The organism is Roseomonas sp. CECT 9278 (assembly GCF_918698155.1).
Lineage (GTDB): Bacteria > Pseudomonadota > Alphaproteobacteria > Acetobacterales > Acetobacteraceae > Neoroseomonas.
On the sequence record NZ_CAKKLX010000010.1, the window covers coordinates 1 to 56,557 of the forward strand.

General features: G+C 71.5%; 49 protein-coding genes (1 of these 49 cut by a window edge). 21 read left to right on the forward strand and 28 right to left on the reverse strand.

Annotation, left to right across the window (positions count from 1 at the left end; all coding sequences use genetic code 11):
- Positions 1-1,703: 1,703 nt before the first annotated feature.
- The gene (locus tag LQ222_RS08825) at positions 1,704-1,988 is read right to left on the reverse strand and encodes a BolA family transcriptional regulator (RefSeq protein ID WP_230165862.1); all 285 of its coding nucleotides are present in this window, start codon (positions 1,986-1,988) and stop codon (positions 1,704-1,706) included.
- 133 nt (positions 1,989-2,121) lie between these two features.
- On the opposite strand from LQ222_RS08825, the gene LQ222_RS08830 reads away from it, so the two are divergent.
- The 4 genes from LQ222_RS08830 to LQ222_RS08845 all read left to right on the forward strand — a co-directional run bounded on the left by LQ222_RS08830 (position 2,122) and on the right by LQ222_RS08845 (position 6,924).
- On the forward strand, positions 2,122-2,685 hold the full coding sequence (locus tag LQ222_RS08830; protein ID WP_230165863.1) for a J domain-containing protein: 564 nt from the start codon (positions 2,122-2,124) through the stop codon (positions 2,683-2,685).
- Between the two features lie 57 nt (positions 2,686-2,742).
- Entirely contained in the window at positions 2,743-3,747 is a 1,005-nt protein-coding gene (gene cobS, locus LQ222_RS08835; protein ID WP_230165865.1) for a cobaltochelatase subunit CobS, read from the forward strand.
- A gap of 237 nt (positions 3,748-3,984) precedes the next feature.
- On the forward strand, positions 3,985-5,859 hold the full coding sequence (cobT, locus tag LQ222_RS08840) for a cobaltochelatase subunit CobT (protein ID WP_230165867.1): 1,875 nt from the start codon (positions 3,985-3,987) through the stop codon (positions 5,857-5,859).
- Positions 5,860-6,036: 177 nt separating this feature from the next.
- Complete coding sequence (locus tag LQ222_RS08845) at positions 6,037-6,924, forward strand: esterase-like activity of phytase family protein (protein ID WP_230165869.1); 888 nt, start codon at positions 6,037-6,039, stop codon at positions 6,922-6,924.
- Between the two features lie 9 nt (positions 6,925-6,933).
- Here LQ222_RS08845 and LQ222_RS08850 read toward each other — a convergent pair whose 3' ends face one another.
- Positions 6,934-7,698 (reverse strand): molybdopterin-binding protein, encoded by a 765-nt coding sequence (locus LQ222_RS08850; protein ID WP_230165870.1) that lies wholly within the window; start codon positions 7,696-7,698, stop codon positions 6,934-6,936.
- Positions 7,699-7,842: 144 nt separating this feature from the next.
- Entirely contained in the window at positions 7,843-8,490 is a 648-nt protein-coding gene (locus tag LQ222_RS08855; RefSeq protein ID WP_230165872.1) for a class I SAM-dependent methyltransferase, read from the reverse strand.
- Between the two features lie 370 nt (positions 8,491-8,860).
- Here LQ222_RS08855 and LQ222_RS08860 point away from each other — a divergent pair, with 370 nt between their 5' ends.
- Complete coding sequence (locus tag LQ222_RS08860; RefSeq protein WP_230165873.1) at positions 8,861-9,856, forward strand: class I SAM-dependent methyltransferase; 996 nt, start codon at positions 8,861-8,863, stop codon at positions 9,854-9,856.
- Between the two features lie 96 nt (positions 9,857-9,952).
- On the opposite strand, the gene LQ222_RS08865 is transcribed toward LQ222_RS08860, so the two are convergent.
- Both LQ222_RS08865 and LQ222_RS08870 read right to left on the reverse strand, forming a co-directional pair.
- A complete protein-coding gene (locus LQ222_RS08865) occupies positions 9,953-11,119 on the reverse strand; it encodes a hypothetical protein (protein WP_230165874.1) in 1,167 nt (388 codons plus the stop codon).
- A gap of 2 nt (positions 11,120-11,121) precedes the next feature.
- On the reverse strand, positions 11,122-12,267 hold the full coding sequence (locus LQ222_RS08870; RefSeq protein ID WP_230165875.1) for a hypothetical protein: 1,146 nt from the start codon (positions 12,265-12,267) through the stop codon (positions 11,122-11,124).
- Between the two features lie 432 nt (positions 12,268-12,699).
- Between LQ222_RS08870 and LQ222_RS08875 the strand changes: the two genes are divergently transcribed.
- The 10 genes from LQ222_RS08875 (at position 12,700) to LQ222_RS08920 (ending at position 22,563) form a co-directional block, all read left to right on the forward strand.
- Complete coding sequence (locus tag LQ222_RS08875) at positions 12,700-13,845, forward strand: hypothetical protein (protein ID WP_230165876.1); 1,146 nt, start codon at positions 12,700-12,702, stop codon at positions 13,843-13,845.
- 187 nt (positions 13,846-14,032) lie between these two features.
- On the forward strand, positions 14,033-15,118 hold the full coding sequence (gmd, locus tag LQ222_RS08880; protein WP_230165877.1) for a GDP-mannose 4,6-dehydratase: 1,086 nt from the start codon (positions 14,033-14,035) through the stop codon (positions 15,116-15,118).
- The gene (locus tag LQ222_RS08885; RefSeq protein WP_230165878.1) at positions 15,111-16,070 is read left to right on the forward strand and encodes a GDP-L-fucose synthase; all 960 of its coding nucleotides are present in this window, start codon (positions 15,111-15,113) and stop codon (positions 16,068-16,070) included. Before gmd ends, LQ222_RS08885 begins: the two co-directional genes overlap by 8 nt.
- Before the next feature lie 115 nt (positions 16,071-16,185).
- On the forward strand, positions 16,186-17,247 hold the full coding sequence (rfbB, locus tag LQ222_RS08890; protein ID WP_230165880.1) for a dTDP-glucose 4,6-dehydratase: 1,062 nt from the start codon (positions 16,186-16,188) through the stop codon (positions 17,245-17,247).
- Positions 17,244-18,125: a glucose-1-phosphate thymidylyltransferase RfbA gene (gene rfbA / locus LQ222_RS08895; RefSeq protein ID WP_230165882.1), complete on the forward strand. Its 882-nt coding sequence runs from the start codon at positions 17,244-17,246 to the stop codon at positions 18,123-18,125. Before rfbB ends, rfbA begins: the two co-directional genes overlap by 4 nt.
- Entirely contained in the window at positions 18,122-18,682 is a 561-nt protein-coding gene (rfbC, locus tag LQ222_RS08900; protein WP_230165884.1) for a dTDP-4-dehydrorhamnose 3,5-epimerase, read from the forward strand. Before rfbA ends, rfbC begins: the two co-directional genes overlap by 4 nt.
- Positions 18,682-19,569 carry a dTDP-4-dehydrorhamnose reductase gene (rfbD, locus tag LQ222_RS08905; protein ID WP_308071579.1) on the forward strand — a complete coding sequence of 296 codons (888 nt, stop codon included), beginning with the start codon at positions 18,682-18,684 and terminating at the stop codon, positions 19,567-19,569. The genes rfbC and rfbD overlap by 1 nt, the downstream gene beginning before the upstream one ends.
- Positions 19,566-20,318: an SGNH/GDSL hydrolase family protein gene (locus LQ222_RS08910; protein ID WP_230165886.1), complete on the forward strand. Its 753-nt coding sequence runs from the start codon at positions 19,566-19,568 to the stop codon at positions 20,316-20,318. The genes rfbD and LQ222_RS08910 overlap by 4 nt, the downstream gene beginning before the upstream one ends.
- A gap of 369 nt (positions 20,319-20,687) precedes the next feature.
- Entirely contained in the window at positions 20,688-22,073 is a 1,386-nt protein-coding gene (locus LQ222_RS08915) for a M17 family metallopeptidase (RefSeq protein ID WP_230165887.1), read from the forward strand.
- 94 nt (positions 22,074-22,167) lie between these two features.
- Complete coding sequence (locus LQ222_RS08920; protein WP_230165889.1) at positions 22,168-22,563, forward strand: MarR family transcriptional regulator; 396 nt, start codon at positions 22,168-22,170, stop codon at positions 22,561-22,563.
- 42 nt (positions 22,564-22,605) lie between these two features.
- On the opposite strand, the gene LQ222_RS08925 is transcribed toward LQ222_RS08920, so the two are convergent.
- The 8 genes from LQ222_RS08925 to LQ222_RS08960 form a co-directional block, all read right to left on the reverse strand.
- The gene (locus LQ222_RS08925; RefSeq protein ID WP_230165891.1) at positions 22,606-23,538 is read right to left on the reverse strand and encodes a glyoxylate/hydroxypyruvate reductase A; all 933 of its coding nucleotides are present in this window, start codon (positions 23,536-23,538) and stop codon (positions 22,606-22,608) included.
- Between the two features lies 1 nt (position 23,539).
- Positions 23,540-24,010, reverse strand: coding sequence for a hypothetical protein (locus tag LQ222_RS08930; protein ID WP_230165893.1), 471 nt, complete (start codon positions 24,008-24,010; stop codon positions 23,540-23,542).
- A 321-nt stretch (positions 24,011-24,331) separates the two neighbouring features.
- Complete coding sequence (locus LQ222_RS08935; protein ID WP_230165895.1) at positions 24,332-26,005, reverse strand: ABC transporter ATP-binding protein; 1,674 nt, start codon at positions 26,003-26,005, stop codon at positions 24,332-24,334.
- Positions 26,002-27,045, reverse strand: a complete 1,044-nt coding sequence (locus tag LQ222_RS08940; RefSeq protein WP_230165897.1) for an ABC transporter permease — start codon at positions 27,043-27,045, stop codon at positions 26,002-26,004. The genes LQ222_RS08935 and LQ222_RS08940 overlap by 4 nt, the downstream gene beginning before the upstream one ends.
- A 250-nt stretch (positions 27,046-27,295) precedes the next feature.
- Complete coding sequence (locus LQ222_RS08945) at positions 27,296-28,405, reverse strand: microcin C ABC transporter permease YejB (RefSeq protein ID WP_230165899.1); 1,110 nt, start codon at positions 28,403-28,405, stop codon at positions 27,296-27,298.
- A gap of 7 nt (positions 28,406-28,412) precedes the next feature.
- Entirely contained in the window at positions 28,413-30,272 is a 1,860-nt protein-coding gene (locus LQ222_RS08950; protein WP_230165901.1) for an extracellular solute-binding protein, read from the reverse strand.
- A gap of 46 nt (positions 30,273-30,318) precedes the next feature.
- Positions 30,319-31,101 (reverse strand): histidinol-phosphatase, encoded by a 783-nt coding sequence (gene hisN, locus LQ222_RS08955; RefSeq protein WP_230165902.1) that lies wholly within the window; start codon positions 31,099-31,101, stop codon positions 30,319-30,321.
- A 303-nt stretch (positions 31,102-31,404) separates the two neighbouring features.
- Positions 31,405-31,941 (reverse strand): cytochrome c family protein, encoded by a 537-nt coding sequence (locus tag LQ222_RS08960; protein WP_230165904.1) that lies wholly within the window; start codon positions 31,939-31,941, stop codon positions 31,405-31,407.
- Positions 31,942-32,078: 137 nt separating this feature from the next.
- Between LQ222_RS08960 and LQ222_RS08965 the strand changes: the two genes are divergently transcribed.
- Together LQ222_RS08965 and LQ222_RS08970 are read left to right on the forward strand one after the other, a co-directional pair.
- Positions 32,079-32,822, forward strand: coding sequence for a 3-deoxy-manno-octulosonate cytidylyltransferase (locus LQ222_RS08965; protein WP_230165906.1), 744 nt, complete (start codon positions 32,079-32,081; stop codon positions 32,820-32,822).
- 107 nt (positions 32,823-32,929) lie between these two features.
- Entirely contained in the window at positions 32,930-33,787 is an 858-nt protein-coding gene (locus LQ222_RS08970; RefSeq protein ID WP_230165907.1) for a prephenate dehydratase, read from the forward strand.
- Between the two features lie 147 nt (positions 33,788-33,934).
- On the opposite strand, the gene LQ222_RS08975 is transcribed toward LQ222_RS08970, so the two are convergent.
- From LQ222_RS08975 to LQ222_RS08990, 4 genes are all read right to left on the reverse strand, one after another.
- The gene (locus LQ222_RS08975; protein WP_230165908.1) at positions 33,935-35,398 is read right to left on the reverse strand and encodes an MFS transporter; all 1,464 of its coding nucleotides are present in this window, start codon (positions 35,396-35,398) and stop codon (positions 33,935-33,937) included.
- Positions 35,399-35,684: 286 nt separating this feature from the next.
- Positions 35,685-36,641, reverse strand: coding sequence for an acetyl-CoA carboxylase carboxyltransferase subunit alpha (locus LQ222_RS08980; protein ID WP_230165909.1), 957 nt, complete (start codon positions 36,639-36,641; stop codon positions 35,685-35,687).
- A 12-nt stretch (positions 36,642-36,653) separates the two neighbouring features.
- The gene (locus LQ222_RS08985; RefSeq protein ID WP_230165910.1) at positions 36,654-37,598 is read right to left on the reverse strand and encodes a tyrosine recombinase; all 945 of its coding nucleotides are present in this window, start codon (positions 37,596-37,598) and stop codon (positions 36,654-36,656) included.
- 169 nt (positions 37,599-37,767) lie between these two features.
- On the reverse strand, positions 37,768-37,917 hold the full coding sequence (locus LQ222_RS08990) for a hypothetical protein (RefSeq protein ID WP_230165911.1): 150 nt from the start codon (positions 37,915-37,917) through the stop codon (positions 37,768-37,770).
- Between the two features lie 177 nt (positions 37,918-38,094).
- Here LQ222_RS08990 and aroB point away from each other — a divergent pair, with 177 nt between their 5' ends.
- Together aroB and LQ222_RS09000 are read left to right on the forward strand one after the other, a co-directional pair.
- Positions 38,095-39,801, forward strand: coding sequence for a 3-dehydroquinate synthase (gene aroB, locus LQ222_RS08995; RefSeq protein WP_230165912.1), 1,707 nt, complete (start codon positions 38,095-38,097; stop codon positions 39,799-39,801).
- A 131-nt stretch (positions 39,802-39,932) separates the two neighbouring features.
- Positions 39,933-40,505, forward strand: coding sequence for a DUF2889 domain-containing protein (locus LQ222_RS09000; protein ID WP_230165913.1), 573 nt, complete (start codon positions 39,933-39,935; stop codon positions 40,503-40,505).
- Positions 40,506-40,827: 322 nt separating this feature from the next.
- Here the strand turns inward: LQ222_RS09000 and LQ222_RS09005 are convergent, their stop codons facing one another.
- From LQ222_RS09005 to LQ222_RS09015, 3 genes are read right to left on the reverse strand one after another with little or no spacing between them, the layout of a single operon-like run.
- Entirely contained in the window at positions 40,828-41,826 is a 999-nt protein-coding gene (locus tag LQ222_RS09005; RefSeq protein WP_230165915.1) for a bifunctional GNAT family N-acetyltransferase/(deoxy)nucleoside triphosphate pyrophosphohydrolase, read from the reverse strand.
- A gap of 34 nt (positions 41,827-41,860) precedes the next feature.
- A complete protein-coding gene (locus LQ222_RS09010) occupies positions 41,861-42,784 on the reverse strand; it encodes a class I SAM-dependent methyltransferase (RefSeq protein ID WP_230165917.1) in 924 nt (307 codons plus the stop codon).
- A 49-nt stretch (positions 42,785-42,833) separates the two neighbouring features.
- Positions 42,834-44,006: a glycosyltransferase gene (locus LQ222_RS09015; RefSeq protein ID WP_230165918.1), complete on the reverse strand. Its 1,173-nt coding sequence runs from the start codon at positions 44,004-44,006 to the stop codon at positions 42,834-42,836.
- Positions 44,007-44,592: 586 nt separating this feature from the next.
- On the opposite strand from LQ222_RS09015, the gene LQ222_RS09020 reads away from it, so the two are divergent.
- Positions 44,593-46,893 carry a molybdopterin guanine dinucleotide-containing S/N-oxide reductase gene (locus LQ222_RS09020; protein ID WP_230165920.1) on the forward strand — a complete coding sequence of 767 codons (2,301 nt, stop codon included), beginning with the start codon at positions 44,593-44,595 and terminating at the stop codon, positions 46,891-46,893.
- A gap of 25 nt (positions 46,894-46,918) precedes the next feature.
- Here LQ222_RS09020 and LQ222_RS09025 read toward each other — a convergent pair whose 3' ends face one another.
- The 7 genes from LQ222_RS09025 to LQ222_RS09055 are packed head-to-tail and all read right to left on the reverse strand — an operon-like array spanning position 46,919 to position 53,245.
- Positions 46,919-47,521 (reverse strand): alkylhydroperoxidase domain protein, encoded by a 603-nt coding sequence (locus LQ222_RS09025; protein ID WP_230165922.1) that lies wholly within the window; start codon positions 47,519-47,521, stop codon positions 46,919-46,921.
- An 11-nt stretch (positions 47,522-47,532) separates the two neighbouring features.
- Entirely contained in the window at positions 47,533-48,117 is a 585-nt protein-coding gene (locus LQ222_RS09030; RefSeq protein ID WP_230165924.1) for a CMD domain protein, read from the reverse strand.
- 54 nt (positions 48,118-48,171) lie between these two features.
- The gene (locus LQ222_RS09035; RefSeq protein ID WP_230165925.1) at positions 48,172-49,155 is read right to left on the reverse strand and encodes a tripartite tricarboxylate transporter substrate binding protein; all 984 of its coding nucleotides are present in this window, start codon (positions 49,153-49,155) and stop codon (positions 48,172-48,174) included.
- A gap of 34 nt (positions 49,156-49,189) precedes the next feature.
- Positions 49,190-50,359 (reverse strand): mandelate racemase/muconate lactonizing enzyme family protein, encoded by a 1,170-nt coding sequence (locus LQ222_RS09040; RefSeq protein WP_230165926.1) that lies wholly within the window; start codon positions 50,357-50,359, stop codon positions 49,190-49,192.
- Entirely contained in the window at positions 50,356-51,357 is a 1,002-nt protein-coding gene (locus LQ222_RS09045) for a hydroxyacid dehydrogenase (protein ID WP_230165927.1), read from the reverse strand. Before LQ222_RS09045 ends, LQ222_RS09040 begins: the two co-directional genes overlap by 4 nt.
- Entirely contained in the window at positions 51,357-52,496 is a 1,140-nt protein-coding gene (locus LQ222_RS09050) for a mandelate racemase/muconate lactonizing enzyme family protein (protein WP_230165928.1), read from the reverse strand. The genes LQ222_RS09045 and LQ222_RS09050 overlap by 1 nt, the downstream gene beginning before the upstream one ends.
- Positions 52,493-53,245 carry a FadR/GntR family transcriptional regulator gene (locus LQ222_RS09055; protein ID WP_230165929.1) on the reverse strand — a complete coding sequence of 251 codons (753 nt, stop codon included), beginning with the start codon at positions 53,243-53,245 and terminating at the stop codon, positions 52,493-52,495. Before LQ222_RS09055 ends, LQ222_RS09050 begins: the two co-directional genes overlap by 4 nt.
- 101 nt (positions 53,246-53,346) lie before the next feature.
- On the opposite strand from LQ222_RS09055, the gene LQ222_RS09060 reads away from it, so the two are divergent.
- On the forward strand, positions 53,347-54,453 hold the full coding sequence (locus LQ222_RS09060) for an enolase C-terminal domain-like protein (RefSeq protein ID WP_230165930.1): 1,107 nt from the start codon (positions 53,347-53,349) through the stop codon (positions 54,451-54,453).
- Positions 54,454-54,678: 225 nt separating this feature from the next.
- On the opposite strand, the gene LQ222_RS09065 is transcribed toward LQ222_RS09060, so the two are convergent.
- Positions 54,679-56,557: the 3' portion of a Hint domain-containing protein gene (locus tag LQ222_RS09065; RefSeq protein WP_305800008.1), read on the reverse strand. It continues 515 nt past the right edge of the window; the window shows 1,879 of its 2,394 coding nt (coding positions 516-2,394); its start codon lies off the right edge, out of view; its stop codon occupies positions 54,679-54,681.

The following is a 56,557-nucleotide window of genomic DNA, read 5'->3' on the forward strand; positions in this document are numbered from 1 at the left end:
ATATTTTTTTATTAAGGGAACGGCGCCCACCGAGATCTACACACTGCGTATCGTCGGCAGCGTCAGGTGTGTATAAGGGACAGGGAATCCGCCGGGCGTGCGCGGCGGCGGCCCGGTCAGCGCGCGCAGCCGCGCCGCCAGCGCGGCATCGCCGGGCAGCCGCGCGAGGCCATCGCGCAGCGCCGCCACCGCCTCCGCCCGGCGATCGAGCGCCACCAGCGCATCCACCCAGCCCAGCAGCGCGTCCTGCCGCGCGGGATGGGCCTGCACCAGGCGGCGGAACATGCGCTCCGCCTGCGCGGCGCGGCCGCCCAGCAGGACCGTCCGCGCATGCCATTCCTGCACCTGGGGGTTCGCCGGCAGGCGCGATGCGGCGCGCTGCGCCATCCCCATCGCCTCGGGCAGGGCGCCGCGGGCGGCCAGCACGGCGCTGAGCCCGAACAACGCCTGGCCGGCGCGCGCATCGCGCGCCAGCACGGCGCGGAACACCGCCTCCGCCTCGGCCTGGCGGGCCGGGCCGGCGGCGTTCAACAGATGGCCGTAGTGGCAGCCCAGGTCGATGTCGTCGGGCAAGGCAGCATGGCCCGCGGCGGCGGCCGCCAGCGCATCCTGGGCGCGGCCCTGCGCCGCCAGGGCGAGGCTGAGCCCCAGCTGCAGGTCGGCCGCCTGCGGCCGCAGGTCGATGGCGCGGCGGAAGGTCGCCTCGGCATCGGCGGGGGCGCCGGCGGCCAGCAGCAGGTGCGCCGCGCGGCCGACGCGTGCGCCCGCGCGAGGCGACAGGTCGGCCAGCGTCCGGCAGGCCTCGGCGGCTTCGGCCGAGCGGCCCAGCGCGATCAGCCGCAACGCGCGGTCGGCCAGCGAATCGGCGCGTTCGTAGCGCAGCACGGCGGGCGCCACGCCCAGTTCGCCGGCGCGCGTCCACAGCGCCTCCGCCAGGCGGGCGTGGCCGCGGCCGAAGGCGGCGCGCGCCATCAGGCGGAACCAGTGGCCGGATTTCGCGCGGCGTTCGCGCAGCACGGCGCGCATCGCCACGGCATCGCCATCCAGCGCGGCGGCCAGCATCGCCTCCAGCGTCTCGGTGCCGGCCAGCAGCCAGATGGCGGCGTGGCCGGACAGCGGGGCGCGCAGCAGGTGGGCCGCGCCGGCATCGGCGGCCAGCCGCGCATTGCGCCAGTCGATCGTGTCGTAGGGGTCGGCGATCACCGCCGCGAAGGGCGCCATGTCGGCGGCACGGATCCGCATGTCACGGTGCAGTTGCGGGCGGTGGAAGCGATGGAAGCGGCCGTCCCAGGGCACGTCGCCGGGCGCGATGCTGGCTTGCGGCGCCACCGCGATGGTGCTGCACGCCCCCAGCAGCGCGGCATGCTTCAGCGCCCCATGCGCCCCCATGCTGTAGCCATACGTCACCGCGCGCGGCTTCAGGACCTGGCGGATGGCGTCGGACGCCGCTTCCATCGAGGCCCGGGGGAACCAGTTCTCCCGCTTGGCGACGATGCCGACGGTGTCGAGGCCGAGCTTGGTCGCCGCCTCCTCCCCCCAGAAGACCTTGCCGTCGGGGCGGAAGGTAAGGTCCGAGAAGGTCACGAGGCTGTGCGCCGAGGGACCGGGCTTGTGGATGACCACGATCTCCCGGTCGCGGAAGATCACCTGCCGCGGGTCGGGGGCCGGCTTGCGCCGTCGCGCGGGGCGGGCCGGTGGCGGCATCAGCGCCGCGCCGCTTCCTCGGGCGTCAGCAGGCGCAGGGCCAGGGCATGCAGGCCGCCGGCGAATTCACCGGCCAGCACGTCGTGCACGGCGCGCGATCGCGCGACGCGGGATTGCCCGGCGAAGGCGGCGGCGACGATGGTCACGCTGTAGTGCGTCTGCCCGCCCGGACGGGCACCGGCATGGCCGGCGTGGCTGGCGCTGTCGTCCTGCACGGTGATCTCGGCCGGCGCGAAGGCGGCGTGCAAGGTGTCGCGGATGCGGGTGGCGCGGCTGTGGTCCATGCGCGGTTTTCGATCCTCGGGCGCGCGCTGCCAAGGGGGTGTCTCACGGCTTGCGGGAAGTGCCGCTGCCTCCCATAACGTCGGGATGCGAAAGGGTGGCAGGAAGGTCGAGCCGGATCCCGAGGACGCCGGCGTGCCGGCGCATGCCTGCGAACACCCCGGCTGCACCGAACCCGGCCTGTTCCGTGCCCCGCGCGACCGATCGCTGCGCCATTTCCTGTGGTTCTGCCTGCCCCATGTGCGCGACTACAACAAGGCGTGGGACTACTACAAAGGCATGGCGCCCAACGAGATCGAGGCGCATCTGCGCGACGATACCGCCTGGCAGCGCCCGACCTGGCCGCTCGGGCGCCTGGGTGGCGCCGGGCGCTTCGATGCCGAGATCCTGCGCGACCCGCTCGGCGTGCTGAACGGCGAAGCGCCCACCGCCCGGCGCCGCCCGCGCGACGTGGTCGAGGTACCACCCGAATTGCGCGCCGCGCTCGAACTCATGGACCTGTCCTGGCCGCTCGACCAGGTCGAGCTGCGCACGCGCTACAAGGACCTGGCGAAGCGCTACCACCCGGATGCCACCGGGGGGGACCGCGCCGCCGAGGACCGGCTGAAGGACATCAACCGGGCCTATAGCCTGCTCAAGCGCCGCGTGCCGGCGCGCGGGCGCGTGGCGGCCGAACCTGCCGGTGCGCCCGCCGGGTAGCCGGATCGCCCGCGCGCCCCTAGTATGACACCCGACAGTGACGGAACCGGACTGCAGATGAACAAGGTCGCCCAAATCTCCGAAATCCGCCCGACCTCGGCGATCGACGCGCCGGACATCAAGGTGAAGGCGCGCGAGGCCTTCGGCCTCGACATCGACCTTGAGGTCCCCGGCTATTCGATCCGCACCGAACACGTGCCGGAGATCGACAGCACCTATCGCTTCGACAAGGAGACCACGCTCGCGATCGTGGCGGGCTTTGCCTACAACCGCCGCGTGATGATCCAGGGCTATCACGGCACCGGGAAATCCACGCATATCGAGCAGGTGGCGGCGCGGCTGAACTGGCCCTGCATCCGCGTCAACCTCGACAGCCACATCTCGCGCATCGACCTGATCGGCAAGGACGCGATCGTCCTGAAGGACGGCAAGCAGGTCACCGAATTCCGCGAGGGCATCCTGCCCTGGGCGCTGCAGCACCCCTGCGCGCTGGTCTTCGACGAATACGATGCCGGCCGCCCGGACGTGATGTTCGTGATCCAGCGTGTTCTGGAAGTCGAGGGCAAGCTGACGCTGCTCGACCAGAACAAGGTGATCCGGCCGAACCCGAATTTCCGCCTGTTCGCCACCGCGAACACGGTGGGCCTGGGCGACACCACCGGCCTGTACCACGGCACGCAGCAGATCAATCAGGGCCAGATGGACCGCTGGTCGATCGTGGCGACGCTGAACTACCTGCCGCACAAGATGGAGACCGAGATCGTCCTCGCGAAGATGGGCAAGGAAGGCGACGCCAAGGCCAAGAAGCAGGTCGAGGCGATGGTCGCGCTGGCCGACCTGACGCGCGCGGGCTTCATCGCGGGTGACATCAGCACGGTGATGTCGCCGCGCACCGTCATCACCTGGGCGGAGAATGCGCGCATCTTCGGCGATGTCGGCTTCGCCTTCCGCCTCACCTTCCTCAACAAGTGCGACGAGGCGGAGCGCGCGACGGTGGCGGAATACTACCAGCGCTGCTTCAACGAGGAAGTCTCGACGGGGTTGTTGAAGAAGGCCGGCTGACGGCGCGCCGCCGGGGGCCGGAGATTCTGTCGCCGGCACGCAGTAACGCAGACGGCCGCCCTGACGACGCCGCCCCACCGCGCCGCAGGCGGAGGGGCGAGGCCCGGATGGGTCCGGCCGTGACGAACGCAGTAACGTAGAAGGCCGTCCTGATGACGGAGCCCCGCAGGCGCGCAGCGCCGAGGAGCGAAGTCTGAGTCAGGCCGGCCCGCCGAAGCGCAGCGGAGGCCAAACTTCATGTCCGGCAAGCAGGACCTGACGCGGCAGGAAGAATTCAAGCGCGCCACCGCCGGCGCGTTGCGCGCCATCGCGCATGCCGATCCGGAAGTTCAGGTGGCCTTCCAGCCCGGCCCCTCCGGCGTGGCCGGCAAGCGCGTGCGCCTGCCGCTGCCCACGCGCGCGCTGCCGCCCGCCGAGATGGCCAAGCTGCGCGGTGCCGCCGATGCCGCGGCCCTGCGCCTGCGCCACCACGATGAATCCCTGCACGCCCAGCGCATCCCCGGCCGGCGCGAGGCGCGCGAGGTGTTCGACGCGCTGGAGCAGGTGCGCGTCGAGACCGTCGGCTCCAAGCACATGTCGGGTGTGGCCGCCAACCTGCGCGCCAAGCTGACCGAGGAATGCGAGGCCGAGGGCTACGACCGCATGACGCGGAAGGACCAGCTCCCGCTGCCTGCCGCGCTGGCGATGATCGCGCGCGAGAAGCTGACCGGCGACGCCGCGCCGGCGATCGCGCATCGCGTGCTCGACCTGTGGCGCGACACGCTGGGCGACAAGGCCGACGAGGCACTGGCCGAGATGGCGACCAGCGCCGACGACCAGGCCGCCTTCGCCCGCGCCGCGCGCAAGCTGCTGACCGCGCTCGACCTGGCCGAGGCCGAGGTGGAAGCCGAATCCGAGCAGCAGGACGAGGAAGGCGACGAGGGCGGCGAGAGCACCCCCCAGCAGGACCAGTCCGGCGAGGGCCAGTCGTCCTCCGAGCAGGAGGACCAGATGCTCGGCGCCCAGCCCGAGCAGATGCAGGGCGAGGCGTCGGACGAGGAAGGCGAGGAGACCGAGGAGGATGGTGCGGCGGCCGATGGCGACGACAAGCCCGGCGGCCCGCAGCAGCGCCGCGAGGTGCCGCAGGTCGATGACACCACGCGCTACCACGCCTTCACCACGCAGTTCGACGAGACGGTCTCCGCCGACGACCTCTGCGACCCGGATGAATTGAACCGGCTGCGCCAGCAGCTCGACCAGCAGCTGTCGCATCTGCAGGGCGTGGTATCGAAGCTGGCGAACCGGCTGCAGCGCCGGCTGCTGGCGCAGCAGCAGCGCGCCTGGGAATTCGACCTCGAGGAAGGGATGCTGGATGCCGCGCGGCTGACGCGCGTGGTGACCAACCCGATGCACGCGCTGTCCTACAAGCGGGAGCGCGACACCGATTTCCGCGACACCGTCGTCTCCCTGCTGATCGACAATTCGGGGTCGATGCGCGGGCGGCCGATCACGGTGGCGGCGATGTGCTGCGACATCCTGGCGCGCACGCTCGAGCGTTGCTCGGTGAAGGTCGAGATCCTGGGCTTCACCACGCGCGCCTGGAAGGGCGGGCAGTCGCGCGAGCGCTGGGTGCAGGAGGGCAAGCCGCGCAACCCCGGGCGCCTGAACGACCTGCGCCACGTGGTCTACAAGGCGGCCGATGCGCCATGGCGCCGTGCGCGCAAGAATCTCGGGCTGATGCTGCGCGAGGGGCTGCTCAAGGAAAACATCGACGGCGAGGCGCTGGAATGGGCCTACAAGCGGCTGCTGCCGCGCCCGGAACATCGCCGCATCCTGATGGTGATCAGCGATGGCGCGCCGGTCGATGACAGCACGCTGTCGGTCAACCCGGGCAACTACCTGGAACGCCACCTGCGGAAGGTCATCCACGAGATCGAGGGCCGCAACCAGGTCGAGCTGATCGCCATCGGCATCGGGCATGACGTGACGCGGTACTATCGCCGCGCGGTCACCATCGTGGATGCGGAGGAACTCGGCGGCACCATGATGAAGAAGCTGGCCGAACTGTTCGACGAGGATGCCGCGGAGGCTTGGCAGCGTGCGGCAGCGGAGCGCGGGCCGGTCCTGGTGTGATGCGCCAAGGCGCACCGCCAGGCTGCGTGGTTCCGCACGCCCGCGGCGCGACTCAGCGCCCCGGTGCCGACCGCGGACCCGTTCTGGTGTGACGCGCCGGCCGCGGGCGCCGGCGCCCTGACGCGCCGCGCCTTCCTCGCCGCAGGCGCGCTGCTCACCGCCTGCACGTGCGCGCCCTTGGCGGCCAGCCAGGCCGGCACCCGCCTGCCGCCCATTCCGCTGGACGGCCGGCTGCGCAGCCTCGGCGGCTTCGAGATCGACGCCGCGCGCATCGGCGCAGCGAACCTCTCCGGCATCCACCTGGACGACGACCTGGTCGCGACCATGGTCGACGATCGCGGCCGCTGGGCGCAGGCGCGCATCGAACTGCATGACGGGCGCGCGCATCGGCTGCTGCCCATCGCCGCCGGGCCGCTGCGCGACGGCGCCGGCCGCCCCTTGCCGCGCGGGCGTTCGGCCGATGCGGAATCCATCACGCGGCTGCCCGATGGCACCTGGCTGGTCGGCTACGAACGCTGGCACCGCATCCGCGCCTATCGGCAACTTGATGGTCCCGGCGCCTATGTGGATGCGCCGCCGGGGCTCGACCGCGCACCGATCAATGGCGGGCTGGAGGGGCTGACGCTGCTGGCCGATGGCCGGCTGCTGGCGCTGACCGAGGAACTGCCCGCGCCCGGCCAGCCCGCGCTGCGCCAGGGCTGGATCGGCCGGCCCGGGCGCTGGATGCCCGTGGCCTGGCAGCCCGAACCCGGCTTCGTGCCCACCGATGTCGCGGGCCTGCCCGATGGCGGCGCGCTGGTGCTGGAACGCCGCTTCACCTGGCTGACCGGCTTCGCGGCGCGGGTCGCGGTGCTGCCGGCGGCGATGCTGCGCGCCGCGCGCGAGGGCAGCGTGCTGCGCGGCGAAACCGTCCTGCGCCTCGATGGCGACCCGCTGCCCGCCGAGAACTGGGAAGGCGTGGCCGCCGCGCGCCATGGCGGGCGCACCATCGTCGCGCTGGTGGCGGACGACAACGGCAGCGCGATCCAGCGCAGCCTGATGCTGCTGTTCGAATGGCGCGGCTGATGCGGCGCCTCAGCCCGGCTCGCCCTCGACCGGGTTGGCCCCGCAGGCACGCATGAAGACCAGCACGTCGTGCGCGGCCTGCTTCACCGCCTCCTCATCCGTGCCCTTCGCGACCACCGCCACGCCGCCGCCACCGGTCCGGTAATAGGGGTAGGAGCCGAGATCGAGGTCGGGATAGCGCGCCTGGATCACCGCCAGCCCCTCGGCGATGCGCCCTTCCATCAACCCGTTCGCGTGCACCGCGGCCGAGACCACCGGCGGCCCGCCCTTCAGCGTCGGCGCAAGTGCTTCGAACATCGCCTGCATGATGCGCGGCACGCCGGCCATCACGTGGACATTGCCCATGGTGAAGCCCGGCGCGATCGAGATGATGTTGTCGATCAGCGCGGCCCCGCGCGGCATCGTCGCCATGCGCTGGCGCGCCGTGTTGAACTCGCCCGGCGGGGATTGCCGCGCATAGTGGGATTCGAGCCGCCGCCAGGCCTCCGGCTGCGGTTCCCATGGCACGCCGAAGGCTTCCGCGACGCATTCGCTGGTGATGTCGTCATGCGTCGGGCCGATGCCGCCGGTGGTGAAGACATGGTCATGCTTCGCGCGCACCTCGTTCAGCGTGGCGACGATGGTGGCGCGCACATCCGGGATCACGCGCACCTCGCGCAGCGGGATGCCGATCTCGCCCAGCCGCGTCGCGATGAACTTCAGGTTGGCATCCTGCGTACGGCCCGAGAGCACCTCGTTGCCGATGATGAGCAGGCAGGCGGTCGGGCTGGGCATGGCGCGGTTCCTCCGGATGGCAGGGTAGAGCAGATCCCGATCCGAGGCAGTCCTCTCGTTCGGTGACGCTGCGCGCGGGATCGAGGCTACGCAGGCGTGCGGACGCGCAACCACGCGCGCCGGCGGCCCTGGTCGCGCCGCCGGTCAGCCCGCCGGCCGGCGCAGCGCGATGTCGTACAGCGCCTCGCCGCCCAGCGAGAGGTAGGCGACCGGCCAGCCCTCGGCGGCGAGGAACTCGCAGACCGCCTGGTGCACCCCGAAGACGCCGAAGCCCGGCCGGACGATCCGCGCGAAGTCGTTGAACACCAGCAGGCCGCCGGGCTTCACGCGGCCCTTGGCGGCCGCGATGTCGGCCACCACCGCCGCATAGCCGTGGTCGGCGTCGACATAGATCCAGTCGAAATCCGCCGCCGCCGAGGCGCCGAGATAGCCCGTGGTCGTCGTCTCGTGCCGCCGCACCACGGGATGGCCCAGCACATCCGGCGCGCAGAGCGCGAAGGACACGTCGACCAGGTGCAGTTCGTCCGGCTGCACGATATCGAGGATCAGCCGCGCGAAATCGCCGCGATAGGTGCCGAGCTCGCAGACCCGCCCGCCCTTGGGCAGTCGCCGCAGCAGCTCCCCGCGGTCGGTCAGCAGCACGCAGCCCTCGAGCTGCGGCTGCGGGATGGCCGGGGCGGGCGGCGGTGGCGGCTGGAAGGCGAGTCGCGCCAGCCTCCCGACCATCTTGACCCGTTCCGGCAGCAGGCGACGCAGCGCAAGCTGCGCGCGATAGGCGGGCCCGGCGGTCATCGGCGGGGCGGGGCTGGGGCGCGGCGCATGGCGGCGGGCGGCATCCTGGCGGCGCCGGGAAAAGCCCCGGACCGGAGGGCGCTTATGGCGCGACCGCGGGATTGCGGCCAGGGGGCGCGCCGCGCAGGGGCGGGCGGGGCGCGCACCGCCGCGGCGCGCAGGGCGGGCAGGGCGCGCGCCGGGCGGGATGATTGCCAGGGGTCGGACGCTGCCATATAGCGATTCTGCGGTACCGGGGGGGACCGACCGGGCGGGCCTGGCCTGCCGGGGCACGCAAGCAGATCGAACAGGTCCTGTCCCCCAGGCATCGACGACCCACGGCGCCGCCCCGCCGCCGGTTCGTCCATCGCGGGGCGCCTTAGGACACGCCATGCGCCCGTCCCTCTCCGAGCTGTTCCTGGCCCATGACGGCCGAGTCTCCGACAAGTGGGAGCAGTACCTCGCGATCTACGACCGCGAGCTCGCGCGCTTCCGCGATGCCGCCGGACCGGTGCGGCTGCTCGAGATCGGGGTGCAGAACGGCGGGTCGCTCGAACTCTGGTCGAAATACCTGCCGCCGGGATCGAGCGTGGTCGGCATGGACATCGACCCGCGCTGCGGCGCGCTGACCTTCGCGGGCGACATCACCGTGCTGGTCGGCGATGCGGCGGACCCGGCGACGCTCGACCGCCTGCTGGGCGACCGCGGCTTCGACATCATCATCGACGACGGGTCGCATGTCAGCCGCGACATCATCGCCACCTTCGAGGCCTGCTTCCCGCGCCTCGCGCCCGGCGGGCTGTTCCTGATCGAGGACCTGCACGCGAGCTACTGGGCCTCCCATGGCGGCGGGTTCCGCGCCGAGGGCGCGGCGGTCGAATGGCTGAAGGGCCTGGTCGATGCGCTGCATGCCGACCACCTGGAGCCCACGGTGGACGGCGCGATGCGCTCGGGGCTGTTGGCGCTGAACCAGCAGGTCGCGCGCGTCGCGTTCTACGACTCGGTCGCGGTGGTCGAGAAACTGCCGCAGGTGAAGGCGGCGCCGTGGCGCCGGATCATGGGCGGCATGAACGCGGCGGTGGAGGATTCGCTGCCGATCCTGCTGCCCGTCGCGGCGGCGCGGAACGAGCAGGTGCTGCTCACGCCGGTGCGCGCCGAATCGGTGAATGGCGCGCGGCAGTCGGGCGTGGCGGATGCGGACGCCGAGCGGCAGCGCCATGCGCAGGCCGAGGCGCGGCTGGCGGCGCGCGTCGAGGAGCTCGAGCGGAGCCTCGCCGACCAGGCTGCGGTGCTGCAGCGCCTGTCGACCATCGAGGACAGCACGATCTGGCGCGCGACGGCGCCCTATCGTCGCCTCATGGGCCTGTTCGGCGCCCGGCGCGGCTGACCGCGCGGGCGCCGCGCGCGGGGCCGTGCCGCGCGTCGCCGGGCCCGGTCGTCGCGCTGTAGCGCGCCCGTATCGTCGCGCCGCAGCGCGCCCGCGTCAGGCCGGGACGCCGTGTGCGGCGAGCGCATCCAGGATGACGCGGCCATGGCGTTCGGGTGCATAGGCATCGTTGGCCATGTCGGCCGCCTTGGCGGCGATGCGCGGCAACGCGTCGATACGGGCCACGACCTCGCGCAGGATGACCGGCCAGGCCTGGGCGGCAGCCAGGAAGCCGGTCTCGTCGTGGCGGATCGATGCCGCGAGGGTGCTGGTGGGGGAGGCGACGCTGACCGTGCCGACCACGGCCGCCTCGAAATACTTCAGTTCCGACTTGCAGTTGGTGAACAGGTTGTCCTGCAGCGGGACGATGTTGACCTCCACCTCGGCGACCAGGCGCTGGAGGTTGAGGAAGTCCTGCAGTGGAAAAACATCGATGCGCTCGCGCAGCCCGGACAGCGGCCCGCCGGGTTCCAGGAATCCCACCAGGCGCAGGCGGATGCGCGGATCCTCGTGCATCAGCTCGGCGATGGCGCCGCGCACGATCGCGAAGTCGCGGTTGTGGGTCGGCGTGCCGCTGAAATACCCGACATGGATGGTGCGGTCGCGCGCGAAGCCGCCGGCCTGCTTGGCCGCGAGGATCCTGCGCGAGAAGGCCGCCTGCGCCGTGTTCAGGAAGTTCGGCACCACCGCGGCGGCGATGCCGGCGAAGTCGTGGATGCGCGCGGCGAGCGTCGCATTGGTGGTGATGGCGCCGTCGCATAGCCGCAACGCCGCGCCCAGGCGTCCGATATAGCCGAACCAGTGGTCCCACGCCGCCTCGCTCGGCCGCTGGTCCAGCGTTTCGAGCACCAGCTGCACATGCCGGACATCGAAGACCAGGTCATCGACGTCGAACAGCACCGGTACGCCGCGCGCGCGCGCCTGGGCCACCAGCGCGGCGATGCCATCGCTGTAGCGCGTGCGGCAGAGCACCAGCACGTCCGCGCGGTCGAGCACGCCCGGCATCGCGCCCAGGTCGTCGCGGCAGAACCAGGCCGCCGCGGCGCCGACATGCTCCAGCGCCTCGATCATGTTGTGGACGCGGTAGCGGAAGGTGCTGGTGTCGGGTCGCTCGTAGAAATAGGCGATGCGCGGGCGCCCGCGGCCGAGCTGCGCCTGGCGCGCGGCGAAGGGCAGGTCCCATGGCGGCGCGAAGGGCACCTCGCCCGGCACGTTCAGGTACATGGTCAGCGCCCCGCGACGGCAACGAGGCGTTCGAGCACCGGGGCGAAGGCCGCCTCCCAGTCGCGCGCGATCGTGCCGGACGCTGCATTGGCGGCGCGGCGCGGCGCATCCTGCGCGAGCGCCACGCCCGCCCGCAGCCCGTCGAGCAGCCCGGCGACCGACGGGTCAGCGCAGATGATGTTGGCCGACAGCGCCGAGAGATCCTGCTTGCGCCCGTGCCGGCTGGTCACCACCACCGCGCCGGAGGCCGCGAGGTCGAGCGGCGGGTAGCTCGGATGCGGGGTGGACATCAGGCACAGCCCGAGGTCGGTGCTGCGCACCAGCGCCGCATAGTCGTGCCACGGCAGCCCCTGGTGGATGACGGGACGCACCTGCCCGGGCAGCGTGATGGCCGGGATGTCCTTGCCGGCGAAATGGAATTCCCACTCCGCGGGGTCGAGCACGCCCTCGATGATCGCGGCCGAGATCACCTCCATCCCGCGCAGGAACAGGTTCCGCGCATTGTTCGGCCGGGCATAGAAGAAGAAGCGCCGCCGCGTGCCGCCCGGCCGCGGTTGCGCGAAATAGATGCGCGCGGGGAAGGCGGGCTCGAAGGCGATCGATCCCTCGCCGGCGCCGCGCAGCCCATCGGCGATGAAGTGGTCGCGCAGCATGGATGTGTTGACGACGACCGCCGGGCGCGGGTCGTCCAGCGTCTCGGCGCAGCGCAGCTGTTCGTCGCCGGCCGGGTAGAACATCCGCTCATCTTCCTGCAGCAGGTAGATGATCCGTTCCGGCCGCACCGACGCCAGGGCGGACCGCGTCGTCCACCACGATGTCGTCAGCAGCAGGTCGGTATCGCTCAGCGGCAGCGCGCGCCCGGCGACGCTGTCATTCACCAGCATGAATTCGACATTGGCGTCGTAGGGGATGCCCAGCGCGGTCACGACATCGCCGAAATTGCCCGGCACCGGTTCCTCGTTGCGGGTCGCGACGCGCAGCGGCACATCGAGCCGGCGGGCCAGCAGGCAGGCCAGCGCGATGGCGGTGCCGACGCCGCCGAACAGGCTGCCCGCGGCGATGCTGTCGGTCACCAGCGTCAGGCGCCGCGCGCCGCCGGCCTGCGGGAAGACCGGCAGCGGCGCCAGCGCGGGGAAGCGGCGCAGCACCAGTTCCTCGGCCGTAACGGGGGCTCGAAAGCCGAAAAAACCCGCCGCGGCGCTGCCGCGGCTATCCCGGAGATAGAGCGACCGCAACCTGCGCCACGGGCCAGGAATGTATCGTTCGCCTGCCAGGGTGAGGCGATGCCAACCAGGCATTCGCTTGACCGAATTACCCAGCGAGACGATGAGCGATTCCGTATTGCGGTTCGTCGGTGGTGAGGGTGACATCGCCTGTGAAGACTCCGGCTCATCGTACTGTCATCGACGGCTCCGCCGCCTTCCTGCGGCGGGCGCGCCGTGGCAACACGCGTGCCTTACTGGAACCGGCAAGCACGATCCAGCCTTGCGATGCGCACATGCCGTGGGAACGCTGGACCATTCATATCGTTGCGAGCCCTGTCATGTTGTATCGCGACGCGCGGCAATAGGGCGATGGTCATGAAGAAGCCGACTGACATTCATGCGAATTCGCCCGGGCTCGCTCGCTGGCGTCACGGGCTGAACCCGATCCTGGCTGCGCTCGGCGGGACCACAGCATGGACGACTGCCGTGCAAATATTGTGCCAACCAAAAGTTGCGGGCCGCATCCTTCATCGGGTCGGCTCCCTGGTCTACGACCACACCGTGGTAAGCGTGCTCGATGCCCTCGACGCCAGGCGTGAACGCGCCGACCCCATCTTGCGGATGGAGCCCGGCGACTACCCCGCGCTCGATGCGCGCTCCATCGCGCTCCTCGTTCAGTTCAGCCCCGACGGCTCACTTAGCACCATGGTCCGCCACCAGATCGAGACTTATCGCGAACTCGGCTTCGCGGTGGTGCTGGTGTCCAACAGCCCCGCCTTCCCTGAGCCGGCCTGGCACGCGGCCCGGCAGGCCGCCGCGCTCGTCGTTCATCGACGCAACGAGGGCCTGGACTTCGGTGCCTGGAAAGACCTGCTGCCGGTGGCGCTGGCGCGCTGGCCGGCGGCGGAGGAAGTACTGCTGGTCAATGATAGCGTGCTGGGCCCTATCCGTCCGGTCGCGCCGATCATCAACGCGGTTCGCGCCGCGGGTCCTGGCGTATTCGGGTTGCTCGAGAGCCTTCAAGGCGGACCGCACTTGCAATCCTGGTTCACGCTCGTGCGCGGACGCCCCGCGATCACGGACCTGGCGGCGTGCCTCGCGACGTTCAGACTAAGCCGATCGAAGTGGAAGATCGTCCAGCGTGGGGAATTGCGCCTTGCGCGAACCATGCGCGCAGCCGGCCATCGCGTCGCGGCGTGGTACCGCTACGAAGACCTTCTGCAGGCCGCGCTCGCCGACCCGGCTGAGCACGCCTACCTCGTCCGCGCCCTGCCGGCTTTGCTCGATGGCGCCGATCCCGCCCGCCAGCAGGCCATCCTGGCCGCATGGCCGCTCAACCCGGCGCATCATCTCTGGCGCGTGCTGACCGGCCCCGCCGGCTGCCCCTTCATCAAGACCGAGCTGGTCCGGCGCAACCCCGGCCGGTTGCCCGAGGTCGAGACCTGGCCCGAGCTGGTGCCGGCCGATTCGCCCTGCCCGGTCCCCATGCTGCGGGCCCATCTGGCGATGCTCGGACCCTAGTGCAGGCCCTGGCCACGCGAAATCGCCGGATCGGGCGCAGCTGGTCGCGAAAACAGAAGGCCGGAGACGCTGCCGTGAGCCGAGGCGAAGGGCAGCGGCGCCGGCGCAGTGACCCCGGCCGCTTTCGCCTTCCCTGCGTCGATGTTACGGACCGGCGTCGAGCCCGCCTGATCGGAGAAGGTAGCCCATGCCCGAACCCCGCAAGGTCGCCCTGGTCACCGGCATCACCGGGCAGGACGGCTCCTACCTGGCCGAGCTGCTGCTCGCGAAGGGCTACGTGGTGCACGGCATCAAGCGCCGGTCGTCGTCCTTCAACACCGGGCGGGTCGACCACCTGTACCAGGATCGCCACGATCCGGACGTGGCGTTCTACCTGCACTACGGCGACCTGACGGATGCCACCAACCTGATCCGCATCCTGGCCGAGGTGAAGCCGGACGAGATCTACAACCTCGGCGCCCAGTCCCATGTCGCGGTGTCGTTCGAAACGCCGGAATACACCGCCAATTCGGATGCGATCGGCACGCTGCGGCTGCTCGAGGCCATCCGCATCCTGGGCATGGACAAGACGGCGCGCTTCTACCAGGCCTCGACCAGCGAATTGTACGGCAAGGCGCAGGCCGTGCCGCAGGACGAGACAACGCCCTTCTACCCGCGCAGCCCCTATGCCGCCGCCAAGCTCTATGCCTACTGGATCACCGTGAACTACCGCGAGGCCTATGGCCTGCACGCGTCGAACGGCGTGCTGTTCAACCACGAGAGCCCGCGCCGCGGGGAGACCTTCGTCACCCGCAAGATCACCCGCGCCGTCGCCGCCATCCACCTGGGCCGGCAGGACTGCCTGTGGCTCGGCAACCTCGATGCCCGGCGCGACTGGGGCCATGCGAAGGATTTCGTCGAGGGCATGTGGCGCATCCTCCAGCAGGACACGCCGGACGACTACGTGCTCGCGACCGGGGTGACGCATACCGTGCGCCATTTCTGCGACCTGGCCTTCGCCGAGGCCGGCATCGCGCTGGACTGGCGCGGCACCGGGGTCGAGGAGGTGGGCGTGTGCCGCGCCACCGGCCGCACGCTGGTGCGCGTCGACCCCGAATACTTCCGCCCGACCGAGGTCGACCTGCTGATCGGCAATGCGGCCAAGGCGCAGCGCAAGCTGGGCTGGACGCATACCGTGGGCCTGCCCGAGCTGGTGCACGAGATGGTCGCCTCCGACATCGACGTGTTGCGCAACGAGACGGCGGGCGCGCCCGAACATCGCCCGCATGGCTGAGGCGCCGGAGGTCTTCGCGCTCCGCGGCGCGCGCGTCTATGTCTCGGGGCATCGCGGCATGGTGGGCTCGGCCTGCGCGCGGCGCCTGGCGGCGGCGGGGGCGGAGGTGCTGACCGCCGACCGCGCGCAGGTGGACCTGCGCCGGCAGGACCAGGTCGAGGCCTTCATGGCGGCCGCCAGGCCCGACGCCGTGGTGGTCGCCGCCGCGCGGGTCGGCGGCATCCTGGCGAACGACACGCTGCCGGCGGAATTCCTCTACGACAACCTGATGATCGAGGCGAACCTGATCGAGGCGGCGCATCGCTGCGACGTGAACCGCCTGCTGTTCCTGGGTTCGTCCTGCATCTACCCCAAGCGGGCGGCGAACCCGATCGCCGAGGATGCGCTGCTGACCGGCCCGCTGGAGCCGACCAACCAGTGGTACGCCATCGCCAAGATCGCCGGCATCAAGCTGTGCCAGGCCTATCGGCGGCAATACGGGCGCGACTACATCGCCGCCATGCCGTGCAACCTGTATGGCCCCGGCGACTACTTCCACCCCGAGCACAGCCATGTCATCCCGGCGCTGCTGCAGCGCTTCCACGCGGCGGCGCGGGCGGGGACGGAGGTCGTGACCTGCTGGGGCTCGGGCAAGCCGCGGCGGGAGTTCATGCATGTCGACGACCTGGCGGATGCCTGCGCCTTCCTGCTGGCCCGGTATTCCGGCGAAGGGCACCTCAATATCGGCACCGGCAGCGACATCAGCATCGCCGAGCTGGCGCGCCATGTCGCGCGCATCACCGGCTTCGCCGGCCGCATCGCCTGGGACCAGGCCAAGCCCGACGGCACGCTGCTGAAGCGCATGGACGTGTCGCGGATCGCCGCGCTGGGCTGGCAGGCGCGGATCGGGTTCGACGAGGGGCTGGCGGGCACCTATCGCTGGTTCCTCGACCAGACGTCGTTGCGCCGGTGACCGGCCTGCATGGCCGGCGGCGCCCGGATCTTGCCTTGATCCTCGATGATAGATCGCGGCACATGCTGCGGTTGCGCCAGCAGACCCGTTCCACCCCCGATGCCCGGACCCCCTCATGCCCCTCCTGATCACCGGCGGCCTTGGCTTCATTGGCTCGGCGGTCGTCCGCCGCCTGCTGTCCACGACCGACGAGGCGGTGGTGAACCTCGACTGCCAGACCTATGCCGCGAGCCCCGCCAGCCTGGGGGATTGGCTGGCGCACCCGCGCCACATCCTGGTGAAGGCGGATATCTGCGACGCCGCGGCGGTGCGCGCGGCCTTCGCGCAGCACCGGCCCTCGCGCGTGATGCACCTGGCGGCGGAATCGCATGTGGATCGGTCGATTGACGGCCCGGCCGCCTTCATCCAGACCAACGTGGTCGGCACCCAGGTGCTGCTGGAGGCGGCGCGCGAATACTGGGCGTCGCTGGAAGGCGCCGCGAAGGACGCCTTCCGCTTCCACCACGTCTCGACCGACGAGGTGTTCGGCTCGCTGGAATCGCGTGACGAACCGCCCTTCGACGAACATACGCGCTATGACCCGCGCAGCCCGTATTCGGCATCGAAGGCCGCGTCGGACCACCTGGTGCGGGCCTGGCAGCACACCTACGGCATGCCGACCTTCGTCTCGAACACGACGAACAACTACGGGCCGTGGCAATTCCCCGAGAAGCTGATCCCGCTGGTGGCGCTGAACGCGCTCGAGGGCCGGCCGCTGCCGGTCTATGGCGACGGCTCCAACATCCGCGACTGGATCCATGTCGAGGACCACGCCGAGGCGCTGTGCCTCGCGCTGTTCCGCGGCGTGCCCGGCGCCACCTATTGCCTGGGGCCGCGCCAGGAACGCACCAACCTTGAAGTGGTGCGCGCGATCTGCGCGACGCTGGACAGGCTGCGCCCCGATCCCGCCGGCCCGCGCGAGCGCCTCATCACCTATGTCCGCGATCGCCCCGGCCATGATTTCCGCTACGCCATGGACCCGTCCGGCGCCGAGGCGGCGCTGGGCTGGCGCGCGAAGCATGATTTCGAAAGCGGGCTGGAGCAGACCATCGCCTGGTACCTGGCGAACGAAGCCTGGTGGCGGCCGATCCGCGAAAAGCGTTATGCCGGGCAGCGGCTGGGCGGGGTGGCGGCATGAAGGGGATTCTGCTCGCGGGCGGCTCGGGCACGCGCCTGCACCCGATGACGCTGGCGGCGTCCAAGCAGCTGCTGCCGGTCTATGACAAGCCGATGGTGTACTATCCGCTCGGCACGCTGATGCTGGCGGGCATCCGCGACATCCTGCTGATCTCGACCCCCACGGACCTGCCGAATTTCCAGCGCCTGCTGGGCGATGGCAGCCAGTTCGGCGTGTCCATCGCCTATGCCGAGCAGCCGCGGCCCGAGGGCATCGCCCAGGCCTTCCAGATCGGCGCGGACTGGATCGGCGGGCAGCCCTGTGCGCTGGCACTTGGCGACAACATCATCTATGGCGACGGGCTGTCGGTGCAGTTGCAGGCGGCGGCCAGGCGCGCGGAACAGGGCGAGGCGACGGTCTTCGGCTATCGCGTGGCCGACCCGGAGCGCTACGGCGTGGCGGAATTCGACGCGACCGGCCGCGTGCTGTCCATCGAGGAAAAGCCCGCCCAGCCGAAATCCGACTGGGCCGTCATCGGGCTGTATTTCTACGACCAGCGCGTGACGCAGATCGCCCGCGACCTGGCACCCTCGGCGCGTGGGGAATTGGAGATCACCGACCTCAACAAGGTCTATCTGGGCCTGAACGCGCTGCGGGCCGAGCAGATGGGCCGCGGCTGCGCCTGGCTCGATGCCGGCACGCCGGGCTCGCTGCTCCAGGCCGCGCTGTTCGTGCAGACCGTGCAGGACCGCCAGGGGCTGCAGGTCGGCTGCCCGGAGGAGATCGCCTACCGCATGGGCTTCATCGACGCGGCCGGGCTGCGGGCGCGCGCCGATGCGCTCGGCAAGACCGCCTATGGCGCCTATCTGCGCGAACTGGCGGAAGGGCGCCACGCGTGAAGGTCGAACGCCTGGCCATCCCCGATGTGCTGCTGATCGAACCCGCCCGCCACGGCGATGCCCGCGGCTTCTTCAGCGAGGTCTGGTCGCGCGCCAGCTTCGCGAAGCACGGGCTCGACATCGACTTCGTGCAGGACAACCACGCCTTCTCGGCGGCGCCGATGGTGCTGCGCGGGCTGCATTTCCAGCGCCCGCCCTCCGCCCAGGGCAAGCTGGTGCGCGTGGCGCGCGGCGCCATCCTGGATGTCGCGGTGGATATCCGCGAGGGCTCGGCCACCTACGGGCAGCATGTCGCGGTGGAACTGACCGCCGCCAACTGGCAACAGCTCTGGGTGCCGCGCGGCTTCGCGCATGGCTATTGCACGCTGCTGCCGGATACCGAGGTGCTCTACAAGACCGACGCGCCGTATGACCGCGCGGCGGATGGCGGCATCGCGTGGAACGATCCGGCCTTCGGCATCGCCTGGCCGGCCGGCACGCCCATCCTGTCCGACAAGGACCGCGACGCGCCGCGGCTGGCCGACATTCCCGCCCCCTTCCCCAAGGGGTCCTGGTGATGCGCCGCATCCTGGTCACCGGCCGCGGCGGGCAGCTCGCGACCGGGCTGGAGGCCGCGCTGCCGGCGCAGGGCTTCGAAGCCTTCCTGTTCGGCCAGCCGGAATTCGAATTCGACCAGCCGGACACCATCGCCGCCGCCTTCGCCGCGGCGCGGCCCGACGCGGTGGTGAACTGCGCCGCCTGGACCGCCGTCGATGCCGCCGAGGAGCAGGAAGCCGCCGCCTTCATGGCGAATGCCATCGGCCCGGCGCTGGTGGCGCGGCATTGCGCCGCGCTGGGCATCCCGCTGGTGCAGGTCTCGACCGACTACGTCTTCGACGGGCGCAAGGGCGCGCCCTATGTCGAGGACGACGCGCCGAACCCGCTCGGTGCCTATGGCCGCACCAAGCTGGCCGGGGAATGGGCGGCGCTCGCCACCAACCCGCGGACCATCGTGATGCGGACCGCCTGGGTCTATTCGCCGGTGGGCAACAACTTCCTGCGGACCATGCTGCGGGTCGGCGCCGAACGGCCGGTGCTGCGCGTGGTGGCCGACCAGCAGGGCAGCCCGACCGCCGCACCCGACCTGGCCGATGCGATCGCCGGCGTGCTGGCGCGCGTGCGCGACGGCGGCTGGCAGGACCAGCACCGCGGCGTGTTCCACGCGGTGTCGGGCGGCTTCACCACTTGGCACGCCTTCGCGCGGGCCATCTTCGACGCCGCCGCGCCGCTCGGCGGCCCGCGGCCCGAGGTGCAGGCCATCACCACCGCGGACTACCCGACCCGCGCGGCCCGGCCGGCGGATGGCAGGCTCGACACGTCGCGGCTCGCCACCACCTTCGGTGTCGCGTTGCCGCGCTGGGAACAGGGGCTGGACAGGGTGACCAAGGCATTGCTTGTACCGTGACCGGCTGGCGCCTGCGGGTGGTCGGCCTGCTGGCGGCCCTGCTGCCGGCCTGCGGCATGGCCGAGACCGCCCCCGCCTGCCCGCCTGTCGCCGTCGCGCCGATCGTCGCACCGGTCTTCGCCGCGGCGGTGGCGCGTGGCGGGGAGGTGCGGATCGTCGCGCTCGGGTCCTCCTCGACCGCCGGCGCCGGGGCCAGCCTGCCCTGGCGCGCCTATCCGGGCCGGCTGGAAGCGCGCCTGCGCGCCGCGCTGCCCGGCCCGGCCGTCACCGTGATGAACCGCGGCGCCGGCGGCGAGGATGCCGCCCATATGCTCGGCCGGATGGAACGCGATGCCATCGCGGAACGGCCGGACCTGGTCATCTGGCAGGTCGGCGCCAATGCCGCGTTGCGCGGCATGGACCGCGAATCGTTCCGCCGATTCCTGCGCGAGGGCCTGGTGCGCCTGCGGACTGCCGGCATCGATGTGGTGCTGATGGACAACCAGCGCGCCCCGCGCATCGCCGCACGGCCAGGCCACCGCGACTACGACGCCATGCTGGCCGAGGCCGCCGCCGGCGTGCCCGGCGTCACGCTGTTCTCGCGCGGGGCGGTCATGGATGCCTGGGCGGCGGCCGGGGTGCCGAACGACGCCCTGCTGATCTCCGATGGGCTGCACCACAACGACCGTGGCTATGCCTGCATCGCCGAGGCGCTGTCGGCCGCCCTGGTGGCCGGGCTGCCGGCGCGCCGCATGGAAGCGGGGCGCTGAAAGACCGCCAGCGAATGCAGGTCCCCTCCCCCGGCCGACCACCCCTGCGGGATATCGCCATGGGGTGGCCCGGTGCGGGCCAGAGCCGGTGGCGGACGCCAGACTGCGCCGTTCGGCGCAATCCCGAACGGTCGCGGAGCCGCCCCCCGGGCATGGCCGGCGCCAGGGCTGCTCACGGCGCGTCATCGCAATGTTTCCACCCGGAGAATCATCGAGGCATGCAATGATTATTGCGTTGCACCGAATGCATAACCCTCCTGCGAAATGGAAACCTTGGATTCCGTTGGTCAGCCGGAGCAAAATGGCGTCTTACAAGTTCGTGAAATTGTCGATGCAGGGGCATCGACCGCAGCAAGGACCCGCCTGACAATGCTGGAAGGCCTGACCGCGAGGGCCATGGGGGCGCTGCCGCTGTATGCGGTCCGCACCGACGGGCTGACCGCCTTCCTGGGCGATCTTCCCGCCGCCGTCGCGTCGTTCCTGCGCGCAACCGGCTTCACCGCCCGGCCCGGCGAATCCGCGCTGCTGCCCGGCGAGGACGGCCTGGCCGGCGCGGTGGTCGGGATCGGCCAGGACGATGCCCCCTGGGCCTTCGGTGCCCTGCCGCGCAGCCTGCCGGCGGGCACCGCCTGGCGCCTCGCGCCCGGGCCGCAGGATCACGCGCGGGCAACGCTGGGATGGGCGCTCGGGGCCTATCGCCCGCGCCGCCACAAATCCGGCGGGCCTTCGCTGGCGGTGCTCGAGGTCCCGGCGGAAGCAGGGACCGCGGTGGCGACCGCCGAAGCCATCTGCGCCGCGCGCGACCTGATCAACGCCCCGGCGGCCGACCTTGGCCCGGCCGAGCTGGCCGATGCCGTCGCCGCGCTCGCGGCCCGGCACGGCGGCACCTGCGAGGTCGTGATGGGCGACAGCCTGGACCAGGGCTTCCCGGCCGTCGCCGCGGTCGGCCAGGGCAGCCCGCGCGCCCCGCGCGTGGCCGTGCTGCGCTGGACCGGCGCCGAGGGCGGGCCGCTGGTCGCGCTGTGCGGCAAGGGCGTGTGCTTCGATACCGGCGGGCTCGACCTGAAATCCTCCGCCGGCATGCTGCGCATGAAGAAGGACATGGGCGGCGCCGCCGTGGTGCTGGCGGCCGCCGAGATGATCATGCGCGCCGACCTGCCGGTCCGCCTGCTGGTGCTGGTCGGCGCGGTCGAGAACGCCGTCTCCGGCACCGCCATGCGGCCGATGGACGTGCTGCGGACCCGCAAGGGGCTCAAGGTCGAGATCGGCAACACCGACGCCGAGGGGCGCCTGGTGCTGTGCGACCTGCTGACCTTCGCGGCCGAGCAGCAGCCGGCGATGATCCTCGATTGCGCCACGCTGACCGGCGCGGCGCGGGTGGCGCTGGGGCCCGACCTGCCGGCGCTGTTCAGCAACGATGATGCGCTGGCCGCCCGGCTGCTCGCGGCCGGCCAGGCGGTGCACGACCCGATGTGGCGGCTGCCGCTGCATGACGGTTACGATTCCTGGCTCGACAGCCCCTTCGCCGACCTGTCCAACGTCTCGCAGAAGCCGATGGCCGGGGCGGTCACGGCGGCGCTGTTCCTGCGCCGCTTCGTGCCGGCCGAGATCCCCTGGGCGCATCTCGATCTCTATGCCTGGAACGATTCGACCCGGCCGGGCCGGCCCGAGGGCGGCGAGGCCCATTGCGCCAGGGCACTGCACGCCATGGTTGAGGAATTCGCCAGGCCGCACGCAACGACCACCGCCGGCTGATCGTTTCATTCCGTTCAAGGGCCTCCACGGGGGGAGGCCTTCACCACGATGGCGGCATGCCCGCCCAAAGCGTTCCACGAAGGAAGTTGAGACCATGACCACCCACGGCAATCCCGACCAGCAGATCGGCATCCTGCGCGAAACCATCGTCGCCCTGGTGCGTAGCGACGGGCCGGATCTCTCGGCCCGCCAGCTCGCGGTGCTGCTCACCGTCTATCTGGGCGAAGGGCCGCATACCGTGCGCGGCCTGGCGCACGACCTGAACGTGTCGAAGCCGGCGATCACGCGGGCGCTCGACCGGCTGGGCGAGCTCGATCTCGCGCGGCGCAAGGTCGACCCGGCGGATCGGCGGTCGGTGCTGGTGCAGCGCACCCCGAAGGGCACGAATTTCCTGCGCGACCTGCGCGGCGTGATGACCGAGGCGGTGAAGGCGACCGCCGAGGTCCGCCTGCTGCCGGCGCAGACCGAGCCGGCGCTGCGCGCCGTCTGACGCAGGCGCGGGGTGGCCGCCGGACCGCCCCGCCGCCGCGCCTCAATACCCCGCCGAGAAATCGACCAGGTTGATCAGCGGCCGGCCCGCTCGCGCGCGGTGGATGTTCTCCACCACCTGCGGCGCGGCGCTGGACGGGATGGTGATGGACGCCGCATGCGGGGTCATCACCACCTTCGGATGCGACCAGAACGGGCTGTCGGCGGGCAGCGGCTCGGGTTCGAACACATCGAGCGCGGCGCCGGCCAAGTGGCCGGTGTCGAGCGCGGCCAGCACATCGGCCGCGACCTGGTGCCCGCCGCGCGCGGCATTGATCAGGAAGCCGCCGGGCTTCATCGCCGCCAGCAGCTTCGCGTCGATCACCCCGCGGGTCTCGGGTGTCAGCGGCAGCAGGCAGACCAGGATATCGGCCTTGGCCGCCATGGCCAGCAGGCCCTCGGCGCCGTGGAAGCTCTCCACGCCCGCCAGCTGCTTCGGCCGGCGCGACCAGCCCATCACCGGGAAGCCCAGCGCCATCAGCACGCGGGCGGAATCGCTGCCGAGCTCACCCAGGCCAAGGATGCCAATGCGCCGCGCGCTGGTTTCCGGGGCGGGCAGTTCGTGCCAGACCCGGCGCGCCTGCTGGTCGCGGTACTCCGGATCCTGCCGGTGGAAGCGCAGCACGTTCAGCAGCACCCATTCCGTCATGCCCTGGGTCAGGCGCGTATCCAGCAGCCGCGCCACCGGCACGCCCGGCGGGGGCCCCGGTGGGCGGAACAGATGGTCGACGCCCGCGCCCATGGACACGATGACCTTCAGGTTGGGGTAGCGGCGCAGCTCCATCATGTCGTGCGCGGTCCAGACCACCGCGGCCTCGATGTCGGCGGGTTCTCCGGCGTCCGGAAACAGGCGGATCTGCAGCGACGGATCGACCGCCAGCAGCGCATCCTTCCAGTCCTGCATGGTGTGCGCCTTGGTCGAGAGCAGAACGGCCATGTCAGGCGGCATCCTTCAATTCGGTGTCGATCGCGGTGACGAAGTCGCGCCAGGAATTGCGGCCGGTCGCCGCGCGCTCGGTCCCGTCGGGCATCTTGGCATAGAGGCTGAGCACGCCCTTCGCCCAGAGCGCGTCGAAATGCCCCGGCGACTGCAGCGCGAAGGCGGCGGTGCGGTCGAAGACGCCTTCCTTCACCCGCGGCATCACCCGGTACATCCACCACCAGCAGCCGACGCCCAGCACGATGGTGCCGGCCCAGGCGCCCGCCTGCTCGATGCCCAGCGCCGCCAGCGGCGCCCCGCCCCATTTCAGCGCCGCGAAGGACAGCGCGAGGATCAGGCCGGCCGGCCAGACATTCTCCCAGGATTGGTACACCGGCGATCCGGGGGAGTTCATCTTGCGGATATGCACGCCGAGCTTGACGTGTTCGGCATCCATCAGCGCGCGGAGCTTGTCGAGCTCGGAAGACACGTTTCTATGCCCTCAGGCGCCGGGCGCCGGCATGCGCCGGCTTGGCTTGCGCGCCGTGCACTGTTGCGGTGGTGGCGGTGGGCAGCCTGTGCGCGGTCGCGCCGCGCGCTCCCGGATCGCGCAGGCGCGCGATCCGAGTCCCTGTTTGACCCCCCAGCGGCGGCCGCCGGCCATCCGGCCGGCTTGCCTTCGCGCCCTGCGCTGGTGCGCCCGGCGGCCGCGGATGGTTGGGGCAGGGTCGCGCTGTGCGCTCCCGAACCGTGCATGCGCACGATCCGACATCCGTCGGGTCGGTGGGGTGGGCGCGCACGGCGGCGCGGATCATGTCCGCAGGCCGGGCGCGGCTTCTGTCCGGAGGTCGAAAGCGGCTGCCATCAAGGCGCGCGTGTAGGCTTGCCGCGGCGCCTCGACAACCCGGGCGGCCTCGCCTTGCTCGACCACGCGGCCGTCCTTCAGCACGATGATCCGGTGCGCCATGGCGCGCACCACGCGCAGATCATGCGAGATGAACAGGTAGGCGAGCCGATGCTTCGCCTGCAGCCCGCGCAGCAGGTCCACCACCTGCGCCTGCACGCTGACATCAAGCGCGCTGGTTGGTTCGTCCAGCACCAGGAAGCGCGGCTTCAGCACCAGCGCGCGGGCGATGGCGATACGCTGGCGCTGGCCGCCGGAGAATTCATGCGGGTAGCGCTCGGCCATGACGGGGTCGAGGCCGACTTCCTCCAGCGCCGTCGCCACCGCGGCGTGGCGCTGCGCCGCGGTCAGGCCGGGTTCGTGGACGGCCAGGCCCTCGCCGACGATCTCCGCCACGCTCATGCGCGGCGAGAGCGCGCCGTAGGGGTCCTGGAAGACGATCTGCATGCGCCGGCGCAGCGGGCGCAGCGCGGCGCGCGTCAGGCCCTGGATCGAGGCGCCCTCGAAGCGGATCGCGCCCTCGCTGGATTCCAGGCGCAGCATGGCCAGGCCCAGCGTGGTCTTGCCCGACCCGGATTCGCCGACCAGGCCGACCGTCTCGCCCTCGCGCACGCCGAGCGTGACACCATCCACCGCCTTCACCTCGGCGACCACGCGGCGCATCACGCCGCGGCGAATCGGGAAGCGGACCTTGATGTCGTCGCCATGCATGATCTCCGCCGCGCCGTCCGCAACGGGTGCGGGCGCGCCGCGCGGTTCGGTCGCCAGCAGCATGCGCGTGTAGTCGTGCGCGGGCGTGGCAAACACGCGGCTGACGGCGCCCTGTTCCACCGCGCGGCCATCCTTCATCACCACCACATGATCGGCGTGCTTCTTCACGATGTTGAGGTCGTGGGTGATGAGCAGCAGCGCCATGCCGAGCTCACGCTTCAACTGCTCCAGCAATTCCAGGATCTGCGCCTGGATGGTGACGTCGAGCGCGGTGGTGGGCTCGTCCGCGATCAGCAGCTTCGGGTCGTTGGCGAGCGCAGCCGCGATCATCACGCGCTGGCGCTGCCCGCCCGACAACTGGTGCGGATAAGCGCCGAGCCGCTCCTCCGCCTTGGGAAACCCGGCACGGCGCAGCAATTCGATGATGCGCGCGCGCAGCGCATCGCCTGCCATCGGCTGGTGCAGCGTGATCGCCTCGCCCACCTGGCGACCGACCGTATGCAACGGGTTCAGCGAGGTCATGGGCTCCTGGAACACCATGCCCGCGACGCCACCGCGCAGGCGGCGCAGCTCGCGTTCCGGGGCGCCCAGCACATCGACGCCGTCCAGCGTGATGCGCCCTGCCGGATTGCTGCCCGCGCTCGGCAGCAGGCCAAGGCAGGACAGCGCGGTGACCGACTTGCCCGACCCGCTCTCTCCGACCAACGCGACGGACTGCCCGGGATCGACCGTGAAGGACGCGCCCTCGACCACGCGCTTCGCGCCGAAGGCGACGGTGAGGTTCTCCACACGCAGCAGAGGATTCTCGGCGCGGCGCGGCCGATTCAGCTCTCCACGCCCCTCGGCGCTGCGACCATCGGACGCGCTCATCGCCCCCCCCCCGGCAGCTTGCGCGGGTCGAAGGCGTCGCGCACCGCCTCGCCCACGAAGGTCAGCAGCGTGAGCATGGTGCCGAGCACGAAGAAGCCGGTCAGCGCCAGCCACGGCGCCGTCAGGTTGTCCTTGCCCTGGTTCACCAGCTCACCCAACGAGGGCGAGCCCGGCGGCAGCCCGAAGCCCAGGAAGTCCAGCGAGACCAGGACCGTGACAGACCCCGCCAGGATGAACGGCAGGAAGGTGAGTGTCGCGACCATCGCATTGGGCAGGATGTGCCGCACCATGATGGCGGCATGCGAGACACCCAGCGCATTCGCCGCGCGCACGTAGTCCAGGTTGCGCCCGCGCAGGAACTCCGCACGCACCACGCCCGTCAGCCCCATCCAGGAGAACAACAGCAGGAAGGTCAGCAGCACCCAGAACGAAGGTTCGATCACGCTGGCCAGGATGATCAGCAGGTACAGCTGCGGCATCCCCGACCACAATTCGATGAAGCGCTGGAAATACAGGTCGATGGCACCGCCGAAATACCCCTGCACCGCCCCCGCCGCGATGCCGATGATGGAACTGACGATGGTCAACGTGAAGCCGAACAGCACCGAGATGCGGAAGCCGTAGATCACCCGCGCCACCACGTCCCGCCCCTTGTCATCCGTGCCGAGCCAATTGCGCGCCGTCGGCGGCGAGGGCAGCGGATGATCAAGGTCGCGCACGATCGAATAATAGGTGAAGCGTACCGGCGGCCACACCGCCCATCCGCCGGCCGTCTCGAAATCCTTCAGGAAGTCCCGGTCCTGCCAATAGTCGCTGCCGGTCGGCAGGCCATCGGGCACCAGGTCGGTCTCGGCATAATCCGCCACCACGGGGAAGAACCACTGGTCGTTCACCCGCGCGACCAAGGGGCGGTCATTCGCGATGAACTCCGCGAACAACGTCAGCACGAAAATCACGGCAAAGATCACCGCCGACCAATACCCCCGACGATTGGCCCGGAAATTCGCGATGCGACGGCGCGTGAGCGGGGTGAGCGTCATGGCGCGGGGCGCTCCGCAGGGAGGGCTTTGCCCTCCCCGAACCCCACCCACCAAGGGCTTAAGGCCCTTGGAACCCTCGACTTGATCGGGGGAATTGGGAAGGGGCATGGCGATCCCGTGGCGGAGGCGGCACCGTCGGTGCCCCTCCCCAATTCCCCCGATTCAAAGCCCGCGGTCCAGGGGGCCGTAGCCCCCTGGTGGGGGGTGCAGGGGGGCAAAGCCCGCTTGCGAACGCCCGGCGCCAAGCCGCTCATCGCCGCGCCTCGAAGTCGATGCGCGGGTCCACCAGGGTGTAGGTGAAGTCGCTGATGATCTGCATGACCAGGCCCAGCAGCGTGAAGATGTAGAGTGTGCCGAACATGATCGGGTAGTCGCGCCGTGTTGCGGCCTGGAAGCCCAGCAGGCCGAGGCCGTCGAGCGAGAAGACGATTTCGATCAGCAAGGCGCCGGTGAACAGCATGCCGATGAAGGCCGCCGGGAAGCCGGCGATGATGATGAGCATGGCGTTGCGGAAGACGTGGCCGTAGAGCACGCGGTGTTCGCCGGCCCCCTTGGCGCGCGCGGTGACCACGTATTGCTTGCCGATCTCGTCCAGGAAGGAGTTCTTGGTCAGCATCGTCAGCCCGGCGAAGCCGCCGATCACCAGCGCGAGCGTGGGCAGCGCCATGTGCCAGGCGTAGTCGATGGCGCGTTGCCAGAGCGGCCAGTCGGCGGAGCCCGAGGATGTCAGTCCGCGCAGCGGGAAGATCTGCAGGAAGGAGCCGCCGGCGAACAGCACGATCAGCAGCACGGCGAACAGGAAGCCCGGGATGGCGTAGCCCACCAGCACGATGCCGGAGGTCGCGACATCGAAGCGCGACCCGTCGCGCACGGCCTTGCGGATGCCCAGCGGGATCGAGATCAGGTAGATGATGAGGGTCGACCACAGCCCGATCGACAATGAGACGGGCATCTTCTCGATGATGAGGTCGAGCACCGGGCGGTCCTGGAACAGGGACCGGCCGAAGTCGAAGGTCGCATAGCCGCGCAGCATGTCCCAGAAGCGCACATGGGCTGGCTTGTCGAAGCCGAAGGCGCGTTCGATCTCGGCGACGATGGCGGGGTCCAGGCCGCGCGCGCCGCGATAGGTGCCGGCCGGGCCGCCGCTGCTCGCGCCGCTGCCGGCGGTGGGTGGGCGCACATCGCCGCCGCCCTCGCCGGTGATGCGCCCGAGGGTCGATTGCCCTTCCCCGCGCAGTTCGGCCAGCATCTGTTCGACCGGCCCGCCAGGGGCGAACTGCACTACGGCGAAGTTGATGATGAGGATGCCGAGCAGCGTCGGCACCACCAGCAGCAGCCGGCGGATCAGATAGGCGCCCATGGCGGCGCTACCCGCGTCGCGCTTCGGCCAGCGCGCGTTCGCGCGCCGGGTCGATCCACCAGGCCTGCGGGAAGCCCAGCCCGAAGCGCGGGTTGCGTTCCGGCCGGCCGAACTTGTCCCAGAAGGCGATGCGGAAGACGCGGCTGTGCCAATGCGGCACGACGAAATTGTGGTGCTGCAGCACGCGGTCCAGCGCGCGGGTGCGCGCCACCAGCTCGTCGTAGTTGGGCGCGCCGATCACGAGCTCCACGAGCGCGTCGATGGCGGGATCGGCGATGCCGGCGACGTTCTGGCTGCCGTTCTCGCGCGCCTTGGCGCTGCTGAAATAGTCGCGCTGCTCATTGCCCGGGGAGAAGCCCTGGCCCATCGAATCGACCGTCATGTCGTAGTCGAAGGCGTCGACGCGCACCTGGTACTGTGCGGGGTCCACCGTGCGCACCCGCGCGCTGATACCCACGCGTTCCAGCCACTGCACGTAGGGCAGCGCCACGCGTTCGAAGGTGGCGCCCTGCAGCAGGATCTCGAATTCGAAGCGCTGGCCCTGCGCGTTCACCAGGCGGCGGTCGCGCACGGTCCAGCCGGCCTCGCGCAGCAGCGCCAGCGCGCGTCGGGCGCCTTCGCGGTTGTTGCCCGACCCGTCGGTGACGGGAAGCTTGTATTCCTCGGTGAAGACGGTGGCCGGGATGCGGCCGCGGAAGCCTTCGAGGATCGCGAGTTCCCTGCCTTCCGGCAGGCCGCGCGCGGCGAAGTCGGAATTCGAGAAGAAGGAGGATGTCCGCGCATAGGCCCCGTAGAACAGGTTCGCGTTCATCCATTCATAGTCGAACACCTCGATCAGCGCGCGGCGCACGCGGGCATCCTGGAACAGCGGGCGGCGCAGGTTGACCGCGAAGCACTGCATGCCGGTGGGGATCTCGTGCGGGATTTCCTCGCGCTTCACCAGGTTGCGCCGGGCGGCGGGGAAGTCGTAGCCGGTCGACCAGTCGCGCGCGATGTTCTCGGTGCGGAAGTCGGACTGGCCGGCCTTGAAGGCCTCGAAGGCGACGGTGGTGTCGCGGAAATACTCGTAGCGCAGGGTGTCGAAATTGTTCAGGCCGCGCCGCACGCCCAGGTCGCGAGCCCAGTAGTCCTCGACGCGGCGATACACCACGGAGCGGTTGGCCTCGAAGCGGTCCAGCCGATAGGGGCCGGAGCCCAGCGGCACATCCATCGAGGGGCGGGCGAAGTCGCGTCCTTCCCAGAAATGCCTCGGCAGCACCGGCAGGTCGCCCAGGATCTGCGCCAGCTCGCGGTTGTCGGCATCCTTGAAGCGGAACACCACGCGCTTCGGGCTCTCGGCCACCACCTCGGTCACGTCGGCCCAATAGGCGCGGAAGAAGGGGCGGCCCTGGGTGCGCAGCGCGTTGAAGGTGAAGACCACGTCCTCGGCGGTGACCGGGCGGCCATCGTGCCAGCGCGCGGTCTCGCGCAGTTCGAAGGCCACGCCGCGGCGGTCGGCGGGCAGTTCCACCGTCTCGGCGAGCAGCCCGTATTCGGCGGTCGCTTCATCCGGGTTGCCGGCCATCAGCGTGTCGTAGATCAGCGGGATGCCGGCATCCGAGGTGCCGCGCAGGATATAGGGATTGAAGCTGTCGAAGGACCCGAGGCGGGCCAGCACCACCTCGCCGCCCTTCGGTGCCGCGGGGTTGGCCCAGGGCCAATGCGGGAAGCCGGCCGGCAGCGTCGGCTCGGCCAGCAGCGAGAGCGCATGGGTGCGCACCACCTGGCCGGGCTTGTCGCCGCCGGCGGGGACCACCGCGCGCGCGCCGCCGGGCAGCGGAAGGGTCAGGCCGAGGGCGCCGAGCGCCAGGAGGTGTCGACGGTTCATCTGACCAGGATGGGGGTTCGATCCGGTCGCGGCAACGTCCGCGCGACTACCGATCGGTAAGCAGGCGCACGGCCTCGGCCAGCAGGGCCGGGTCGCCGACCGCCAGCACGCGGCCATCGGCGGCCGCGGTCAGCGCTTCGCCGTGCCAGCCGGTGACGCGGCCGCCCGCACCCTCGACCACCGGCACCAGCGCCGCCCAGTCCCAGATCTTCATCGTGGCATCGACCACGATGTCGACCAGGCCGATCGCCAGCAGGCCATAGGCGTAGCAGTCGCCGCCCCAGGTGACGCGCCGGGCGGCGGCGCGGATGCGCTCGAAGCCTGGCCGGTCGGCGGGCAGGAACATGTCGGGGCTGGTGCAGGACAGTTCGGCGTCACCCACCGCGGCGCAGGGCCGGCACGCCGCCACCCCGCCGATCGGCGCGCGGAAGCGGGTCGGCCGCCCGGCCACGCCCAGCCAGCGTTCCCCGGTGACCGGCTGGTCGATGATGCCGAGCACCGGCACGCCCCGGTGCAGCAGGCCGATCAGGCTGCCGAACAGCGGCCGGCCGGTGACGAAGGCGCGGGTGCCGTCGATCGGGTCCAGCACCCAGACCCATTCGGCGTGGGCGCGATCCTCGCCATGTTCCTCGCCGATCACGCCATGGGAGGGGAAGCGGGCGGCGATCAGGGCGCGGATCGCGGCCTCGGCGTCGCGGTCGGCCTTGGTGACGGGGCTGGCATCGCCCTTGGCCTCGACCAGCAGGGGCGAGCGGAACAGCGGGCGGATCACCGCGCCGGCGGCGTCGGCGAAGTCCTCGGCAGCGGCGATGATGTCGTCCGGAACCATGCGATGCTTCCCTGCACTGTCACCATGACGCGGATAGCGCCCCGCGCGATCCGGGAGCGCACGGCGCGATCGCGCCCACGCTGTCCCCTGCGCCAGGCGCACCGGTGCGGGGCGCCAAAGCCTGGCCGCCGGATGGCGGCGCCGGCGACTAAGGCCCAAAAAAAGCGGATCGGGGCATTGCCTCGATCCGGTAGCGCACGGCGCGACCGCGCCCAGACCGTCAGCCGCTGCCAGTGCACCAGCGCATGGCGCGCAAGCCAAGCCGGCGGATGCCGGCGCCCGGCGCTTGAGGGCTCGAAAGAACTACGGCGCCGGGGCGTTCGGCGAGATCGACCGCAGATACGCGATCAGGTCCGCCCGCTGCGCCGTGTTCGACAGCCCGGCATAGGACATCCGGTTGCCCGGCGCATAGGTGCGAGGGCTGTGGATCCAGGCGTTCAGTTCCTCGTAGGTCCAGGGCTTGTCCGCCATGCCGCGGATCGCCGCGGAGTAGTTGAAGCCGTCCGCATGGGCGTGCTTGGCGCCGACGATGCCGTACAGGTTCGGCCCGACGCCGGCGCGCCCGCCCTCGTTGAAGGAATGGCAGGATGCGCATTGCCGCTGCGCGATCTGCTGGCCGTTCGCCACATTGGCCGCGGCGAGCAGCGGGGTGATCGGGTCGAGCGCGGGGGCCGCCGGCGCCGCGGCGGCCGGCGCGGCTTCGCCCCCCACCGAGATGGCGGCATGGTGCGGGCGCTTCGGATGCACCAGCAGGCTGCCCACGAAGCCGGCGAGGCCGAAGGTGACACCGGCGGTCAGCACCGCCGCGATGATCTTGTTGCCTTCGAGGTTGGTCGCCATGCCGATCGCAGCCCTTCACAGCCCTGGCCCGGCGCGCGTTTGCGCCACGGGTCCGCCTTGCCTAAAACGCGCCGGACCATAGTGCCCGGCCTGCCGCCAGACAACCACCCCGCACCTTCAATCCCGGAGCCGCACGCTTGCGCCCCATCGTCGTGATTCCCGCCCGCATGGCGGCCACCAGGCTGCCGGGCAAGCCGCTGGCCGATATCGGCGGCCGGCCGATGATCGCCCATGTGCTGGACCGCGCACGCGAGGCCGGCATCGGCCCGCTGGCCGTCGCCGCCGGGGAGCCCGAGATCGTGGCCGCCGCTGAGGCCGCCGGCGCCCAGGCGGTGCTGGTGGCCGACGACGTGCCCTCGGGCACCGACCGCGTGCAGCGCGCGATGGCGGTGCTGGACCCCGAGGGCCGCTACGACGTGGTGGTGAACCTGCAGGGCGATTTCCCGACCATCGCGCCCGCCACGCTGCGCGCGGTGCTGGACCCGCTGGCCGACCCGGCGGTGGATATCGGCACGCTGGTCTGCCCGATCGCGGATGAGGAGGAGGCGAATACGCCATCCTTCGTGAAGGCCGCCTGCGCCTTCGATGGCGAGGCGCGCGTCGCGCCCGCGCTGTATTTCTCGCGCCTGCCGATCCCCTGGGGGGATGGGCCGCGCTGGCATCATATCGGGGTCTATGCGTATCGGCGCGCCGCGCTCGACCGCTTCGTGCGGCTGCCCGCCAGCCCGCTGGAACTGCGCGAGAAGCTCGAACAACTGCGCGCGCTCGAGGCCGGCATGCGCATCGCCGCGGCGCGGGTGGACCATGGCCCCTTCGGTGTCGATACGGCGCACGACCTCGATCGGGCGCGGAGTCTGTTGGCGTCGCGCGGTGGAGATTGATCTTGCCCTCGGACGGCGGGCGATGGCCGGCCTGGGCACGGTCGCGCTTCGTGCTCCCGGACCGAGGCAGGACCTCGGTCCACAATCCTTGATGTCCAGGTGACTCCATGACCGCCAAGACCATCGCCTTCCAGGGCATGCCCGGGGCCTATTCCGACCTGGCGTGCCGCGCCGCCTATCCGGGCTGGACCACCCTGCCCTGCCCGTCCTTCGAGGCGGCGATGGCGGCGCTGCGCGAAGGCCGCTGCGAACTGGCCATGCTGCCCTGCGAGAATTCGCTGGCCGGGCGCGTGCCGGACATCCACCGGCTGCTGCCCGAATCCGGGCTGTACGTGATCGGCGAGCATTTCCAGCGTGTCGAGCACTGCCTGCTGGCGCCGAAAGGCGCGACCCTGGCGACTCTCAAGCGCGCGCATAGCCATCCGGTGGCCCTCGGGCAAATCCTGCGGCTGCTGAAGGAGCGCAACCTGGCGCCGGTGATCGAGGCCGACACCGCCGGCGCGGCGCAGATCATCGCGCAGCGCGGCAACATCGAGGACGCCGCGGTCGCGTCCGAGCTCGCGGCCGAGATCTACGGGCTGGAAATCCTGCTGCGGAACGTCGAGGACGAGGCGCACAACACGACGCGCTTCTACGTGATGTCGCGCGATCGCGTGTATCCGCCGCTGGAGGCCCCCGACACGGTCACCACCTTCGTCTTCCGCGTCCGGTCGGTGCCGGCCGCGCTTTACAAGGCGCTGGGCGGCTTCGCGACGAATGGCGTGAACATGACGAAGCTGGAATCCTACATGGTGGGCGGGCGGTTCTCGGCCACGCAGTTCCTGTGCGACGTGGACGGCCACCCGGACAGCCCGGCGCTGCGGCGTGCCTTCGAGGAGCTGGAATTCTTCACCAAGGAATTCCGCATCCTGGGCGCGTATCCGGCCCATGCGTACAGGCTGGAGCAGGCGGCGGCGGGGGATTAGGCCGGCTCCCGACCAGATGGGGTCATCGGGTCGGGCAAGGATGCCCGCGCAGGCATCGCACCGGCGGCATCGCGGCGCAGCACGGCCGGCGATCCGGCTGCCGCAGGGAGCGGGCGTCCGCGTCGTCGCGGCTTGGCCTGGAGCGGTTCAAAACCGCCGCAACGGCACCCGCCACGCCAGCACCGCCCCCACCGCCGTCAGCACCGCCGCCGTGGCGAACAGCCCGCGGAACGCCTCCGCCAATTCGCCGCGCAACGCCGCCGCCGCCGCCGGCCGCAGCGCCGCCAGGTAGGCCGGCCCCTCTGCCACCAGCCGCTGGAAGGCCGCCCCTGACCCCGTGGCGCCCACCGCCATGAACACCACCGCCGCCACCAGCGCCGTGCCCGTCGCCGCGCCGATATTGCGGGAGAACGCCACCCCGGCCGAGGCCGCGCCCAGCCTCTCCCGCCCCGCCGCCGCCTGCGCCGTCACCTGCACGATCGGGAAGGAGGTGCCGGCGCAGAACCCCGCCGCCGCCAGCAGCGGCAGGAAGACGGGCAGCGGCAGGTCGGCGGCGACCACCGCCAGCACCGCCCACAGCGTCGCGCCGACGGGCAGGAACAGCGTCGGCCAGCGCATGGCCTGCCCGGTGCGCGCCACCATCCGCCCGGCGAAGAACGCGCCGGACGCCCCGCCCACCGACATCGCCACCAGCATCAGCCCCGAAGGCCCCGGCGCCATCCCGCGCACCGTCTGCAGCCAGGCCGGCAGGAACGAGATCATGCCGACCTGCGCCCCCACCACGCAGGCCGAGAGCAGGTAGGCCCGCCAGATCGACGCCTCGCCGAACACCGCGAGCGGCAGCAGCGGGTCGCGCGCCGCGCGCTCGATCCGCAGCAGCAGGACCACCGCCGCCGCCCCGATCACCGCGAGCCCCACCGCCAGCGGCGCCAGCGTGGGGTCCAGCCGCCGCGCGCGGTCCAGCGCCACCAGCGCGCAGCCCACCGCCACCACGAAGACCGCCAGCCCCGCCCAGTCGAAGCGCAGCGGCGCATCGCGGCGCGCCGGCGGCACCGCGGCCAGCCGCCGCGCCAGCACGGCGCAGGCCGCCGCCACCGGCAGCAGCACCAGGAAGACCGACCGCCAGCCCAGGAACTGCGTGGCATAGCCGCCGATCACCGGCCCGCTGGCGGACGCAAATGCAAACGACCCCGCGATCCAGGCCTGGTAGCGGCCACGCTCGCGCGGCGGCAGCGCCTCGCCGATCAGCGCCTGTGCCAGCGTCAGCAGCGCCCCGCCGCCGAAGCCCTGGACGATGCGCGCGCCGACCAGCACCGGCAGGTTCGGCGCCAGCGCGCAGCCCAGACAGCCGGCGGCGAAGATGGCAAGTGCGACGAACAGCAGCCGCCGGCGCCCGAACACGTCGCCCAATTGCCCGAAGACCGGCGCCGCGCAGGTCGCGGCCACCAGGTAGGCGACCAGGATCCACGATACCCGCTCGATCCCGCCCAGCTCCGCGGCAATGGCCGGCAGCGCGGTGGCGACGATGGTCTGGTCGATCGCCGACAGGAAGATGGTCAGCGCAATGCCTGGGAAGGCGCGCAGGAAGCGTGCGCGGACGTCGTCGGTCATGCGGCTGCCAGGCCGGCGGCTGGGCGCGTCACCGCCCCCCACCCGGCGTGCGCTCGTTCGCGATGGCAGGCACGACCCATCGCGCCAGCGCACCATTCGTCGCGTGGGCGGGGCAGCCTCGCTCGCCCGAGCGCGCGCGCATGGTCGGTCATGGACCGGACCCGTCCGCGATGCCGGTCATGGCCACCGGCGCGGCCCGCCGTGCAGTCCGCGGCAACCGCCGGTATGGTCTTTCAGCCTTGAGCGCATCGCATCCGATCAGCGTGCGGTGGTGCAGGCGCTGACGTCAGATGACCCCGCTGCGCCCCATTTCCAGGAACTTCTCGCGCCGGCGCGCGCGCAGCGTGGCGCCGTCGAGCTCCACCAGCGGCTCCAGCAGCTCCGAGATGCGTTCTCCCAGCGCCGCGATCGTGCCCTCGGCATCGCGATGCGCGCCGCCCAGCGGTTCGGGCACCACCGCATCCACCAGGTTCAGCTTCCGCAGGTCGTCGGCGGTCAGCTTCAGCGCCTCGGCCGCCGTCGCCGCCTGGGCCGAATCGCGCCACAGGATGGACGCGCAGCCCTCGGGGCTGATCACTGAATAGATTGCGTGTTCCAGCATCACGATCCGGTCGGCGGCGGCGAGCGCAATGGCGCCACCCGACCCGCCCTCCCCGATGATGGTCGCGATGAAGGGGACAGGCGCTTCCAGCCCCGCCTCGATCGACCGCGCGATGGCTTCCGCCTGGCCGCGCGCCTCGGCCTCGATGCCCGGAAAGGCGCCGGCGGTGTCGACGAAGGACAGGATCGGCAGGCCGAAGCGGCCGGCCAGTTCCATCAGGCGCCGCGCCTTGCGGTAGCCCTCGGGCCGCGCCATGCCGAAATTATGCTTCACGCGGCTGTCGGTGTCGTTGCCGCGCTCGGTGCCCAGCACCATCACCGCACGGCCGCGGAATCGGCCCATGCCGCCCACCACCGCCAGGTCGTCGGCATAGGCGCGGTCGCCAGCCAGCGGGGTGAAGTCCTCGATCAGCGCGGCGATGTAGTCGGTGGCGTGCGGCCGGTCGGGGTGGCGGGCGACCTGGGCCTTCTGCCACGGGCTGAGCTTGGCGTAGGTGGTGCGCAGCAGGGTCTGCGCCTTGTCGCGCAGCTTGCCCACCTCGTCGGCAACATCGATGCCGCCGGCGTCGGTGGTCCGGCGCAGCTCCTCGATCTTGCCTTCCAGCTCGGCGATCGGCTTCTCGAAGTCCAGGAAGTGTCGCATGGGGCCGGGGGGTTAGCGGAATTCTGGGCCGGGCGCGACCCCCCCGCGCGCCTCCGGCGAAACTGCCCCGCCCGCCAGCGGATGGTGCTGCTCCACCAAAGCCTTCAACCGCCCCTCCAGCACCTTGGTGTAGATCTGCGTGGTCGCGATGTCGGCATGGCCCAGCAGCACCTGCAGGCTCCGCAGGTCGGCCCCCCGCCCCAGCAGGTGCGAGGCGAAGGAATGCCGCAGCACATGCGGGCTGACCCGGCCCGGATCGAGGCCCGCCGCCAGCGCTGCCTCCTTCAGCAGCAGCCCCAGCGACTGCCGCGTCAGGTGCCCCGTCGCGGCGCGGGAGGGAAACAGCCAGCGCGCCGCCCGTGGCCCGGCGCGCTCCGCGGCCTCGGTGCGCGCCGCCAGGGCCAGGGCGCGCGCCCGGGCCGAGACCGGCACCAGCCGCTCCTTGCCGCCCTTGCCGCGCACCGCGACCAGGCCTTCCTCCGCCCGCAATGCGCCGGCGGGCAGGGCCACCAGCTCGCTCGCGCGCAGGCCGGAGCAATAGAGCAACTCCACCGCCGCGGCCGCGACCGGCCCGCGGCGGCCCGGCAGGCCGGCGGCCGCGGCGATCAGCGATTCGACCTCGGCCTCGCTCAGCGCCCGGGGCAGGCTGGCGGGCAGGCGCGGGCTTTCCAGCAATTCCGTGGGGTCGTCGGGGCGGATGCCCTCGCGTGCCAGGAAGCGGTGGAACTGGCGGATCGCGGACAGGCGGCGCGCCTGGGTGCGGGCGGCGAAGCCCGCGGCGGCCAGACTTTCCACCCAAGCGCGCAGCGTCTCGGCATCCGCGGCATGGACGGCCGCGCCGCGGGCGGCGGCGAAGGCAGCGAAATCCTGCAGGTCGGCGGTGTAGGCCGCCAGCGTGTTGCGCGCCGCGCCCCGCTCGGCGGCCAGCATCTCGAGGAAGGCTTCGACGTGATGCATGGTTCCGGCCCTCAGGCGCCGGGCGCGCGCATCCGCGCGCTTGGCTCGCGCGCGCTGCCCTGGCGCATCGGCGGCCGCTGACGGGCTGGGCGCGGTCGCGCCGTGCGCTCCCGGATCACGGCAGGGCCGAGATCCGCCCCACAGCGGCGTCGGCGGGTGGCATCGCCGCTCACCGCCCGGTGCTGAACCGTTCGTTCGGCAGCGGGCGTTCCACCGGCTGCGGCGGCACCGCGGGCGGGAAGGCGCCCAGCGCCAGCAGGCCGACCACCACGGCACCGAGCACCAACAGCAGGATCGTCAGGAACGGGCTGCGGGACATCGGGCGCGGCGTCTCCCACCAATGCGGCATGGACTGCGCCGGGGCAGCATCCGCTCCGCGGACTCGCTGCACTGCTGCGCAGATCGGACATAAGATGCTCTAGAATCGAGATTTTCCAGAACATGACAGCGATCGGACGATTTCATCCGATCCGATATTGCTCTAGCCTCCGCCCCCGTGTCGCGCAACTCCGCCCTCGATCTTCCTGACGAAGACCGCCTGAGCCCGTCCCTGGACCAAGCCCCGCCCCTGGCCGCGGCGCGCTCCGTCGTGCTGGTCGGCATGCCGGGCGCCGGCAAGACCGCGATCGGCCGCCGCCTGGCCGCGCGCCTGGGCCTGCCGTTCCGCGATGGCGACACCGAGATCGAATCGGCCGCCGGCATGCCCATAACCGAGATCTTCGCGCGCTACGGCGAACCGCATTTCCGCGACGGCGAGCGCCGCGTCATCACCCGCCTGCTGGCCGGCCCGCCGCTGGTGCTGGCGACCGGCGGCGGCGCCTTCGCCGATGCCGCGACGCGCGCCGCCGTGAAGGCCTCGGGCGCGGCGACCATCTGGCTGCGCTGCAACCTGGCCACGCTGCTGCGCCGCGTGGCGGGGCGCGAGCACCGCCCGATGTTCCTCAACGCCGACCCGGTCGAGGTGCTGACCCGCCTCATGGCCGCGCGCCACCCCCTGTACGCCGAGGCCGATGTGACCGTGACCTGTACCGACGAGAGCCCCGAGGCGACGACGCGCCGCGTGCAGGATGCGCTGGCCGCCGCCGTGGCGCCGCAGCGCCTGCCGGTCGGCCTCGGCGATCGTGGCTACGAGGTCCTGGTCGGCCCCGGGCTGCTGGCGCGCGCCGGCGGGCTGGTCGCGGCGCTGCTGCCCTCGCGCAAGGTGGTGCTTGTCACCGATTCGGCCGTTGGCCCGCTGCATGCGCCGGCATTGCGCGACGGGCTGGAGGCGGCGGGGCTGACGGTGCTCACCGAGATCGCCGTGCCGCCGGGCGAAGCCTCCAAGGATTTCGGCCGGCTGTCGGAGGTGCTGGAGCGGATGCTGGCGGCGGGGCTGGATCGCCGCACCGCGGTGGTGGCGCTGGGCGGCGGCGTGGTCGGCGACCTGGCCGGCTTCGCAGCCGCCATCGCCATGCGCGGCGTGCCCTTCGTGCAGGTGCCGACCACCCTGCTGGCGCAGGTGGACAGTTCCGTCGGCGGCAAGACCGGCGTGAACCTCAAGGCCGGCAAGAACCTGGCCGGCGCCTTCCACCAGCCGCGCATCGTGCTGGCCGATACCGACACGCTGGCAACCCTGCCGCCCCGCGAGCTGCGCGCCGGCTACGCGGAAGTGGCCAAGCACGGGCTGCTGCAGGGCGCGTTGTGGGACTGGTGCGAGGCGCATGGCGCCGCCGTGGTCGCCGGCGATGCCGCCGCGGCTACCCATGCGGTGGTCGAGTCCTGCCGCCTGAAGGCATCGGTCGTGGCCGCCGATGAACGCGAGGAATCGGCCGAGGGCGGGCGCGCGCTGCTCAACCTCGGCCACACCTTCGGCCATGCGCTGGAGGCCGAGGCCGGCTTCGACGGGTCCGTGCTGCACGGGGAAGCGGTGGCGGTCGGGCTCGGCCTGGCGGCGGCGCTGTCGGCGCGGCTCGGGCATTGCAGCCAGGAATGGCCGTCGCGCGTGATGGCACACCTGGCGGCATGCGGGCTGCCGGCACGCATCACGGACCTGCCACGGCACTTCACGGTCGATGCGCTGCTCGGGCGCATGGCCAAGGACAAGAAGAACCGCGACGGGACCATGCGCTTCGTGCTGATGCGCGGGGCAGGGGCGTGCTTCACCAGCGGCGATGTGCCGGTGGATGCGGTCGCCACGCTGCTGCGGGACGAAGGCGCGCAGTAGGCCGCCGGAAGGGCGCTGCCCTCCCGGACCCACCCGCCAGGTGGCAGTGCCACCTGGACCGCCGGGACTGGGCTCTGGTCAGCATGGGCGCACTGCGATAACCCAGATGGTGCACTGCACCCGGGACCGTCATGCCACTGTCCGAAGCCGCCGCGCGCGAGCCCATGCACCGCCGCCAGATCGACATGCACGGCTACCGCCGCGCCGACGGGCTGTTCGATATCGAGGCGCATCTCCTCGACACCAAATCCTACGGCTTCGACAACGAGGAACGCGGCTTCCTGCCCGCCGGCACGCCGCTGCACGGCATGTGGATCCGCCTGACGGTGGATGAGGACCTGCTGATCCACGCCTGCGAGGCAGCCTCCGACCACACGCCCTATGCCGTCTGCCCGCAGGCGGCGCCGAATTTCGCGCGGCTGGCCGGGCTGACGATCGGGCCAGGCTTCAACCGCGCGGTGAACGAACGGGTCGGCGGCACGATGGGCTGCACGCACCTGCGTGAGGTGCTGGCCCAGATGGCGACGGTCGCCTACCAGACGCTGTATCCGGTGCGCCGCGCGAAAGAACTGGTGCGCGAGGAAGCGACCGGCCAGCGCAAGCGCCCCGGCATCATCGGCACCTGCCACGCCTATCATCCCGACAGCCCGGTGGTGAAGCTGCGATGGCCGTGGCTGGACGAAGAAGCAAAGGCCGCCGAGTAGCGCCCCCCCTGGTTTCGGATCGCGCGCAGGCGCGATCCGGGAGCGCACGGCGCGACCGCGCCCAACCCATCAGCCCCCGCCAGCGCACCAGCGCACGGCGCGCAAGCCAAGCCGCCGCATGGCGGCGCCCGGCGCTTGAGGGCACACAAGAAGCGGATCGCGCGCAGGCGCGATCCGGGAGCGCACGGCGCGCAAGCCAAGCCGCCGCATGGCGGCGCCCGGCGCTTGAGGGCACACAAAAAGCGGATCGCGCGCAGGCGCGATCCGGGAGCGCACGGCGCGCAAGCCAAGCGGCCGGAGGCCGCGCCCGGCGCCTGAGGGCCTACAAAAAGTCGCGCAACAGCGCGACCAAGGGCACATCCGCCGGCGGCATCGCATAGTCCGCCAGCTTCTGCGGCCGCACCCAGGCCAAGGCCTGGCCTTCCAGCGGCGTGACGTTCCCCACCCAGCGCCGGCACAGGAACAGCGGCATCAGCAGGTGGAACGCCTCGTAGCCATGCGAAGCGAAGGCGAAGGGTGCCAGGCACGCCTCGGTCACGTCGATGCCGAGTTCTTCCTTCAATTCGCGGATCAGCGCGGCTTCCGGCGTCTCGCCCGGCTTCACCTTGCCGCCGGGAAATTCCCACAGGCCGGCCAGCGGCTTGCCCTCGGGCCGCCGGGCCAGCAGCACGCGGTTGTCGGGGTCGATCAGCCCGACGGCGGCGACCAGCAGGATCGGCTTGCCACCCGGCGCGGGTTCCACCGCCGGGGCCGCGGCAACGGGCGGCGGCGCCAGGTCGGCGCGCCCGGCCTCGAACAGGCGCACCGCCATCGCCCGCCCGCGCGACAGGAAATCCTGCGCGCCCGTGCCGGTCTCGCGGAAGCCGATGCGCGCCAGCACCGCGGCCGATCGCGCATTGTCGGTCAGCGCGGAGGCCGTGATGCGATCCAGGTCGAGATTGGCGAGCGCCCAGCGCGCCAGCCGCCCGGCGGCCTCCGGCGCAATCCCCTGCCCCCAGTGCCGCCGGCCGATCCAGTAGCCGAGCTCGGCCGAACGCGCCTCGCGGTCGCGCGTCAGGCCGCAGCAGCCGACCAGCACGTCGTCCTCGCGCCGCGCGATCGCCAGGTGATACGCCTCGCCTTCGGTGATGCGTTCGGCGGTCGAGGCGATCCAGTCATCCGCCAGGTCGCGCGAATAGGGGAAGGGCACGCGGGCGAGCGTCTTGGCCACCTCCCAGTCATTGACCAGGCGATGCAGTTCGGCGGCGTCCTCCGCGCGCAGCGGGCGCAGCAGGAAGCGCGCGGTCTCGAGCGGCGCGAAGGTCACGTCGGAGTCGGGCATGGGCACGCCAGGAACGGCGCGCGCGGTGCCGCCGTCAAGGCTTCCGCGCCACCAGCAGCACGAACATCGGCGGGGCGTTGCGCGGCAGCGGCACCAGCGCGGCGGCGATGCGCCCCAGCAGGAACGACACGGCGAGCGAGCCGTACCAGGACCGCCGCGCGGCGAACCACAGGCCGTCCGGGCGCGCCTTGAGCGGCGCCATCCGGCCCATCCAATGGATCAGCGGCTGGGCGGGCACCGGCGGCAGCGGGCGGGTTTCCTCAACCACCAGCCCCAGCCGGTCCGCCAAGGCCCGCATCGCCTGTTCGCTCCACCACGACAGGTGATGCGGCGGCGCGTTGAAGACGAAGTTCGGGATCGCCGTCATGGCCGAGGGCCAGGCCGGCGCGCCCAGCACCAGCAGGCCGCCCGGCTTCAGGCAGCGCAGCATGTCCGTGGCGAAGGCCAGCGGGTCCGCGACATGCTCGATGACCTGGAAAGCGACGGCGGCATCATAGGCGCCGGGATTCGCCGCGGCATGGTCGGCCAGGGGTTCGGCGCGGATGTCGGCGGCGCGGTCGGCATAGGCGCCGGGGTTGGGGTCGAGCCCGACATACCGCGCGCCAGGCACCAGCCGCGCGAAGGCGCCCGCCCCCGCGCCGACCTCCAGCACCGCATCGCCCGGGCGGATGCGCGCCGCCGCATGGGGGTATTCGGCGCGGTCGCGTCCCGCCGCGCGCACGCGGCCCCCGGCGTCGAGCCGCCGATACAGGGATTCGTAGAAAGCGCCATCGCCTTCGAAAGCCGGTGCGAAGAACACCAGGCCGCAGGGGCTGCGATAGACCCCGATGCGCGCGTCCGGCAGCGGCGTCGGTTCCACCTTGAAGGCGCGGCGCCACAGCCCGCGCAGCAAGGCGGGAGAGACCTCCTGCACCAGCGTCGCCGCTGCGCCCGTGATCGGGCAGATGCCCGGCGTCACGGGGCACCGCCGCGACGCGCGGCCGCGCTGCACGCGCGCGCCGTGACCCTCACGCCGCCGCGCCCGGATTGTGGCGGCGCAGCACGCGCACATCCTCGGGGCCGCGGACCTCGTATTCGATGTGCCGCCAGCGGATCACGCGCGTGCGCGCGCTGGTCCAGAACAGCGCCACCACGGCCGGCGCGGTGATGGGTGCCAGCGCGCCCAGCGCCACCTGCGCGGCGCGCGCGGGCAGCCCCTCGCGGATGCCGACGGCGCGCGTGACACGGTCGTGCAGCAGGGCGCGCGCCACGCCCACGGCCCCCACCGCCGCGACGAAGCCGAGCGCGACGCCATTGCCGCCCAGGCCCAGCAACGCGAGCGGCAGCACCAGCGCCTCGGCATGCAGCGCGACGCCCAGCCACACCCACAGCGACGGCACATAGACATGCACGATCTGCAATTGCCGTGTCTTGAAGGCGATCGCCTCGCGGTCGCCGCCCTCGGGCGGGGTGGGCAGCAGCACGGCGCGGCGCGTCAGCACGCGCAGGCCAAGCGCGCGCGCGCGCCGGCTGATCGCACCATCGGTCGAGAAGGTGCGCGACAGCGCCTCGGCCAGGTCCATCCGCGCCAGCGCATCGCGCGAGATCGCGACCGATCCGCCCCACACCAGACCCGAGGCCAGGAAGCGCGGCCCGAGCGCCAACGAGCGATCGAGCCAGGCCACCACGTGCCGCGCCGGTCCCGCGCCGTCCAGCGCATGCCAGCGATAGCCCGTCACCAAATCCGCCGCGCCGTTCAGCGCCGGGGTTGCCAGCCAGGACAGCCAATGATCCTGCGGCAGGATATCGGCATCGAGCAGCACCAGCGCGTCGTCATCCGCATCCACGCGCGCCAGCGCGGCGATCATGTTGGTCGCCTTCTGGCTGCGCGTGTCGTCCAGGCCGGCGACGACGACCTCGACCGGGAAGGGCAGCAGGTGTTGCAGTTCGCGCACCTGCGCCAGGGCGGGATCGGCCTCGGCCTCGACCGCCACCAGCATCCGCCGCGGGCGCAGCGTCTGGCGCGCCAGCGCGGCAAATAGCGGCGGCAGGCCATCGGTGCGGCCGGTCACGGCCAGCAGCAGAGTCACGCGGCCTGGCACTTCCACCGCCGGCGCCCGGAAGAACCGCAGGAACCACACGACCCCCGCCAGCCAGGCAAGGGTTGCGAGCAAGGCGACGATGCCGCAGGCCAGCGTCATGCGGCGCGACCCGCACGGGCCACATCCATCCCGCCCGCCGGGGCGCAAGCCGCATCGCGTGTGGTGATGACCCGTGCTCCCTGCTGAGCCGTTGCGCGGCACGATCCTGCGCGGTCGTCGGGCCGCCTTCCCGCGCGATGGGCGCCCGTTTGGTCTAGAGCAGATCCGCACCGGATGGAATCAGCCGATCGGCTGACGATGGCCGCGACGAGCCGCCGCCCGACGCGATGCCGCGAGCCGCGCCAGGGGCGGGCGGGTCCAGCGCCCCGCGCTGCCGGTCGCCGCGCGTCAAACCGGTGCCGCGGTTCGCGGCGCGGCCCGCCATGCCGGGCCGCGCGCTCCCGCCCGCCCGGCGGATCCTGCGGCCGCAATGTCGGCGCAGGTGGCGCCGATAGCGACACCGCGCGCACGACCGACCACATGCGTCGCGACGGCATGCCGCGTCCTGTCCCGCGCCGCTCGGCCCGCGCATCCACGGCACGCGGAGGAGAGTGCCATGGACGCCGGGAACCCCTAGGATGGTCCCTCGGGCGCGCCGGGACGATCGGCCGGTGCCTGCATCGCATCACGGCCAGGGGTCCATCGCATGAGCGCCGAGACGACGGAATTCCGGCCGCACAGCTCGCATTGGGGGGTCTTCACGGCGGCCCTGCGCGACAACGAACTGGTGGTGCGCCCGCATCCGGGGGACCCGGACCCCAACGAGATCCTGCAGAATTTCCCGGCCGCGCTGAGGCACCCCGCGCGGGTCACCCAGCCCATGGTGCGGCGCGGCTGGCTGGAGCGCGGCGCGGGCCCGGACCGCGCGCGCGGCCGGGACGACTTCGTCCCGATGTCCTGGGATGCCGTGCTGGACCTGCTGGGCGGGGAGCTGGCGCGCATCCGCGACACGCACGGGCCGGGCGCGGTCTTCGGCGGGTCCTACGGGTGGTCGAGCGCCGGCCGCTTCCACCACGCGCAATCGCAGGTCCACCGCTTCCTGAACTGCGCCTTCGGCGGCTATGTCGCCTCGGTGAATTCGTACAGCTCGGGCGCGGCCTCGGTGATCGTGCCGCATGTCCTCGGCAACTATGAATCGCTGACCAAGCACAACGTCACCTGGGACCAGGTGGCCCGGCACACCGAGGTGGTGCTGGCCTTCGGCGGCATGGCGCTGAAGAACGCCATGGTCGCCGGCGGCGGCATCAGCGAGCATGTCGAACGCCCGGCCATGCAGGCGGCCCGCGCGCGCGGCTGCGACTTCATCCTGGTCGGCCCGCTGCGCGGCGACCTGCCCGACGAAGCCGGCGCCGAGTGGGTCGCCAATATCCCCAACACCGACACCGCGCTGATGCTGGCGCTGGTGCACACGCTGGTGACGGAGGGGCTGCACGACCAGGCTTTCCTCGACCGCTTCACCGTCGGCTGGCCGGTCTTCGAACGCTACCTGCTGGGCGCGGCCGACGGCCAGCCGAAGGACGCAGACTGGGCGGCGCCGATCACCGGCGTCGCGGCCGAGCAGATCCGCGCCCTGGCGCGCCGCCTGCACGGCCGCCGCGTCCTGGTGACCGTGGCGCATGCGCTGCAGCGCGCAGAACATGGCGAGCAGCCGGTATGGATGGGCGCGGTGCTGGCGGCGGCGCTCGGCCAGATCGGCCTGCCGGGCGGCGGCTACGGCTATGCGCTCGGCGCCATCGGCTACTACGGCCGCCGCGGCAATGCGGTGCCGGGCCCGACCCTGTCACAGGGGCGCAACCGGCACGGCAACTACATCCCGGTGGCGCGCATCGCCGACATGCTGCTGAACCCCGGCGCGACGTATCGCTACAACGGCCAGACCCGCACCTATCCCGACATCCGGCTGGTCTATTGGGCGGGCGGCAATCCCTTCCACCACCACCAGGACCTCAATCGCCTGCGGGAGGCCTTCGCGCGCGTCGACACGCTGGTGGTCCACGAACTCGCCTGGACCGCGACGGCGCGCCACGCCGACATCGTCCTGCCCGCGACCATGACGCTCGAGCGCGAGGATATCGGCTACAGCTCGCATGATCCGCTGATGGTGGCGATGCACCGAATCGTGCCGCCGCATGGCGAGGCGCGGGACGACTACGACATCTTCGCCGCCCTCAGCCACCGCCTGGGCAGCGAGGACGCCTTCACCGAGGGCCGCACGACCCGCGAATGGCTGCGGCATCTGTATGAACGCACGCAGCAGGGGCTGCGCGACCAGGGCCTGCCGGCGCCCGACTTCGAGGCGTTCTGGACCGCCGGGACGCTCCGCCTGCCGCAGGGCCCGGATGATGGCGGCCCCTGGCGCGCCTTCCGCGAAGACCCGGACGAGAACCCCCTGCCGACGCCGAGCGGGCGCATCGAGATCTTCTCGGAGACCATCGCAGGCTTCAACGAACCGACCTGCCCCGGTCACCCGACCTGGCTGCCGCCGGAGGAAATCCCCGCCGGCGCCGCGCCGCTGCACCTGGTGGCCAACCAGCCGGCGACGCGGCTGCACAGCCAGCTCGATTTCGGCGGCCACAGCATCGCGTCGAAGCGGCGCGGCCGGGAGGTCGCCGCGATGCATCCGGCGGATGCGGCGGCGCGCGGCATCGGCGATGGCGACGTGATCCGGCTGTTCAACGACCGCGGCGCCTGCCTGGCCGCCGTGCGGCTGACCACGGACATCCGCCCCGGCGTGGTCCAGCTGGCCACGGGCGCGTGGTACGATCCGCAGGACCCGCGGGACGACAAGCCGCTCTGCGTGCACGGCAACCCGAACGTGCTGACGCGCGATGCCGGCACCTCGGCGCTGTCGCAGGGCTGCACCGGCCAGCTCACGGTGATCGAGGTGGAGCGCTTCGCCGGCAACCTGCCGCCGATCCGCGCCTTCGATCCGCCGCAGGGCGGCTGACGCGCGCCGGCGGATCGCCGCCGCGTCAGCGCGCCGCGCCGTTCGGGGGGCGGTCGGCCGAGGGCTCGCCCAGCGAGAGCATCAGCCGGTTCGCCCAGTTGAAGAAGGATGCGGCCTGGATGATGTCGCTGATCGCGAGGTCATCCATCCCCGCCGCGCGCAGCCGCGCGACATGCTCCGGCCCGAAGGTCATGGGAATGGCGGTCAGCGCGACCGAGGCCGCGACGATGGCATTCCACCTTTCGCCCAGATCGGCGCCGACGCCTTCCGCCAGCAGCCGGTCCACATCGGCCTCGCGCTTCGCATAGGTCGCGGCGAAGCGGGCATGGACGGAACAGCAGTAGATGCAGCCGTTGAAGCGCGACACCGCCGCGGCGGCCAGCTCGCGGTCCGCCCGCGGCGCGCCGGCCTGCGTGTTGTAGAAGATGTCCTTGTCGGTGCGCGTGCGGTGTTCGAGCGCATCCGGGTCGCGCGCCAGCAGGCGGAAGTACTCCGACCTCGCGCGCGCCGCGTCGATGAGCGCGGCCATGTGCTGCGCCGTCAGCGCGGACTCGGCGAGCGGTTCCACGAACGACACCCAGCCCATCTGCGCGCGGGTGAAGACGTTCGGAGCGGTGGCATCGGGCATGGTAGGGACCCTCAGGGCGTCGCGGCGAGCACGCCGAGGCCGGCGACGACGCGGATCTGGAAGGCCAGGAAGGAGACCAGCTGCGACAGCGACACGATGCTGTCGTCGGTCCACCCCGCAGCCTTCAGCGGCGGGAAGCGCGACGGCGCGGCATCGCGGGGATGCAGCACCAGGTAGTGCGCGTGGGCTAAGCCGGCGACGAGCTTCGGGCCGAGCGCCGCGGCAACCTCCGGCGACAGCGCGAAGACCGGGGCGGGCGTGTCCTCGATGCTGAGCGGGCCGGGCGGGTAGGCGCCGCTCGGCCCCTGCGCGAGGGTCTGCGCGACCGCCGCGGCAACCGCCCGCGCCAGGGCGGCGCCGCCATGCGTGGCCAACGCTTCGCTGTAGTGGGCGGCGGTGGGCGGCGCCTGGTGCAGCCCGGCGACATAGGCGGCGACCGCGAAGCGTTCGGCGATGCCGAAGTCGCCGGGCGTAGTGGGGGTCAGCAGGACCTCGTAGCTGCGCTGCGCGTGGGTGCGCGCGACCTTGCGGCCGTCGCGCAGCGCATCCATGCGCGATCCCGGCACGATCCCGACCAGCGTGTCGATCACATCCATCGGTGGTCCGTCCTTCGCTCGATCGTCGTGCCGGGCCGCGCGCGCCACCCGCGGCTATTCGGGGCGGATGTTGTGGGCGCGGACAACCTCTCCCCACTTCGCCTGGTCGGCCGCGATCTGCCGCAGGAAATCCTGCTGCGACCCGCCCAGCCGCTGCAACCCGTTCTCGACGAAGCGCCGCTGCACCTCGGGGGCCTGCAGGGCCTTGTTGATCTCCTCGTTCCAGCGCGCGGTCAGCGCGGCGGGCATCCGGCCCGGGGCGACCACGCCGAACCAGTTGTGGATGACGAACTGCTCCAGGCCCTGGCGCGAGATCACCGGCAGCTCGGGCAGCAGGGGCGAGGCCTCGGATGCGCCATAGGCGATGGCGCGCAGCCCGCCGCCGCGGATCTGGCCCATGTATTCCGGCATGTTGCCGAACATCACGTCGACCCGCCCCGCGACGATGTCGAGGATGGCCGGCGCGCCGCCGCGATAGGGCACCTGTTCGATCTGCGCGCCGGTCAGCGACATGAACAGCACGCAGGAAAGCTGCTGGCTGGAGCCCGGCCCGACCGTCGCGCAGCGCAGCGTGCGCGGGCGCTCGCGGCCGATCCGCGCGAGGTCCTGCCAGGTGCGGATCTCGCTGTTCGGGTTCGCCACCAGGATGTTGTAGACTGAGGCGACGTTGGCGATCGCCGTCAGGTCCGTGTCGACGTTGTAGGGCACCTGCTGCATCTGCGGCGTGATCGCCATGATGCCCATGGACGCCAGCAGGATCGTGTGGCCGTCCGGCGCGGCGCGCGCGACCTCCTGCGTGGCGATCACGCCGGCGGCGCCGGTGCGGTTCTCGACCACCACGCGCTGGCCGACCTGTTGCGAGAGCTGGTCGGCCAGGATGCGGCCGAGCAGGTCGGAGGTGCCGCCCGGCGGGAAGGCGTTCAGGAAGCGCACCTCCCGGCTCAGGAAGGGTTGCTGCGCCGTTGCGGGGACTGCCGCGCCGATGCCGGCGCAGGCCAGCGCCGCCAGGCCCAGGCGCCGCATGCGTGATATCGTCATGTCGTATCCTCCCGTTGCGTGGTGATGGGCGCGGTCAGCCCGCGCGGCCGTACTGCTCCAGAAAGGCCTCGCGCACCGTGATGCCGAGGCCGGGGCGATCGGGGATCGCGACCATGCCGTCCACGACCGGGAAGTCTTCCTCGATCAGGTCGTGCAGCATCGGGTTGTGACCCAGCGAGTATTCCAGGATGAAGCCCGCCGATTGCGTTGCCGCGAGATGCAGCCCCGCGGCAAAGGCCGGCGCGCCGGACCACAGGTGTGGCGCGAGGCGCAGGTTGAAGGCGCTGGCGATCGCGCCGATCCGCATGCCTTCCGTCAGCCCGCCGGCGATGGCGAGGTCGGGTTGCAGCACATCGGCGCCGCGCAGTTCCGCGATCTCGCGGAAATCGTGGCGGGTGAATTCGCTCTCGCCGGTGCTGATCGGCACGGCGCTGCTGCGGCGGACTTCGGCCAGGCCCTGCTTGTCGTCGGCGCTGACCGGTTCCTCGAACCAGAACAGGTCCTGGTCCTCGACCATGCGGCAGAAGGCCTTGGCTTCCGCGACGGTCCAGGTGCCGTGCGCATCGGCCATCAGCTTGATGTCGGGGCCAAGCGTCTTGCGTGCCGCGCGCACCCGCGCGGCGGATCGCGCGGGCGAGCCATCCATCACGCCGATGCGCATCTTCACCGCGCGGAAGCCGGCCTTGTCGCAATAGCCCTGGAGCTGCGCGCCGATATTGGCCTCGTCCGCCCAACCGCCCGAGGCATAGGCCGGCATCCGTTCGGCGCGCCTGCCGCCCAGCAGCCGCCACACCGGCACGCCGAGCGACTTGCCCAGGATGTCCCACAGCGCGACATCCACGCCGGCGATGGCGGAGATCGACAGCCCGCGCCGGCCGAGCTGCGGCAGCACATGGCCCTCCGCCACGGCGTAGCCCTCGCGCGGGGTGTTGTACATGACGTCCCAAAGGCGCGAGACGTCGCGTGGGTCCTGCCCGACCAGCAGCGGCGCGTAGTCGAGGTTCACGATGGCCGCGAGGCCCGCGCAGGCGGCCGCGCTGCCCACGCCCGCCTTGCATTCGCCCCAGCCGGTGATGCCGGCATCGGTCTCGATCCGCACGATCACGGAATCGAAGGAGGTGACGCGGCCGAAATCGCTGGTGTGCTGCCGGTCATACGGGATCGGCACATGGCACCAGATGGCCTGGATTCGGGTGATCTTCATGCGGCGGCGCCTTCTGCGTGGCCGAGGGCGCGGCGACGCGCGCGCGATGCCTCCCAGGCCTCGGGATTGAAGAAGTTCAGCGGGCGCAGGCCCGCCAGGATGCGGACGGTATCGGTGGCCGAGACGCGGCTCATGGTCTCGACGCTTTCCATCGTCAGCCCCGCGGCATGGGGCGAGAGGATGACATTGGGCAGGCCGCGCAGCGGGTGGTCGGTGGAGAGCGGCTGCGCCCAGTAGACATCCAGCGCCGCGCCCCCGATGCGGCCGTCGCGCAGCGCCGCGACCAGCGGTTCCTCCTGCACGACGGGCCCGCGCGCCACGTTCATCAGCCAGGCGGTCGGCTTCATGCGCGCCAGCATGGCGGCATCGACGATGCCCGTGGTCTCGGCGGTCAGTGGACAGGCGACGGCGATGTAGTCGCTCTCGGCAAACAGGTCGGGCAGCGTGGCGTAGGCGACATGCGCCGGAAGCCCCGCGGCATGGCGGCGATGGCCCAGCACCCGCATGCCGAAGCCCAGCGCCGCGATGCCCGCCAGCCGCGAGCCGATATCGCCCACGCCGATGATGCCGAGCGTCTTGCCGCGCAACTCGCGCGCGGTGGCGGAACGCGCGCGCGCCGGCGCCCAGCCCTTGGCGATGTGGTCGGCATGCATCGCCTCCACATGCCGCGCGGCGGCGAGCATCTGCGCCACCAGGAACTCCGCCACCGCATCGGCATTGGACCCCGGGACGTTGGCGACCAGCACGCCCTGCGCGGTGCAGGCCTCCACCGGGATCATGTCCACGCCCACGCCATGGCGCACGGCGGCCAGCAGCCGTGGCGCGTGGTCCAGCAGGTCGTCCGGCAGCTTCTGGCGCACCATCACCGCATCGGCGTCGCGGCACAGCGCGCGCAGCGCATCGGGGCCGGAACCCGACAGGCGCGTGATCTCGTGGCCGGCCTCGGTCAGGATGCGTTCCGCGATGGGCTCGACCGGATCGGTCAGGGCAACGCGCATCAGCCGACCTTCCAGCGCGCGAGCACGTCGCGATCCACCTCGATGCCCAGGCCCGGGCCGCCGGGCACCTTCACGATGCCATTCACCTGGCGGATGGGTTCCTGAGCCAGGTGGTCGCGCAGCGGGTTCGGCGTCTGTTCGAATTCCAGCATGGGCGGCATGGGGCGGAAGGCCGGGGGCGTATCGGGCAGGGCGGCGAGGAACTGCACCGTGGCAGCGAGACCGATCGCGCTGCCCCAGGCGTGGGGTACGCATTCCACGCCATGCGCCGAGGCCAGCGTCGCGATCTTGCGGCATTCGCTGATGCCGCCGGCGGCGCAGACATCCGGCTGCACGATGTCCATCGCCTTCTTCGCGATGATGTCGCGGAAGCCCCAGCGGGTGAAGTCGTTCTCCCCGCCCGCCACCGCCATGTCGAGCGCGCGCGTCACCTCGACATAGCCGTCATGGTCCTCGGGGCTGATCGGTTCCTCGAACCACATCAGGTCGAGCGGCTCCATCATGCGCCCCAGGCGGATCGCCTGCGGCACGGTGAAGCAGTGGTTGGCATCGACGGCCAACTTCACGTCCGGCCCGATCGCGTCACGCACTGCCTTGACGCGGCGGAAGTCCAGCGCCGGGTCGCCCAGCCCGATCTTCATCTTGATGGCGCGGAAGCCCTGGTCGGCATAGCCGACGGCTTCCTCGACCGCTTCCTCGACCAGGCGATCCATGTCGATGAAATACAGGCCGGTGGCATAGGCCATGACCTCGGTGCGATGCGCGCCGCCGATCAGCTTGTGGATCGGCTTGCCGACCGCGCGGCCCATGATGTCCCACAGCGCGATGTCGATGCCCGACAGCGCGGTGATGGCGAAGCCCTGCGCGCCATAGTCCTTGATGCGGTTGTACAGGTCTTCCCACACCACCTCGACGTCGAAGGGATCGCGGCCGATCACGCGCGGCGCGTACTGCGTCTCGATCAGCGCCTTGTTCACCGCGGCGGGGCCGTAGCATTCGCCCCAGCCGGTGATGCCCTCATCGGTCGCGATCTCGACGATGCAGGACGACCGCGTGGAATAGACCCAGCCGCGCGCCGAGACGAAAGGCTTGTCCACCTTCGATTGCAGCAGGTGGCAGGTGACGGATGTGACCTTCATGAGGCGGCTTTTCCCCCGGGCTGGCGTTGCAGCAATTCGTGCCAATAGGCTTCGGTCGATTGCAGATGGGCGCGCATCAGGCCGGCCGCGGCGGCGGCATCGCCGGCGCGGATCGCGGCGGCCATGGCCTCGTGCTGGCGCTGCGCCTCGGGCGCGCGGCGGCCATCGGCGAAGTAGTGCCAGCGCCGCGTGCGCGACAGCAGGTAGAAGGAATTCACCACCCGCCGCAGCACGCTGTTGCGCGTGGCGGCGGCGACCGCCAGGTGGAATTCGGCATCGCAGGCGGCGAAGTTCTCGCCCGCCGCGACAGCCTGGCGCCCCGCACCCAGCGCCGCGTCGATGCGCGCCAGGTCGTCATCGCGGCGCCGCAGGCCCGCCAGTTCCGTCCCCTGCACCTCCAGGATCCGGCGCATCTCGATGAGTTCGGAAACTTCCGCCTCATCCAGCGGCACGCCGAGGTCGGCGCGCAGCACCAGCGCATCGAGGCTGCCGTCGCGATCCACGGCGCGCAGGTAGATGCCGGAATTCGGGCGCCGCTCGACCAGCCGCACGGTCTCGAGCACGGCGATCGCCTCGCGGATCGCGTTGCGGCCGACCTCGAAGCGCTCGGCCAGTTCGCGTTCGGAGGGCAGGCGCTCGCCCGAGGTCAGGCGGCGTTCCGCGACGAAGGCGAGGATGCGCGCGACCAGGTCCGACCGCTCATCCTCGCGCCCGATCCGTCCTGCGATCGCCGTGTGTGCTGGCGGCATGGTGTGGCCGTCCGAATTGGTCCTACCAAATTGGTAGGGCCAATTTGACATCGGCTCAAGGGGCTTGCAGCGTCGTGCCTCGCAGCATGGGGACGGAACGCATGAAGATCACCGACATCACGCTGACGCTGTTTGCGTGGAAGGACCTGCCGAAGGTCAGCTACGGCGCGCATGCCGCCGGCGGCGGCGAGACCAAGATGGGCCTGCTGGCGATCGAGACGGATGAAGGCATCACCGGCCACGCCTTCCTGGGCAGTGCGACCAACGGCGCGGACAGCGAAGCGGCCTCGCTGATCCGCACCCTGAAGCCGATGATGCTGGGCGAGGATCCGTTTTCGCGCGAGAAGCTGAACCAGCGCCTCTGGAGCCGCATCCGCCAGACCACCACGCGCGCCATCGGCGCCGTCGACATCGCGCTGTGGGACATCGCCGGCAAGGCGCTCGGCGTGCCGGTCTGGAAGCTGATCGGCAAGGTGCGCGACGAGATTCCAGCCTATGCCAGCTCCGCCGTGCTGCCCTCCGCCGGCGCCTATGCCGAGGAAGCGCAGCGCATCAAGCAGGCCGGCTGGGCCGCCTACAAGATCCACCCGCCGCAGCGCCTGCACGACGACATCGCCGCCTGCACGGCGGTGCGCCGCGCCGTCGGCGACGACTACCGCGTCATGCTCGATTCCACCTGGGGCTACGACTTCCCGACCGCCTTGCGCGTCGGCCGCGCCATCGAGGAGATGGGCTTCTACTGGTACGAGGACCCGCTGCACGACCAGGATGTCTACAACTACGTCAAGCTGCGCCAGACGCTGCGCATCCCGATCATGGCGACGGAATATCCGATGACCGGGCTGGAATCCTACCCGATCTGGCTGATGAACCACGCGACCGACTACCTGCGCGGCGACGTCACGGTGAAGGGCGGGCTGACCACCTGCCTCAAGACCGCGCATCTCGCGCAGGCCTTCCGCATGAACTACGAGATCCATCATGCCGGCAATTCGCTGAACAACCTGGCGAACCTGCATCTGGCCATGTGCATCCCGAACACCGAGTTCTTCGAGGTGCTGCTGCCCGAGGCCGCGCAGAAATACGGCCTGCTGGAGGAGATCGAGATCGACGCGCGCGGCATGGTGCGCGCGCCGGACAAGCCGGGCCTGGGCGCTGCCATCGACTTCGACCTGATTCGCCGCAACGAGATCGCGCTGCTGCGCTGACCGGGCCGGTCCGCGGCGACGACCGGCCGGCCTGCGCCGCGACGGGTCGCTGCCGGCGGCGCGCTCGACACGCGAAGCCGGTGCTGGCCCTGACAGGCGGTGGCGCGATCAAGGACGCGTCCTGCCAGACTCGGCAGGAGAGGCAGGGGCGCGCATGGCGCTGCGGCTCAGCGCGCCAGGGTGCCCCGCCATGCGTCAGGCCTCACGCGCAGGCGCGCGCCTGCGTCACGCCGCGGGCTTCATCAATGCACACGCCGTCGCCGCGTCCCTGGCGCCGCGCTCGCGCAGCACAAGCGCCGCGCCGGCGCGGACCGCAAGTCGAAGGCGGATCCGGTCCAGCAGCGCACCGTCGAGAATCAAGGGAAAGCGCACTGCAGCGGCGTAGTGGCCGGTGTCGCGATTGCTCTCGAAGTCCCTGAAGAATGCAGTGACGCCGTGATTGTCGAACTGTGTCCGGTTGCCGTCGTCGAAGTAGGATTCCGAGATCGCGCCTTCCGAGACCAGCAGCCCGTGCGCCGGAAGCTCGATGTGCCAATACGTCGCGCGCGCGCACCACAATTCCTGCACGATCGTGCTGCCGTTCACCAGCAGGCGCGCCGGCACCAGGCCGCCATCGAGGAACACCGCGTGCTCGGGCGAAACGCGCAGGTCGCGGTGCGGGATGCCCTGGGCCAGGGCGCCGGCCATGATCAGGATGGGTGCCACCTTCGACGGGTCGCGGTGGGCCGCGACGTTGATGCGCGAATGGCCGATCCAGACGATCGGCCGGAGTGGCCCTTTGACATCATGCGCAGTCACCACGAGATCGCCGACGCGCAGGTCTTCCACCGGGACTTCGCCGCGCGCCGTCATGATGAGGGTGCCGGTCGCGAAGCAGGTCACGGACTCGAAGCCGCCGGCGGAGATGGTTGCCGCACCAGCCCCCGCCTGGTCGTAGATGAAGAGCGTCTCGCCGGAGCCGCCAAGGACGGTTTCCCAGGGGTCGTCGGCGCCGCCCGTCCAGCCCGACAGGTCCAGGGTGTCGTTGCCGGTGCCCAGGCTGATCGTGTCGTTGCCATCGCCCGTCGTCCAGATCACGAGGTCATCATCCTCGCCGACGTCGATGACGTCGTTGCCCTGGCCGGCCTCGACCGTATCCCTGCCCGGCGTCGAGATGATGCTGTCGTCGCCGCTGCCGCCAAGGACGGCGTCATCGCCGTCGCCACCCAGGATGGTGTCGTTGCCGGCGCCGCCGACCAGGCTGTCATGGCCCGCGCCGCCCAGGATGCTGTCGGCGGCGCCGCCACCATCGACCGTATCGGCACCCGCGCCGGCGCTGATCGTCTCGGCGGCGCCGGTGCCGGCCACGCGGTCGTCGCCGCCGCCGGCCTGCACCCCTTCGAAGCCGCTGACGCTGTCCGCGCCGATCCCCGTCCCGGTCGCCGAGTTGGTCGCGAGGTTGACGACCACCGCCGCTGTCTCGCCAGCGTAGTTCAGCACGTCCGTGCCTTCGCCGCCGGTCAGCGTGTCGTTGCCGGCGCCGCCGTTGAGCGTGTCGTTGCCGGCACCGCCTGTCAGCACATTGGCGTTGCCGTCGCCGGTCATGCGGTCGTTGCCGGCGCCGCCGGTGACGTTCTCGATCGTCAGCAGGCGATCGGTGCCACCGCCCAGCCCATCGACGACAGTGCCCGCGACCAGGTTCGCGACGATGGCCTGGGCCGCGCCGTTGGCGCTGTAGTCCGCGACGTCGTTGCCCACGCCGCCGACCAGCGTGTCGCTGCCCACGCCGCCCACCAGCACGTCATTGCCGACGCCGCCGTCCAGCACATTGCCGTTGCCGTCGCCGGTCAGCGTGTCGTTGCCGCCACCGCCCACCAGGTTGTCCACGCCTGTCAGCGAATCCGTGCCGCCCAGCCCGTCGGTGGCCGCGCCGGTCGCGAGGTTGGCGAGGAGGTTGGCGGTGCCCGTGCTGTAGTCGGCCGTGTCGACGTCGCCGCCGCCGCTCAGCGTGTCGTTGCCGGTGCCGCCGACCAGCGTGTCGGCCCCGTTGCCGCCCACCAGGCTGTCGTTGCCAGCGCCGCCGGCGAGGCGGTTCGCGCCGCCGTCGCCGGTCAGGCTGTCGTTG

What these genes read in the sequence shown, in the direction of transcription:
- LQ222_RS08825 (WP_230165862.1), bottom strand. Translation starts at nt 1,988, where the DNA reads ATGGACCACAGCCGCGCCACCCGCATCCGCGACACCTTGCACGCCGCC.
- cobS (WP_230165865.1), top strand. Translation starts at nt 2,743, where the DNA reads ATGAACAAGGTCGCCCAAATCTCCGAAATCCGCCCGACCTCGGCGATC.
- cobT (WP_230165867.1), top strand. Translation starts at nt 3,985, where the DNA reads ATGTCCGGCAAGCAGGACCTGACGCGGCAGGAAGAATTCAAGCGCGCC.
- LQ222_RS08850 (WP_230165870.1), bottom strand. Translation starts at nt 7,698, where the DNA reads ATGCCCAGCCCGACCGCCTGCCTGCTCATCATCGGCAACGAGGTGCTC.
- LQ222_RS08855 (WP_230165872.1), bottom strand. Translation starts at nt 8,490, where the DNA reads ATGACCGCCGGGCCCGCCTATCGCGCGCAGCTTGCGCTGCGTCGCCTG.
- LQ222_RS08860 (WP_230165873.1), top strand. Translation starts at nt 8,861, where the DNA reads ATGCGCCCGTCCCTCTCCGAGCTGTTCCTGGCCCATGACGGCCGAGTC.
- LQ222_RS08865 (WP_230165874.1), bottom strand. Translation starts at nt 11,119, where the DNA reads ATGTACCTGAACGTGCCGGGCGAGGTGCCCTTCGCGCCGCCATGGGAC.
- LQ222_RS08875 (WP_230165876.1), top strand. Translation starts at nt 12,700, where the DNA reads ATGAAGAAGCCGACTGACATTCATGCGAATTCGCCCGGGCTCGCTCGC.
- gmd (WP_230165877.1), top strand. Translation starts at nt 14,033, where the DNA reads ATGCCCGAACCCCGCAAGGTCGCCCTGGTCACCGGCATCACCGGGCAG.
- LQ222_RS08885 (WP_230165878.1), top strand. Translation starts at nt 15,111, where the DNA reads ATGGCTGAGGCGCCGGAGGTCTTCGCGCTCCGCGGCGCGCGCGTCTAT.
- rfbB (WP_230165880.1), top strand. Translation starts at nt 16,186, where the DNA reads ATGCCCCTCCTGATCACCGGCGGCCTTGGCTTCATTGGCTCGGCGGTC.
- rfbA (WP_230165882.1), top strand. Translation starts at nt 17,244, where the DNA reads ATGAAGGGGATTCTGCTCGCGGGCGGCTCGGGCACGCGCCTGCACCCG.
- rfbD (WP_308071579.1), top strand. Translation starts at nt 18,682, where the DNA reads ATGCGCCGCATCCTGGTCACCGGCCGCGGCGGGCAGCTCGCGACCGGG.
- LQ222_RS08915 (WP_230165887.1), top strand. Translation starts at nt 20,688, where the DNA reads ATGCTGGAAGGCCTGACCGCGAGGGCCATGGGGGCGCTGCCGCTGTAT.
- LQ222_RS08920 (WP_230165889.1), top strand. Translation starts at nt 22,168, where the DNA reads ATGACCACCCACGGCAATCCCGACCAGCAGATCGGCATCCTGCGCGAA.
- LQ222_RS08925 (WP_230165891.1), bottom strand. Translation starts at nt 23,538, where the DNA reads ATGGCCGTTCTGCTCTCGACCAAGGCGCACACCATGCAGGACTGGAAG.
- LQ222_RS08935 (WP_230165895.1), bottom strand. Translation starts at nt 26,005, where the DNA reads ATGAGCGCGTCCGATGGTCGCAGCGCCGAGGGGCGTGGAGAGCTGAAT.
- LQ222_RS08940 (WP_230165897.1), bottom strand. Translation starts at nt 27,045, where the DNA reads ATGACGCTCACCCCGCTCACGCGCCGTCGCATCGCGAATTTCCGGGCC.
- LQ222_RS08945 (WP_230165899.1), bottom strand. Translation starts at nt 28,405, where the DNA reads ATGGGCGCCTATCTGATCCGCCGGCTGCTGCTGGTGGTGCCGACGCTG.
- LQ222_RS08950 (WP_230165901.1), bottom strand. Translation starts at nt 30,272, where the DNA reads ATGAACCGTCGACACCTCCTGGCGCTCGGCGCCCTCGGCCTGACCCTT.
- hisN (WP_230165902.1), bottom strand. Translation starts at nt 31,101, where the DNA reads ATGGTTCCGGACGACATCATCGCCGCTGCCGAGGACTTCGCCGACGCC.
- LQ222_RS08960 (WP_230165904.1), bottom strand. Translation starts at nt 31,941, where the DNA reads ATGGCGACCAACCTCGAAGGCAACAAGATCATCGCGGCGGTGCTGACC.
- LQ222_RS08970 (WP_230165907.1), top strand. Translation starts at nt 32,930, where the DNA reads ATGACCGCCAAGACCATCGCCTTCCAGGGCATGCCCGGGGCCTATTCC.
- LQ222_RS08975 (WP_230165908.1), bottom strand. Translation starts at nt 35,398, where the DNA reads ATGACCGACGACGTCCGCGCACGCTTCCTGCGCGCCTTCCCAGGCATT.
- LQ222_RS08980 (WP_230165909.1), bottom strand. Translation starts at nt 36,641, where the DNA reads ATGCGACACTTCCTGGACTTCGAGAAGCCGATCGCCGAGCTGGAAGGC.
- LQ222_RS08985 (WP_230165910.1), bottom strand. Translation starts at nt 37,598, where the DNA reads ATGCATCACGTCGAAGCCTTCCTCGAGATGCTGGCCGCCGAGCGGGGC.
- LQ222_RS08990 (WP_230165911.1), bottom strand. Translation starts at nt 37,917, where the DNA reads ATGTCCCGCAGCCCGTTCCTGACGATCCTGCTGTTGGTGCTCGGTGCC.
- LQ222_RS09000 (WP_230165913.1), top strand. Translation starts at nt 39,933, where the DNA reads ATGCCACTGTCCGAAGCCGCCGCGCGCGAGCCCATGCACCGCCGCCAG.
- LQ222_RS09005 (WP_230165915.1), bottom strand. Translation starts at nt 41,826, where the DNA reads ATGCCCGACTCCGACGTGACCTTCGCGCCGCTCGAGACCGCGCGCTTC.
- LQ222_RS09015 (WP_230165918.1), bottom strand. Translation starts at nt 44,006, where the DNA reads ATGACGCTGGCCTGCGGCATCGTCGCCTTGCTCGCAACCCTTGCCTGG.
- LQ222_RS09020 (WP_230165920.1), top strand. Translation starts at nt 44,593, where the DNA reads ATGAGCGCCGAGACGACGGAATTCCGGCCGCACAGCTCGCATTGGGGG.
- LQ222_RS09025 (WP_230165922.1), bottom strand. Translation starts at nt 47,521, where the DNA reads ATGCCCGATGCCACCGCTCCGAACGTCTTCACCCGCGCGCAGATGGGC.
- LQ222_RS09030 (WP_230165924.1), bottom strand. Translation starts at nt 48,117, where the DNA reads ATGGATGTGATCGACACGCTGGTCGGGATCGTGCCGGGATCGCGCATG.
- LQ222_RS09035 (WP_230165925.1), bottom strand. Translation starts at nt 49,155, where the DNA reads ATGACGATATCACGCATGCGGCGCCTGGGCCTGGCGGCGCTGGCCTGC.
- LQ222_RS09040 (WP_230165926.1), bottom strand. Translation starts at nt 50,359, where the DNA reads ATGAAGATCACCCGAATCCAGGCCATCTGGTGCCATGTGCCGATCCCG.
- LQ222_RS09045 (WP_230165927.1), bottom strand. Translation starts at nt 51,357, where the DNA reads ATGCGCGTTGCCCTGACCGATCCGGTCGAGCCCATCGCGGAACGCATC.
- LQ222_RS09050 (WP_230165928.1), bottom strand. Translation starts at nt 52,496, where the DNA reads ATGAAGGTCACATCCGTCACCTGCCACCTGCTGCAATCGAAGGTGGAC.
- LQ222_RS09055 (WP_230165929.1), bottom strand. Translation starts at nt 53,245, where the DNA reads ATGCCGCCAGCACACACGGCGATCGCAGGACGGATCGGGCGCGAGGAT.
- LQ222_RS09060 (WP_230165930.1), top strand. Translation starts at nt 53,347, where the DNA reads ATGAAGATCACCGACATCACGCTGACGCTGTTTGCGTGGAAGGACCTG.